The following is a 56,905-nucleotide window of genomic DNA, read 5'->3' on the forward strand; positions in this document are numbered from 1 at the left end:
TTTTTTGGGATTGTTCGTTTGTGTTTTTTTTGTTGTTGGTGTTGGAGTTTGATTTGGTGTGGGCGTCGGGGTTGGAGTTGGCGTTGGGGTTGATGCTGGAGTAACTTTGACGGTAATGGTGGCTTCGTTGGAAATTAGGCCCTGTATATCTTTTACGGTGTACTTAATTGGGGTAGTGGTACCTGTGAAGCTAAAATCCGGAGTAAAAGTGACTTCCCCAGTAACTGGGTTAACAGTGTATGTGCCTTCTCCGGGGACCGTCAGAGTAGTTTGCTGTCCAGGAGAGCTTGGATCTAGGTCAATGGTACTGGGATCCAAATTAAAGACATACCCTACATCATTAGACAGAATCGTGATGGTGACTGGTGTATTTTGGGGAGTTGTAGCAGCGTCATTGTTGGCAAGAGGGTTGTAAGCCACAATTCCCCCCCCTGCCGTCATATCCCAGCCACCATTGTTAGGGCTAGTATCAGTTGTATTGGTTGGAAACGTTGGGAAATTTGCAATTGAGCCGGTCACATCATTGCCAACCACTGAGTAGCCGTAGAATGTCTGACTGGGAGATATACCCAGAACCTGGTAGCTGACAAAAACACCCGCCAGCTTTTGATTTGTTACAGTAGCTGTAATATTTGTATTTAGGTTTTTGCTTCCACATTGATCATTGTGAACATTTGTGGTGTTAATGATTGTGCCTGGCGACCAAATACCGGCTCCAACCGAAATAACTGATCCGTAAACGTAATTTATGGGGTTGGGATCAAGCTTGGTGATAGCAGCAATCTTGAATAGATCGTTTCCACCTCTATCTAAGAGAAGGAAGCCAATTTTATCTAGGCCAGCAGAAGGGGCAGTTATGCCGCCTGGGGTAATGAAATCTACCCTCTCTATATTATTGAGGTTAACACTACCTTTATTCGTAAAGATATTATCTGTGCCCGCTTTGATAACTGGATTTAGGGGATCAATTAGTAGGGCATCTTCCATAGTTGTGATCCCTAGACTGCTAGGCGTGTCGGGAGGGACGACCCAGACAACGTTGCAAGATCCTGTTGCGTTTGCGTTATCAACTCTTCTTAAAATAACTTGGTTAGTTGCGCCGATGAGAGAAAGCTTGTTAGTGCCTACTTGGATGTTTGTTAAAAGAAAGTTGGCATCCAGAGTGGGCGTGGCACCAACCTGTAAGGTATGGTGGTAACGATGCTCCACTGAGCCTTCCACAAAAATTGTGGGGGTAGTAATGGAGCTGGTCGCAGCCTCTAGAACCCAATCTGCATCGTATCCAGCATAACCTGTAAGGTTGGTAGAAGCGGCAATATCAGCTCCTGTTAGATGAGCTAGCTGCTTGATGAGAAGCTCTCCCTCTAAGCCAGATGCCACTTCGCAGCCATAGATCAAGATCTCTGCATCATCAGCCAGGCTAGATTTCCACTGCGAGAGCAAGCTTGCATATTCGGATAGGTTTTCTAGGCTGAGAAGGCTTTTGCCCAACTGTATTGAGCCCGCCTGCCCGTGAGATAGAATGTGCAAAGCTCTAACACCTTTTCGACCTCGCAGCGCCTCGGCGATCTGCTGGATCCCGTCTTTGTTAGGATCCAAAAGAATAATCTCTGTTCCAGGTCGGATCCCTGCTAGCAAGATCGACAGATCGGGCAAAGCTTGGTCGATAAAGACCAGCTCATCTTGAGCAGAGTGTTGCAGAAGTATATTCCCTGATGTAGCGGAGTCGGCATTCTCCACTCTCAAAAGCAAAATGAGCAAAGCTGTGGAAACGGATCCCAAAGTACGGCTGAGAATCTGCAGTAGCCCGGCGGGTTGCTTAGAGTTGGGCAGAGACGGTCTTGAGGTCAACATCTAACACTCCTCGCTTTTTCAGGGAATGTCTTCAAAAAAGAAAGAAACAGGACTCAATTCCAAGCGAAGCAGCTACAAATTGTCCACTCTCACTGTAACTGGGTTACTGAATACTAAAGTTCCAGATGATAGACGGACTGAAGCTCTATTGGTGATGACGATGGGTAGGGTAGGAGCCTCAGGAGAAGGTGTTGCTGCCGGCAAAGGAGTTCCGGGAGCAAGAGGAGAAGCTGGTGGCCGAGTTGCCGGCGGTTCAATGGGCACTGGAGGCGGAGTAGGCACCGGGATCCGCAGCCGACAGGGTTGATCGGATTGATTGCCTTCCGGGGCATAGCAAACTCGAATCAGATCCTCTACAAAACGCAGTCCATTAAAACTCAGCCGATCCGCTTGCTGAATGATATCGGCAATAACTTCCTCTAGGTTACGGGCAGTTCTGGAAAGAGGAATGCTAACAAACAAAATGTTCTCCAAATCCCTAACCTCAGGGGGGGCCAAGTTCGAGAAGGGCACTCGCTCCCGTTCCCGCAGCAAGATGCGATAGAGAGCCTCGCTCCAAGGAGAGACATCGACGGCTGCACTGAAAACAAATCCCCGCAGCGGTGTAGGCTGGCTGGCCTGCCGTCCCTGCCCAACGAGGTTCGATTGCACCGAAACCAATTTCCCCGGCGGCTGCGTGATCGAGCCAGAAAAGGGAATCGTAAAGCGCAAGTTGCTATCCAGGGTGGCAGTGGCCAAGGGGGGAAACAAAATCTCTCCCCGTGAGCTCAAGCCGACTAGCTGAACTGAGTTGCCTGCCGAAAAGACTGGCCCGCCTGCACAAAGAGTAGCCGTGGATCCCGGGCCACAAAGCTGACCAAAGGGATCAACGACTAGCCCCAGGATGGCAGCCGCGGAGCCGGCAGCGGGATCCCTTGTCGGCAACCCCGCCCCAGCAGGATTGCCAGAGCCGCCACTACCGCAACTTTTCAGCAAAACAGTGAGGGAACCTGTAACCACAGCAGCCAGGACAAGCGCAGCCGGTCGCCAAAATCTGCTGGATGTGCCCAGTCGTCGAAACATATGCCTATGCCTCGCTCTCAATTGCGGATGTTGTTGGTTTGCAGAAGGGCTCTAGCGGGATCCCACCGTGAGAACGGCGTCGCTAAAGGATGTCACAAAACGGCTTCCCTCTCTTTCGACCCGCAGTTCGCCGCTGAGAAGATAAGAGCCAGCAGGTAGGGGAACATTACTTTGTACCCGCACCTGCAGGCGGTGCTCTCCAATAGCAGCAGGGAATAGATTGGCAAAGGGAGCTTCCAGAGCCTCGGCAAACCGCGCCAGCACAAACGTGCCTTCTGTGGCCGCCGCCAGTCGCTGGAGCTCCAGCAGGTTTAAGTCAACGCCCAGCCCAACTACATACACGGTCAGCTTCTGCCCCCGCTCTTGGGCCAGAGTTGTGAGCTCCCGAATGGTCTGGTCAATGGAGCGGGTGCTCTCGTTGTCGATGCCGTCGGTAAACACCACCAGGCGGCGGTTGAAGGTCTCATTGGGGCGAAAGTCACTTAAGAAACGCCCGGCTTCCACCGTGGCGTCATACAAGGCGGTGTTCCCACCGGGATTTGCCCGCAATACCCCTCGCCTAAGCAGTTGCTTGTCGCTGGTGAAGTCTTGCAGCAGTTGGGCCGTGCGTAAAGGCTGGCCGAGAGCCGTAGCGCCAAAACCGGCCCCTCGGTTATCAAAACGGAGCACCGCCCCCAGATCCAAGGGTGTGGTGCGAAATTGATCCAAAAGCCCAAAAACAGCTAAGAAGCGACGGGACTGGGGATCCAAAACCAACAGGCTGCCGGAGCCGTCCATGAGGATGGCCATGAGCAAAGGCTGACGGGCCAGCTCAGCTCGAGGGTTCTCGATGCGGGTGGGGCTTAGAGTTACTGTGGCTGACTGCGGGATCCCTTGCAGATCGGTTATGCGGTTAACTTGCAAGCTGACCTGGGCAGGAGAAAGCTGGGTGACCGGCTGAGGCGGATCCCCTGCTTGCAAGAGGGCAATGTTGAACTCCATCTCCCCCTGGGTGGTGCTGAAACTGCGCGTCAGAGCCCCGTTGAAGGTCAAGCGCGTTTGGGATCCCAAAGAAGCAGGGTCGATCCCTGTGCTACTGGAAGAGCCACAGCCGGTTATGGAGATCCCCAGCAGGATCAAGACAATTGCCCAGCCAGTTTCTCGGTTTTGGGGTCTGCTAAGCTGCATTGTTGAAACCTGAAGAATATAGCCGATAACACAGACAAGCTTGAGGACAGCAGCGTAAACCTACCATGAGAAGAACTCAGGAGCATCGCGGAGAAAAGAACCCAAGTGTATAAGAAAGTACACTATAAGCTTGTTTTCGGGTCGATTGCTTCTATCGACGACGTTTCTGCAAGCTAATTGCTCTCCTTTAACCTTGGCTAGGAAACCTTCTCTGTCTCCATTTGGGGCAGGGCAGGGGCGACGGCGATTGTCCCTGCAGAGGTGCCTGTAGCCCGCCTGCGGGTGTAAGCTCTAGAGGGATCCCTCTGGGTGAGGAGGACGGTCGGACATGGCGGCCAAGCAACTGAAGTTCTACTGGAGCCCGCAGTACCAAATCTTTAGCTGTGACGGGGCCAAGCTGGAGGGGCACGGCGCCATTCAAACCAATCCCTCGCATGACTTGGTGCATCTGTTTATCGCCGCCAACGGCAATATGCCCTGGCAGCCGGTAGAAAGCCGCGAGCAAACCTGCTTTGCCGAGTACAACGCCGTGCTGCTGGAGCACCTTTTGGTCAACTGCTTCAACGCGGCGGCGCTGGGATCCATGGCCCCAGAGCAGGTTGTTCCGGAGGCGCGCAAGTTTTTGCAGTGGTTTGTTTCCGAGCACTACGCGCCATTTCCGGTCTCTGAAGAAGAGGCTTTTTGTTGCTTTGCAGCACACCTAGATATCGAGCGCATGGTGCGGCTATTCCCCTACTTCTACAGTTTGCGCGCCTGGGAGTGCTTCAGCCCCGATTACCGCAACGAGGTTTACGACTTGGAATTTACTTCCGAAGACGATCCGGTCAGGGAAGCCCCGGAATGGGCGGCGGATCCCAATATCTTGGAGACCCAAGAGCTGGTGCGGCAGAAGCTCGCTGAAGCTGTGGCGGAGGCGAGATCGATCCGGCCCAAGGCGGAGCCCGTTTTCCCGCAAACCTTGTTGGCTTCACCGCTGTTCAATCCCCCAGCCAAGACCAAGCAGAAAAAAGCCGGGCTCGGTTTCAAGCCCACCCCCACCCGTTAATGGTTGATCCCCCCTTCCCGGTCTCATCAAGGGAGAGGGGTTGGGGGCTGACTACTCTGGGCCCACCACCAAGCGGCGGAAGGCCTTCTTGCCCACCTGGAGAACCCGCCCGACCAGGTCAGAAGCGTTGGCAAACTCCAAGTCGGGATCCTCCACTTTTTGTCCGTCCAGCCGCACGGCGCCTCCTTGGATTTGCCGACGGGCCTCGGCGGCGCTCTTGCACAGGCCGGACTCGCGCAGGATGTAGCTGAGTTTTGCCGGGTAAGACAAGCCCTCGACGGCAAAGGTGGGGATGGATCCCGTCTCGACGAGATTGCCTTGCAACACCAGGGCTTGGGCGGTGCGCTGCGCCTCTTCTGCCGCTTCAGGGGAGTGAAATTGGGCCACCAGAGTTTTGGCTAGGAGAATCTGGCGCTGACGGGGATCTGCCGGCAGCTCTGAGGGGGGCACCGCCGTGAGCAACTCAAAATACCGCTCCACCAGGTGATCCGGCACCTTCTCCAGCTTGGAGTACATGGTGAGGGGATCCTCGGTCAGGCCCACGTAGTTGTTTTTGGACTTGGACATTTTCTGGTAGCCATCCAAGCCCTCCAGAAGCGGCACCGTCAGGCAAAACTGCGGGGTTTGGCCTTTCCAAAGCTGCAGCTCTCGGCCAACCAGGAGGTTAAAGCGCTGGTCGGTTCCCCCCAGCTCCACGTCGGCTGCCAGGGCCACCGAGTCGTAGCCCTGCAGGAGGGGGTAAAGAAATTCGTGCAAGTACACCGGTGTTCCAGCTTGGTAGCGCTGGGCAAAGTCTTCTTTGGCCAACATCTGCCCCACCGTCATCTGGGCCTGCAGCTCGATTAGCTCGCTGAGGGTGAGGCGGGCCAGCCACTCGCTGTTGCGGCGCACCTCCAGCCGGCCAGGGGTCGCAAAGTCCAAAATCTTGCCAGCCTGCTCCAGATAGGTGCGGGCGTTTTCTTCCACTTCTGCCGGCGTCAGGCGGGGACGCGCCTCCGACTGGCCAGTGGGATCCCCCACCAGCGCCGTAAAATCCCCAATGAGCAAAATGGCCACGTGGCCGGCATCCTGAAACTGCCGCAACTTGCGCAAGACCACCGCGTGGCCCAGGTGCAGATCTGGCCGCGTCGGATCGATGCCCAGCTTGACCCGCAAAGGGCGATCCGTTGTGGCCAAGCGCTCTTCCAGAGCTGCCGCCCCCCCCGGGAAGATCTCGGCCACCCCCCGCTGGGCGATCTCGGCGATGCAGGGATCCCTTGGGGCCGACGAGAGGGCAGTTGGCGATGTCCCTAGAGTTGATTCCATCCCTTGGATCGAGGTGCACCATGAGCCATTTTAAGCCTATCCACCCACCCGGCTTCGCCCCACCCAGAAAGGATCCCCTGCCGGCCCAAGAAGCACCGCCCTATAATGGGTCAGACTTGCGGTCGCTCCGCAACGCTGAAGTGACGGAGTTTTTGACGTGACCTACGGTCGCAGACGCTCGGGGGCTCGCGGCCATCTCTCCCCCCGCTTGGGGTATGGTGAGTACGCCGGCGCGGCCCCACCCACCCGCCCCTCCTGGAGGGCTCAGGTTGCCGCCACGGTGGGCAATCTGTTGCTGGGATCCCTGCTGTTGGGATCTACGGCGACGGCCGCCGGCTTGATGGGGTTGGCCATCAGCTTCCGCAACCTGCCGGATGTGCATCAATTGCGGGACTACGTGCCGGTGGCCACCACCCACATTGTCGATATTCGCGGCGAGCCGATTGCCAGCTTGCATGGGGAAGCCAACCGGGAGGTGATCTCGCTGGACGAGGTCTCGCCGGAGATGAAAAAGGCGCTGCTGGCCATTGAAGATAGCCACTTCTACACCCACCCCGGCATCAACCCGGTCAGCTTGGGCCGGGCCCTTCTGGGCAGCGTTGAGGGGGGCTTGGGCTCAGCGGGAGGCGGCTCCACCCTGACGATGCAACTGGTGAAGAACCTGTTTTTGAGGCCGGAGCGCACCCTCAGCCGCAAAGTAGCCGAGGTCGTGCTGGCGGTGCGGCTGGAGCAGGTCTTTACCAAAGACGAGATCCTGGAGATGTACCTCAACCAGGTGTACTGGGGGCACAACCTCTACGGCATCCAGGCGGCGGCCCGCAGCTACTTCAACAAGGATGCGGCAGAGCTAAACTTGGCGGAAGCGGCGATGTTGGCCGGGATCCTGCCGGCTCCAGAAACCCTCAGCCCCTTCCGTAACCTGGAGGGAGCCAAACGCCGGCAGCGGCTGGTGCTGGATCGCCTGGTGGAGCTGAAGTGGATTACCCCGGAAGAAGCCCAGGCAGCCCGCGAGCAAGAATTGACCTTGGGCCGCATCACCTCCTTCCAGAGCAACGCCCCGGCGGTCACCGACGTCATCGAAGCCGAGCTGCGGCGTCGCTATGGCGAGCAGGCAATTCTCCAGGGGGGGCTGCGGGTGCAGGCCACCATCGACCTGCGGCTGCAACGCTTGGCAGAGCGCATTGTCAACGAAGATGGGCCCCGCATTGGAGCTGCTCGCCGGGCCGACCAGATGGCCCTGGCGGCAGTGGATCCCCGCACCGGCTATGTCAAGGCCCTTGTGGGCGGCATCAACGCCCAACGGGGCCAATTTAACCGCGCCACCCAGGCTTTTCGCCAAACGGGATCCACCTTCAAGCCCTACGTGTACTACGCGGCCCTGGCCAGCGGGCGGTATTCTCCTGGCAGTATCCTGGAAGACACCCCTGTCACCTATCCCGGCTCGCCCCCCTACAGCCCGAAAAACTACGACAACACCTTTTACGGCCCCCTCACTTTTGCCCGCGCCTTGGAGCTCTCCCGCAACGTGCCCACCGTCAAGCTGGCAGATGAGGTTGGGATCCGCAACGTCATCGCGGCAGCCCAGGCCACGGGCATCAGCGCCGAGATGTTCCCCAACCTGGCCACGGCCCTGGGCTCGGCCAGCATCAGCCCCCTGGAGATGGCGGCCAGCTATGCGGTGTTTGCCAATGGCGGCTACCGGGTGGAGCCAACCTTCTTGGCCCAGGTGGTGGATCGCAACGGTCAGATTCTCTTCGAGGCCAAGCCCCAGCCGCAGCAGGTTTTGGATCCCTGGGCGGTGGCTACCCTCAACCAGATCCTCAAGGGGGTGGTGACCCAGGGCACCGGGACCGCGGCCCGTCTGGACGATGGGCGACCGGTAGCAGGCAAAACCGGCACCACCTCCGACTTTCGCGACGCCTGGTTTATCGGCTATGTGCCGCAACTGTCCACCGCCATTTGGATCGGCAACGACAACAACTCCCCCATGCTGCCCGGCACGGCAGGGGGCGCCTTTGTCGCCCCCACCTGGAAGCGCTTCATGGCCGAGGCCCTGCAAGGGATCCCACCCCAAGACTTCCCTAGCCCTCAGCAATTTTCCCCTCCCCGGCCATGAGCAATAGCGAGGAGCGGCTGGCGCGCATTGAGCGCACCATCGAGGCCAATGCCCAGGCCATCGCCCAACTGGCCCGGCAAAACCAAGAGCTGCTGCAGACCATTGCCGGCACCGAAGAGCGCATCGCCAGAGCTGAGGAACGCATCGCCAACGCCGAGGAGCGCGTCGCTAAGGCAGAAGAACGTCTGGAAGCCGAGGTCAAACGCTGGGACGAGCGGTTTTTCCAGCTCAGCCGCGACACCCTCAACTTCACCCGCAATGTGGTTACCATCGCCGCCATCACAGCGGTTTTGATCCCGCTGCTGCGGGATGTCGCCCCCCTGCTGATCGAGCTGCTGCGGCAGGGATCCCGTTAGCCCCCGGTCATCGAAGGGCCCAGGGGATCCCAAAGCGTAATCGTTCTGAGTTACACTAAGACTGCAAAGAAAGGTAACGCCTTTGTCTGGTTTACCCTTAGCCTTGGCCGCGTTCTTTCTTGCATTCCTTGCACAAGACACAGAGGACAGACGATTATGGCTTTTGAACTCCCAGCTCTGCCCTACCCTGCCGACGCCCTCAAGCCCTATATGTCGGCGGAAACCTTCTCCTACCACCACGGCAAGCACCACGCCGCCTACGTGGCCAACCTGAACAAGCTGATCGAGGGCACCGATCTGGCCAATAAGTCCCTGGAAGAAATTATCAAGACCACGTTTGGGGATCCCGACAAAGTGGGCATCTTCAACAATGCCGCCCAGGTCTGGAACCACACCTTCTTCTGGGAATCCATGAAGCCGGGTGGGGGCGGCGCGCCGACGGGGCCCATCGCCGACAAGATCAACGCCGACCTGGGCGGCTACGACAAGTTTGTGGAAGCCTTCAAAACGGCGGCGGCCACCCAGTTTGGCAGCGGCTGGGCTTGGCTAGTGCTGGACAACGGCACCCTCAAGGTCACCAAAACCCCCAACGCCGAAAACCCGCTGGTGCACGGCCAAGTGCCCTTGCTCACCCTGGATGTGTGGGAGCACGCCTACTACCTGGACTACCAAAACCGGCGTCCCGACTTCATCAGCGCCTACCTGGAACACCTGGTGAACTGGGATGCCGCCAATGCCCGGCTGGCAGCCGCCTGACTGCCCCTCTTCTGGGATCCTCTGACGGGGGATCCCATCGAGGACTAGCCTTGCCCAGCTCTTTGCCAGGGGATCCTCAGGGATCCCTTTTTTTCGGCTTAGTCCTTCCCCAAGCGTTCCCGCTCTTCGCGCAGGCGTTGTAGGAAGCTGGGCGTAGGGTTTTGGGCAGGGGTGGGAAAGGCAGCAGCAGGAGGAGCGGCCCGGTTGATGGGGGGAAAGAGGGGGCGATTGACCGGCTGGGGCGGCAGGGGGGTGCTGGGAATGGGAGTGGGCGGGGGGGCCGGCGCTGCAACGGGCGGAGGCGCAGGGGTGGGTGGCGGTGAAGTGGGCTGGGGTGCTGGGGTGGGTGGCGATGTGGGCGTGGGTTCGGGTTGAGGATGGTCTTGAGGGTTCTCCCGAACCGGATCAGGATCATCTTCAAACACTGGCTCACCATCCCGCAGCAGCCAGTCCAGCAGTGGATCTGGGCCGGCCTCCCGCTCATCGGTGTCAGAGGGCAAAGGAACAGCAGGCGGTCTCTCAATGTCTGTACCCGGATTCAAAAGCAGACGCAGGCCCCAAAAAGTGCTCCCGGCAATGGCGGCAAAAAGAGCTATCCCTCCCCAGAGGGGGATCTGCCTGTCCCTGGAGTCCGGCTGGGCGCCTTCCCAATCATCGATGGCTGCCAGGGTGCGCTCGGAAAACGGCGAGGTTGTTGGAGGGGGCGTGAGGGAAGATCCGGCGCTGTTGTGGGATTGCAGGGATCTCTCCAATTGGTCGCTGAGGAGCCTCATGGTCTGGGGCCGCTGGCCGGGGTCTTTGGCCAGACAAGCAAGCACCACTTCCTCCAGCGCCGGCGGGATCTCATGAGGCAACTGGGAGCGGTCGAAGGGCCGAGGCTGTTGGTAATTGTGGGCCTCGTACCAACCGGGAAAAGAATCGGTCTTGGGCTGTAGGGGGTGTTGCCCGGTCAGCATGCGGTAGAGCACCACGCCGAATGAGTAGATGTCGGAGCGGGGATCCAATTCCTCGCCGCGCACCTGCTCGGGAGAGGCGTAGCGCACCGTCCCCAAAAAGCCGGTGGTTTGGGTGCCGAGGGCCAAAGAAACGTCGCTCAGCAACTTGGCGATGCCAAAATCCAGGATCTTGACCGTCTCTCCCAGGGTCTCATCTTTCAAAACAAAGAGATTGCTGGGCTTGATGTCGCGATGGATCACTCCTTTGATGAGGTGGCCATCTTGCTCGGTCTCCAAATTGTGGGCATAGTAGAGACCGGCACACACTTGGCGGGCGATCTTCACCACCTGCTGAGGGGGCAGCAGCGGGTGCTTGAGCATCAGTTCTCCCAAGCTGCGCCCCGTCAGGTATTCCATCACCAAATAAGGTTGGTTGTTCTCCAGACCGTAATCCAGCACCTTGACAATGGCCGGGTGCTCCCCCAGCAGGGTACTGATGCGAATTTCCTGCTGAAAGCGCTTGAGCAAGTGACGGCAGGTGTTTTCATCGCCTGCCAAGTTTTGGTGCAACAGCTTCACCGCCACCGGACGATTGAACAGGCGGGTATCCACAGCCTTGAACACCTGCCCCATGCCCCCTGCCGCAATGTTCTGAACCAGTTGATAGCGCTGACCGATCACTTTTCCAGGAGCAAGCTGGTTCATAAGCGGCCCAAGAGCATGTACCCTCCGATTTTAATGTGTGTTTCTCGAAAGTTTCTCTCGCCTCTTTGCGGGCGCCACCGCCAGGCTGTCTTCATTCCCAGCGTGTTCTTGATATATTTTGAATGCTTGTTAAACGCCCTGGCGGAGATTGAAGACTGGACGAAGGCTGTGGGCCATGGAGAGCTATCTGGATCTGGATGAATCTGATAAACTCAGGCGGGCGCTTTGCCGAGTCTGCGGGTTGCTGTCTGTCGGGTATCTATGCTGGCTAACTGGCTGCCAATTTCAGGGATCCCTCTGGCCATGCTCGGCCCGGTGAAAAACCCGGTTCTGGTGTTCCTGATCATCCTGACGATCATGCTGGTGGCGCCGTTGCTGTTTGAGCGGCTGCGCCTGCCGGGGATCATCGGCCTGATCCTGGCCGGCTTGGTGGTGGGGCCCTACGGCTTGGGCATCTTGCAGCGGGATGAGACCATCGTCCTGCTGGGCACCGTGGGGCTGCTGTTTCTCATGTTCATGGCCGGGCTGGAGACCAGCCTGGAGGATCTGAAGCTGAATGCCTGGAAGGCCAGCGTCTTTGGGGTGCTCACCTTTCTATTGCCAATGGTGATCGGCACGACGGCCATGCTGGCTTTGGGGTATGGCTTTCTGGCGGCGGTGCTGGTGGCTTCGTGTTTTGCCTCCCATACCCTCATTGCCCTGCCGATCGTCTCCAAGTTGGGCCTGATGCGCCTGCAGACGGTGACAGCCACCCTGGGGGCGACGCTAATTACCAATGTCTTGGCGTTGTTGGTGCTGGCGGTGGTGGTGCGCGCCCACCAAGGCGGGCTGACGCTGCAATTTTGGCTGACGCTGATCCCCTCGATTGCCCTCTACACCTTTGCCACCCTCTGGGGGGTGCCCAAGCTGGGCGGTTGGTTTTTCCGGCGCTTCGGCCACGACGAGGGGGCAGAGTTTACTTTTGTGATCGCTACCCTGTTTGTGGTGGCCTACGGAGCGGGGTTGATCGGCATTGAGCCGGTGGTGGGCGCCTTTTTGGCCGGGACGGCCATCACCCCCATCATCCCCCAGCTCAGCCCCCTCATGAACCGGATTCAGTTTATCGGCAACACGTTGTTTGTGCCGTTTTTCTTGATCTCGGTGGGAATGCTGATCAACCCCGGCATTCTCTTGGGCGAGCCGCGCACGCTGCTGGTGGGCGGGGTGATGATCGCAGCGGAGGTGGTGAGCAAGTTTTTGGCGGCTTGGATCCCGGCCCAACTGTTCGGCTGGCGCTTGGCCAGCGCCATGGTCATGTTCGGCCTGTCGGTGGCCCAGGCGGCGGCTACTTTGGCGGCGATCACGGTGGCCTTTAACGTGGAGTTGGTGGATGAGCTGACGGTAAACGGCACCATCGCCATGATCCTGATCACCTGCATTGCCTCGCCTTGGATCGTGGCCCGCTGGGGCGAGCAAATCCAGCCTGCAGAGGTGGCGGCAGAAGCCGGCGACTTGCCCAAACCAGCCTGGGGATCCCGCGTCTTGGTGCCGGTCGCCAACCCCGATACCGAAAGCAACCTGCTGCAGTTGGCTTTGATTTTGGTCAAAAAAGAAGGGGGGACGTTGCTGCCGCTGCACGTTTTGTCTGACCGGGCTGGGATCTCGCCCGCGGCCCTTTCTCGGCAGGAACAGTTGCTGTCCTTTGCCGAAGCTTTGGCCCACAGCGCCGTGGCCCGAGTGGAGCCGATTCGCCGGGTGGATGATTCGGTGGAAAAAGGGATCGTTCGCTCGGCAGCGGAACGGCAGGCTACCTTGGTAATCCTGGGCTGGAAGGGCTACTCCACCTATGCGGAGAATTTCTTCGGCAGTGTCATCGACGCAGTGGTGCGGCAGGTGGGGATCCCGGTGTTGATTACGCGGTTTCCTGTCCCGATTGAGACGACGCGGCGCATCCTTTTGGCAGCCCCAGAGTTGGAAGTGTCTTCTGGATCCCTGCAGCAGACGATTGGGCTGGCGCAGACGCTGGCCGAGGAGTTGAAGGCGGCGCTGCAGATTCTTTTGGTGCAAACCCGACCGCCGCGGGAGCGCTCCCCGGCCCTGGTGGCGGAAAGCTACGCCCATCTGCCGCTCCAACGGGTGCAAGGAGGGCTGGTGGCCGAGGTGCTCAAAGCGCTGCAGCCGGGAGATGTGTTGATGTTGATCCCCAGCGAAGCCCGCAGCCGCTCCCGTCTGAGCCGAGAGCCGGAGACCATTGCCCGCAACCGGCCTAGCCTTTCCATCCTTGTGGTGCATCTGCCTGCTGCCTCCCCGGCACGTCCGCAGGAGGGCGTTCTGGCAGCAGGGGATCCCACTTGGTACTGATGGCGGGTTAGAGCGCTTGTGTGAACGCCGCCCCGGCTCCCCTGATAAACTGGGATCCCCAGGGGGGATGTCGCTAAGAGCATAGGGGTATGGTTGCCTATTTGCTAGAAGTCGGCTGTGAGGAGCTGCCGGCCAGTTTTGTGGATTCAGCCCTAGAGCAATGGAAAACCGGGATCCCGGCCTCTTTGGCAGAAGCCCATCTGCAGGCCGAGGAGATGCAGCTTTTCGGCACGCCACGCCGCCTGGCGGTTCTGTTGCAGGGGTTGCCCACCCAGCAGCCGGATCGCGTCCTAGAGGTGAAGGGGCCGCCGGCTCAGGTGGCCTACCAAGACGGCCGGCTCACCCCGGCAGGGGAAAAGTTTGCCCAAAAACAAGGAGTGGATCCCGGTAGCCTGGAAATCCGGCAGGTGGGCAAGGGATCCTTTGTCTTTGCCGTGCAGCGGGTGCGGGGTCGACCGACAGCAGCGGTGCTCCAGGAATTGGCGCCCACTTGGATCACCAGCTTGAGCGGCGAACGGCTGATGCGCTGGGGCTATGGAGACTTGAAGTTTCCCCGTCCCATCCGCTGGCTGGTTTCCCTCTGGGACGATCAAGTACTGCCTTTGCTCTGGCCTACCCCTGAGGGCAATCCTCTGCCAGGCTTAGTGGCCGGGCGGGTGAGTCGGGGGCACCGCATTTTGGGATCCCAGCGGCTTGTTTTGGAGCGGGCCGAGAGCTATGTCCGGCAAATGCAAGAGGTCGGGGTCAGTCCCGATCCGGCAACACGGGCGGCCCATATCCAGGCGGAGGTGACCAAGCTGGCCAAGCAGGTGAGCGGCCGCGCCCAGATCCCCCCTTCTCTGCTGCAAGAGGTGGTGCAGTTGGTGGAGTGGCCAACAGCAGTTCTGGGGCGCTTTGAGCCGGAGTTTTTGCGATTGCCCCCTGCGGTGATCGAGACGGTGATGATCACCCACCAGCGCTACTTCCCGGTACGGGATGGCCGGGATCCCCAGAAATTGCTGCCCTATTTCATCACCATTTCCAATGGTGATCCTGAGCAGTCGGAGCGGATCGCGGCGGGCAACAGCCGGGTGGTGCGGGCACGCTTGGCCGATGCCCGCTTTTTCTACGAAGAGGATCGGCGGATCCCCTTGGCGGAGCGGGTGGAGCGGCTGCAGGCAGTCGCCTTTGCCGAGGGGCTGGGATCGATGCGGGATAAGGTGGAGCGCATCCGCCACATCAGCCGTCTCATCGCCGCTGCCTTGAATTTGGATCCCCAGGAGCAGGCGCTGGTGGATCGCACGGCCCAACTGTGCAAGGCGGATCTGGTGACCCAGATGGTGTACGAGTTCCCGGAGCTGCAGGGGATCATGGGGGCCGACTACGCCCGGCAGGATGGGGAACCGGAGGCGGTGGCTGAGGGGATCGAGCAACACTACTGGCCTCTGGGGGCGGGGGAGGCTCTGCCCACCTCTTTAACCGGGCGGGTGGTGGGCTGGGCAGATCGCCTGGACACTCTGGTGGGCATGTTTCGCTTGGGGCGGATCCCCAGTGGTTCTTCGGATCGCTTTGCCCTGCGGCGGGCCGCCAACAGCCTGGTGCTGGTTGCCTGGGAGGCCGGCTGGAGCTTTGACTTCAACTCCCTGTTGCAAAGGGTGGTGCAGGACTACGCAGCGGGAGATGAAAAGACCTTAAAAGCGTTGCAGGAGTTTCTCGCCCAGCGGCTGCAAACCCTTTTGCAGGAAGAAAAGCGAATCGACTATGACTTGGTCAGAGCCGTGGTCGGGGATCCTGAATCCGTGCAGACAGAGGATCCGCAGAAATCGGAACTGACCTTGCGGGCCCTGAGCAACCTGCCTTTGACCTTGCTGCGGGCCGAGTATCTGCAACATTTGCGGGCTACCGGGGAATTGGCGGATCTCTATCCCACCCTCAATCGCTGTGCCCGCCTGGCAGCCCAAGGGGACTTAGACTACGCCGTGGTGGATCCGGCAGCCGCTGTGGATCCCGGCCAGTTGCAGGAGGCAGCAGAACGGGAGCTGTACGAAGCCTGCCAGAGGGTTTACCACCTAGGGGTGGAGCCGGCCTTGCGGGGAGACCTCGTCCCCTTGGTGGAAGCTCTGCAAGCGGCTGCTCCGCAGGTAGCGCGGTTTTTTGAGGCGGTCTTGGTGATGGATCCGGATCCCCTGCGGCGGGCCAACCGGCTTAACTTGCTGGGGCTATTGCGCAACCAGTCGCGCCTGCTGGGGGACATGGGAGCGGTGGTCGTGGTAGGGGAATCGGCGCCGGAGAAAACCCATTAGCAACTTCCTTTCTCTCTCCGTTTGGGAGAGGAGCCGGGGGATCGGTGGGATTCTGGTCAACGCTACAAGGGATCCCAAGTATCCTGCCGCCGCAGGGTCGCTTGCCGCAGCCGGGCCAAGTTGGCGGATCCGGTGCAGAAGGCTGCGATCCTCAGCTCCTCGATCACGGCGCGAAAGGTATCCACCACTGCCTGCGCTTGTCCTTGGGAGACGGCGTGTAAAGCGGGGGCGGCCATGCCCACCACATCGGCCCCCAGGCGGATGGCTTTGGCCACGTCGATGCCGTTGCGGATGCCGCCGCTGGCCACCAGGGGTAAATCCGGCAGCAAGCGACGAATTTCCAGCAGGGCCAACGCAGTTGGGATCCCCCAATCCCTGAAGCTGTGGGCAATGCGTTTCTTGAAGGCCTCTGTTTGGCGATGGGCCTCCACCTCGCTCCAACTGGTGCCGCCCGCCCCCGCCACATCCAGGGCTGCCACGCCGCAGTCGGCCAGCCGCTGGGCCACCTTGGCACTGAGGCCATTGCCCACTTCCTTGACCAGCACCGGCACCGGCAGTTGGGCCACCAAGCGTTCGATGCGGCCGTACAACCCGCGCCAGTCGGGATCCCCCTGGGGCTGAACCGCCTCTTGGAGAGGATTGAGGTGCAAAATCAGCGCATCCGCCTCGATCATCTCCACCGCCCGTCGCGCCTGCTCCAGCCCATAGCCATAGTTGAGCTGAACAGCACCCAGGTTGGCCAGCAGCAGAATATCCGGGGCCACTTGGCGCACCTGGTAAGTCCGGGCCAGCTCCGGGTGTTCCAAAGCGGCCCGCTGGGATCCCACCCCCATGGCAATGCCCAATTCTTGAGCGGCACTGGCCAGTTGCAGGTTGAGCTCGCGGGCTGTGTCCGTTCCCCCGGTCATGCTGCTGATGAGCAGGGGAGCCTGCAGGCGTTTTCCCAGAAACCGGCAACTGAGATCGATCTCCGGCAACAGCAGCTCCGGCAAAGCTACATGCTCGAAGAAAAAGCGCTCAAAGCCGGTGCGGATCCCTTTGGCGGCTACGTCCTGCTGCAGAACAATGTCCAGGTGATCCTGCTTACGTTCGGAGATGGGAGGTGGGGAAGCGACCATGGTCTGGGTGGAAGATTGTCCAATCTATATACCCTACATGCCAGAACAGCATTGCCCGAAGACGACCCGCGGTTGTCTATGATGTGGGCGGGATCCCAACCGGACAGCCATGCAACCCTTGCACATCTTGCTGGCAGAAGGCAACCCCCATCTGCGCAGCTTGCTGGGTTGGCACTTGCAACAGGCGGGGCACCCAGTTTGGCAAGCAGAGACCATCCGCCAGGCTAAAACCCTGCTGCAGCAGCAGCCCATCCACCTGCTGATTTTGGATGCAGAGCTGTCCAACCGCGGCGGCCTGCAATTGTGCCGCTGGGCCCATCGCCAGTGCGATCTGCTGATTTTGCTGCTCTCCCAGCGGGGATCCGAAGCCGACATCATCACCGGGCTGGAAGCCGGGGCCGACGCTTACCTCACCAAGCCCCTCAGCCTGCCCCTGTTAGACGCCCATATTCAGGCCCTGACCCGCCGGCTGCGTCGCCGTATCCCTCCCACTTTTCTGCAGTATGGGGATCTCAAAATCGACCTGGTGCAACGGCGCGTCACCTTGGCCGGGGAAGGGATCGACCTCACGCCTCAGGAGTTCAGCCTGCTGATGGTGCTGGTGCAGGCAGACGGGGATCCCGTCTCTCGGCTGGAACTGCTGGAGCGAGCGTGGCCGGATTCCACCGATAACCCCCGCACCGTTGATACCCACATCCTCTCGTTGCGCAAAAAGCTGGAACGGGATCCGCGCCAGCCCAGCTTGATCCAGACAGTGCGCAATGTCGGCTACTGCTTTGGCCTCAATCCCCCCCTGCTACAGGAGCAGAAAACCCGGCCAGCCGCTGTCGGGGGTTCCGGAGCTGGCCCCTACGTCCGAGGAGAGCCAGGATCCCCGTCTGGATCGCTCAGTCGCGGCAAAGACCGGCGCACCCGCTGCTCCAAAGCCAGATTGCGACGTTGACGGCTGAGCTGCAGGGCCGCCTGCAAATCAAAGAGAGCTGTCTCTCTATCCCCCATGTTCCAGTAGGCCAGCCCCCGTTCGTACAGGCCGTACTCGTCGGAGCGGTCGATGCAGTTTATGTCCGCTTCCCGGCGAAAAGCCCGCTCGTAGTCGTCCAAAGCCGCTTTGATCTCCCCCAGCGCATAGAGAAGGTTGCCCCTGCTGTAAAGGGCGTTGGGCTGCTGCGGTTCTATTTCTAGGCTGCGGCTGAGGTCGGCAACGGCCTCGCCATAGCGATCGGCCCAAGCATAGGCAACGCCCCGCCGATAGTAATGGGCCGGAGAGGGATCCCAGCGGATGGCCTGCGACCAATCGGACAAAGCCGCCTCCCATTCGCCCAGGTAGCCGTACACCGTAGCGCGGCAGGCATAGGCGGGCGCCGAGGTGGGATCCCGACGAATGGCCTCGTCCAGGTGAGTTAGAGCTGAAGACAGGGATCCCTGTTGCATAAGCAGGTTGGCCAAGCGGAGGTGGTGGGGGGCGTTGGGGTGTAGGCGCACCAGCTCGGTCAACTCCGCCGTTGCCCCCTGCAGATCCCCTTGCGACTGGCGAATCAGGCCGCGGTAAAGGTAAGGTTCTGGCCGGCGCGGGGCCAACCGGGTGGCCTGGTCGAAGTCCGCCAGCGCCTGGGGAAGCTGGCCGAGTTCGAGGTAAGCTTGGCCCCGCAGGAGGTGGGCGTTGGTCAAATGGGGATCCTGTTGCAGCGCCAGGTTGAGCTGCTCGACGGCCCCTATCAGATCCCGGTTCAGCCACCGCTCGCGACCGCGGTTGTAGGCCAAGATGGCGGGGCGGGTAAAGGCAGAAATGGCTGCCGCACTGGCCAGACCCATCACCGCCAAGAGGCGATCCTGCCGCCAACTGGCCAGGCCCCCCAACAGCAGGGCAGCCGCGACCAACAGGCGCAAACCGGCAGAGTCGTGGGCTTTGAGCATGGCATCAACCCGGAGCCGTTTGAATCTGTTTTTCTGATTCTGACTGATTGGGCAGCGACAAACACCAATCCTCACGAATCTGGAGCATCTCTCTTCGTTCAAGCTGGATCGGGATAGGAAGGGGCTGTTCCCCTCCCGTCTCCCTTGTGGGTGGAATGGGAATTCTAGGCCCAGAGCATCAGCCGCAGCTCATAGGGATCGTGCATATCGGGGTGAAAGGGCAACAAGCGGATGGCCAGCCCCTGTAGGCCGCTGGCCTCGTAGCGAATCTGGCCGGAGAAGATGGCGCGATCCTCCATCGTCTCCACATGGGGCAAAGAGGTCGCCTGGCCGTTCTGGATCTGGCCGTTGTCGTCCACCGGCCCCTGGTAGGCCTGGACGATCACGTCCTGCGGCTGCAGGGATCCCAGCCGCACCTCGACAGTCACCGTAAGGGGATCCCGGGCCATCACCACTTGGTCATCTTGCGCCGAGGGGAGGCCGGCGGCGGAAGCTTTCTTCGGGGTTTCAATCTGGACATTGAGGACCCGAATGTTGTACCAGTTCTCCTGCAAATGATTGCGCCAGCGGGTGAACTGGCGAGCCGACTCGAAATTGTCGCGGCGCATGCGGTCAAAGTAGTTGCTGAGGGGGATGTAGGCCCGCTCGGCATACTCCAGCACCATGCGCTGCGTGCTGAAGCGGGGGCAGTTGAGCCGAATCGCCTGCTTCATGCGCTGAATCCAGGCGTGGGGCAGGCCATCGCTGCCGCGCTGGTAAAAGAGAGGGGCAACCTCTTGTTCCAGCAGGTCGTAGAGGGCATTCGACTCCACCTCATCTTGGTAGGCGCGATCCTCGTATTCCTCGCCGCGGCCAATGGGCCAGCCGGTCTGGTAGTAATCGGCCTCATCCCACCAGCCATCCAAAATGCTCAGGTTCTGTCCACCGTTGGCCGCCGCCTTCATGCCGCTGGTGCCGCTGGCCTCGCGAGGGCGCAAGGGGTTGTTCAGCCACACATCCACGCCGGCCACCATCAGGCTGGTGATGTACATGTCGTAGTCCTCGATGAAAACTAAGTGCTGGCGAAACTCCGGCTGGCGCGACACCTGCACGATCTGGCGGATCAACTCTTTGCCGGCTGTATCGCGGGGGTGGGCCTTGCCGGCAAAGATAAACTGCATCGGGTACTGGGGATGGTTGAGCAAGGCCTTGAGCCGTTCCAGGTTGTGGAGCAAGAGGGTGGCCCGCTTGTAGGTGGCAAAGCGGCGGGCAAAGCCAATGGTGAGCACCTCTGGGTTGAGGGCCTCGGAGGCTCGCTGAATCTCCACTGCCGAGGCGGCCCGCTTTTGCAGTTGTTCCACCAGGCGCTCGCGGGTGAAGGTGATCAAGCGGGAGCGGCTGCGCTCGTGGGCCCGCCACAGTTCCCCATCCGGGATCCGATCCACCTTTTGCCAAAGAGGATCGGTGGGGGGAGCCTCCGCCCAATCCGGCCCCAGGTAGCGATCGTAGAGGGCTTGGTTCTCTTCCCCCACCCAGGTGCGGACATGCACCCCGTTGGTGATGGAGGTAATCGGCACCTCCTCCAGCGGGATCCCGGGCCATAGCCGGCTGAACATCTTGCGCGAGACCGCCCCGTGCAGCTTGCTGACGCCGTTGACAAACGAGGCCATGTTGATGGCCAGCACCGCCATGCTGAAGGGGGACTGGAAGTCGCCGGTGTTTTCGCGGCCCAGGGCCAAAAAGCGCTCCCGGCTCAGGCCCATCTGGCTGTAGTAGAAGCCGAGGTAGTAGTCGATTTTGTCCGGCGGGAAGAGGTCGATCCCGGCGGGTACCGGCGTGTGGGTGGTAAACATCTGGCTGGACTTGGCCACCTGCCAAGCCTCTTCAAAGCTCAGCCCCTGCTCCAGCATCAACAGGCGGATGCGCTCCACGGCCAAAAAAGCCGAGTGCCCCTCGTTCATGTGGTAGACGGTGGGATGGATGCCAAGGGCGCGCAAAGCCCGCACGCCGCCGATGCCCAGCATGATCTCCTGGTGGATGCGCACGTCCTGGTCGCCGCCGTAAAGCTCATCGGTGATGTCTTGGTCGTACTGGCTGTTGGGCTCGATGTTGGTGTCCAAAAGATACAGAGGCACCCGCCCCACCATCGCCTTCCAGATGCGGGCAAACACCTTGCGCTTGGGGTAGTCCACCTCAATGCGAATCTCGCGGCCCTCCGCATCCCGCTGCAGCTCCAGGGGCATGTTGAAGAAATCGTTCACAGGGTAGCGCTCCTGCTGCCAGCCGTCGGGGTTGAGGTACTGGCGAAAATATCCCTTTTGGTAGAGCAGGCCCACCCCCACCAGCGGCAGGCCCAGGTCGCTGGCCGCCTTGAGGTGATCCCCGGCCAAAACCCCCAGGCCCCCTGAGTAGATGGGCAGACAATCGGCCAGCCCAAACTCGGCTGAAAAATAGGCGTAGCACTCCCCTTCCACCGCTTGGGCCGAGCGATACTTGCGGTACCAGGTGTCTTCCTGCAGGTAGCTCTGGAGCTGTTGGCTGGCCCGTTCCAACTGGGCCAAAAAGCCGGGATCCTCCGCCAGCTCGTCCAGCCGCTCCTGCCGCATCTGCCCCAGCAAAGCCACCGGGTTGTGGCCACAGGCATCCCAGAGATCCGGATCCATGCGCTGGAACAGGCTGCGGGTTTCCACGTTCCAACTAAAATGCAGGTTATAGGCCAGCAAGCGCAGACTTTCCAGAGCAGCCGGCAGGTAGGGAGTAACCTTAAACGTGCGTAACGGCTTCATAGTTAGGACGCGTGCAGGTCGCCACTGCCAAGCTACCCTGACCTCGGCGGGAGAGCACAGTTTTTTACAGCTTCTTTCGAGTTGAAGGCCGGGATCCTGCCTAGGTACCACCTGCCGCTTCCAGGGAACCAAGGCATAGCGCATTCCTTGTTACATATGGATCTAACTGCACCCCTGGCCGACACCATTGCTGCCATTGCCACCGCTGTGGTGCCCGAGCAGGGCAGCATTGGCATTGTACGCCTTTCCGGCTCGCGGGCTTTGGCCATTGCCCAGGCCATCTTTACCCCCGCCCGCCGCAACGCTACCTGGGAGAGCCATCGCCTCCTCTACGGCTGGATCCACGATGAGAAGGGCCAGCGGTTGGACGAGGCCCTAGCCGTCTGGATGCAGGCCCCCCGCTCCTACACCCATGAGGACGTGGTGGAGCTGCACTGCCACGGCGGCATCATGGTGGTTCAGGCCACGCTGCAGCAGTGCCTGCGCCAGGGGGCACGGCTGGCGCAGCCGGGGGAGTTCAGCCTGCGGGCTTTCTTGAATGGACGCATCGACCTCACCCAGGCCGAAAGTGTGGTCGATCTGGTGGCGGCTCGCTCCCCGCAGGCAGCCCAGATGGCGCTGGCGGGGCTGCAGGGCAAATTGGGACAGTCCATCCGCGCCCTGCGCCAGGAGCTGCTGGGCTTATTGGCCGAGATCGAGGCGCGCATCGACTTTGAAGAGGATCTGCCCCCTCTGGATGTTCCCGCTTGGCAGGCCCGGCTGCAAGCCATCCAGGCCCAGATGCAGGCCCTGCTGGCCACCGCCGAGCGGGGGCAACTGCTGCGCACCGGGGTGAAAGTGGCCATCGTCGGACGGCCCAATGTCGGCAAGTCCAGCCTGCTCAACGCCTGGTCGGGCCAAGACCGCGCCATCGTCACCGACCTGCCCGGCACCACCCGCGACGTGGTGGAATCCCAGTTGGTGGTGAGAGGGATCCCCGTCCAGCTTTTGGATACTGCCGGCATTCGCGCCACCGACGATCCCGTGGAACGTCTGGGGGTGGAGCGCTCCCAACGGCTGGCCCAGGCTGCCGATGTGCTGCTGCTGGTCATCGACGCCCAGGCCGGCTGGACGGATGCCGACGCCGCCATCTACGAGTCCATTCGCCACCGCCCTCTCATCTTGGTCATCAACAAAACCGACCTCGCCCCCCCTGACGGGATCCCCCTCCCCGCCGAGATTACCCACCGCGTCCCCGCCGTCGCCGCCCAAGGCCAAGGGATCCCGGAGCTGGAAGAGGCCCTGGAGCAGCTTGTCACCCAGGGACGGCCCCAGCCCAACCTGGAGGTGAGCCTTAACCAGCGCCAGGCCGCCGCCCTCCGCCAGGCCCAAGCCAGCCTGGAACAGGTAGTTCAGGCTATGCAGGCGCAGCTCCCCCTCGATTTCTGGAGCATCGACCTGCGCGACGCCCTGCACGCCCTTGGCCAGATCACCGGCGAGGAGATCTCCGAAGCGGTGCTGGATCAGATCTTCAGCCGCTTCTGCATCGGCAAGTAAGTGCTCACTAACTCATACTCATTCTGAGTTTGTGTTAGTATGGGCTGAGTTGGGGATCCTCACAGCGGATCCCGGATAATGGAGACACAACTTAGGAGGTTGGCTATGGTTACCGCCGCAAAAACCCGTCTCTACCCCACCCAGATCGACTTGCCGGCCGAGGCCCGCGCGCAACTGGTGGAGTTGCTCAACCAGTCCTTGGCGGACACGCTGGATCTGAAAACCCAGGTGAAGCAGGCCCATTGGAACGTCAAAGGCATGAACTTCATCGCCCTGCACGAGATGTTCGACACCTTTGCCGGCACCCTGGAGAACTACGTAGACATGCTGGCGGAGCGGGTTACGGCTCTGGGGGGCATTGCCCGCGGTACCGCTCGCATCGTCGCCCAAACCTCGAACTTGCCCGAATACGACCTAACGGCTGAGGAGGGGCGGACTCACCTGCAGGCTTTGGCGGCCCGCTACGGCCAGTATGCGGCTGCTGTCCGCCGCAACATCGACCGCACCACCGAACTGGGGGATGCCGACACCGCCGACCTGTTTACCGAGATCTCCCGCCAGATCGACAAAGATCTTTGGTTCATCGAGGCTCACCTGCAGGCGTAACGTCGGCAAGCCAAATCTGGATAGGCAAGTGGAGTAGGCAAAAATGGGCGTCAACGCTCCCCTCCTGTACCTGGTGGCTTTGGCCGGTATCCTCAGCGTGGCAGGCTACTTCGTCCTGCGTGAGGTGCTGCGGGTGCGGGCCCAGGAAAAAGTCATCCGGCAGCTCCAGCCTCGCCTGAGCAAAGGCAAGGGATCCCCACAGGAGCACTACGAGTTGGGCAGCGTCTATCTGCAAAAGCGTCTCTACGACCAGGCCATCGTCCAGCTTAAAAAAGCTCTAGAGGTGGCTGGGGAGAACATTCCCCCCGTCTGCAACGCCCTCGGTTTTGCCTACTTCAGCCAGGGGCAATACGACCTGGCCATCCGCTACTACAAAGATGCAGTGGCAGCGGATCCCGGCTATGTGACCGCTTGGAACAACCTGGCCCATGCCTATGAGAAGAAAAATCTCTATGGCCCAAGCCTGGAAGCTTACGAAACTGCCCTGAAGTTGGATCCCCAGAATGCCATTGCCAAGCGCCGCTCGGATTCTCTGCGCAAACGCTTGTAGCCCAGCTCCTGGGGATTCCCTCTGCAATTCCATGCGCAGAAATACTCTTGACTGAGGCACAGTTGTTCAGATGGGTTGGGCTTAAAAGCTCATCATGCCTCTATAAGCCTTTCCTTATCCTCTCAAAAGAAGATTGAAATATGGAAATCTTGAGCACACATGTAAGATCCGGTATCGTGTTGCCGGGGCTGGTATTATGTCTTAAAAACGAGAGGCCATTTCATGGATTCGCAATCGGTAGCACCTGTGGTTCTGGTAATCCTGGACGGCTGGGGTTATCGGGACGCTCTCGATGGCAACGCGGTGCTGGCTGCCCAAACCCCTGTCCTGGATAGCCTTTGGGCTGCCTATCCCCATGCTCTGCTGCAAGCCTCAGGTCGAGCTGTGGGCCTGCCGGCAGGACAGATGGGCAACTCTGAAGTCGGGCATCTGACGTTGGGGGCAGGGCGGGTGGTACCGCAAGAATTGGTGCGTATCAGCGACGCCATCGAGACGGGATCCCTCTTCCAGGAGCCCCTCTTGCTGGAGGTGTGTTGCCAACTCAAAGAGCGAGGGGGCCGTTTTCATTTCATCGGCCTCTGCTCCGAAGGCGGGGTTCACTCCCACATCGACCATCTCTATGGCTTGCTTAAGTTGGCGGCCCAGGCTGGGATCCCGGCCTATGTCCACGCCATCACCGATGGCCGCGATACCTTGCCTCGCGACGGGGCCAGGGTTCTGGCCGCCCTGGAAAAAGAGCTGCAATGGCTGGGCAATGGCGTCATCGCCACCCTGAGTGGCCGCTACTACGCCATGGATCGGGACCGCCGTTGGGAGCGCACCCAGAAGGCCTACGAGATCCTGACGGAAGACGGCCCTGGCTGTGGCCGCAGCGCTGCTGAGGTCATGGAAGACTTTTACGCCCAGGATGTTACCGACGAGTTCATTCCCCCCACTCGCTTGGCTCCGGGGGCGGTGCAGCCGGGAGATGCAGTCATCTTCTTCAACTTCCGACCGGATCGCGCCCGCCAGCTCACCCAAGCCTTCGTCTGCCCTGACTTTTCCGGTTTCCAGCGCCGTCTGATTCCGGATCTCACCTTTATCACCATGACGCAGTACGATCCAACCTTGCCGGTGCAGGTGCTCTTTAAGCCCCAGAACCTGGATCACCTGCTGGGCCAAGTGGTGAGCGAGGCCGGCCTCAAGCAGTTGCGCATTGCCGAGACGGAAAAGTACGCCCACGTCACCTACTTCTTCAACGGCGGCATCGAGCAGCCCTTTCCCGGCGAAGATCGCATCTTGGTGCCAAGCCCGCTGGTGGCCACCTACGACCAGATGCCGGAGATGTCGGCGGTGGAGGTGACCGACAAGGCTATCGAAGCTATCGCCCGCCGCGAATACAGCCTGGTGGTGCTCAACTATGCCAATCCCGACATGGTGGGCCACACCGGCAACTTCGAGGCCACAGTGCGGGCGCTGGAGACGGTGGATCGCTGCCTGGGCCGTCTGCTGGCGGCGGTGGTGGATGCGGGGGGTACCACCTTAATCTTGGCGGATCACGGCAACGCCGAGCTGATGTGGGACGAGCAGGGCAACCCTTGGACCGCCCACACCACCAACCCCGTCCCCTGCATCCTGGTGGAGGGGGAAAAGCGCAAAATCCCCAGTCGCGGCGGCAACGTCAAGCTGCGCTCCGACGGCACCCTGGCCGACGTGGCCCCCACCCTTCTGGAGATCTTAGGTCTGCCTCAACCTGCCGAGATGACAGGGCGCTCGCTCTTGCAGCCGGCAGAATACACCATCCTGCAGCGGCAACCCAGCCCAGTGGGGCGCTGAGACCGGGAATTGCTCACTCGGCCACTGGGATCCCAGCCTGGGCCAGCCAAGCTCTCAGCTCTTCCCAGTTGCGGTAGAGGGCCAAAACCTGCGAGCGCTCAGGGTGATAGGGGGCGCTCAGGCGCTCCAACTGCAAAAAGCGAGCCTGGGGAGGGATCACCGCCACTTCCGGATCGGGGGGTGTGGGCCGGCGCAGGGAGCTGCTGTAGCCGCGGTAGATCAGCACCAAATCAACTTCCCCCTCGCTTTCTACCTCCACCCGCAGCACCTCCTGGGGGTGAGCCTGGCTGTAGCGCTCCAAGGCCAGCGGCCAGGGCAAAGCACTCATGCCAGCTCCCCCTTGTCTGCACCGGGCCGCAGCCGCCAGACAAAGTAAACGCTATAGAGCAGGTAGGCCACCAAGCCCCACGCCCCCACGCTCCCCAGCAGCTCCGGCGGCACATTGGGATGGAAAATCTCTCGAAACCCCAGCGGCGGCTCAAGCCAAGCTCGACACTCCGCCGATAGAGAAGCCCGGAAGGCGCAGGGCACGAAGGCCCCCGAAAAGAGGATCCCGGCCCCCATGTAACCGGTTACAGCCCACCGCCAGAGCAAAAAAGCTCGTGCCGCCCAGCTTCTCGACTGCCTGAGAGCAGTGCTCCAATCTCGCCAGAACCACAGGCAGACCGGGATCAAGAGCCGCGCCATCGCCCCGCTCAAGAAGCTGATGGGCAGGCCACCAATCATCAAATACACCGTCACCGCCAAGAGGCTGGACACCCGCCAGTAAACGATCAAGAGCTGAATCAGAGGACGTAACCCCACCGCAAAAGCCCAAATTAGGAGAGCCAACGGCAGCACCACCGTCAGCGCCACGGCCAAGCTGTAGTCCACCCAGATCGCCTTGACCAGCCAACTCACGGGGATCATCCTCGCCCTTTCTTCTCACTGCCCCATAGTATATAGAGCGGCAGGGTCGGCGGGATCCACCTCAAAACAACAGGAGGTAACAGAATATTGCAGCTTCTCGGCCACCTTAGGCAAAACTTTACATCCGAGGGCTTTCAGAAAGTTTTCCATTTTTGCCGTTGCCGATCCGCGAAGGTGGTAGATTCTTAGAGGAACATCTCCGTCTGTCGAAGGGCTAGTCGTCTTTCGAGGCGATGATTGTAAGGTTCCATCCCGTCCTGGCCCGGCCCAACTCGTTAAGTATTGTTACTTAGTCGTGTTATTTTGGGTTAAGGCCAGATCCTCAGAGGTGGTGACCTCATTCCCATGGCACGTTCTTCCCGACTTCTCTCCCACAGTCCTGCCCGTTGGAAGGCGACCCCGTGGAAGCCCAAGCCTTTGCCTCCCCTAGAGGAGGCGCCGCCTCCGTCCCAGCAGGAGGAGGATTTAGGCTGCCAGAGTGCGTCGCAGCCGTCGCTTGCTCCGGGCGAAGCGGGTTCGGGGGAGAAGGCGACAATGGCTGGCAGGAGCTATGAAGCGCTGCAGCTATGGCTGGTGGTGGTTACCTTGGGCGTGAGTCTGGCCATCGCTGTGGGAGTGGCCCTGGTCTACTCCCCAGGGGTGGCGGCCAACTACTTGCTCGGAGCAATCGTTGGCGTAGTCTATCTGCGCATGCTGGGCCGTGGTGTTGCGGAGCTGGGCAAAAGTCGCAGCCGGCTGGGAGTGACGCGCTTGGCTCTGTTTGTCGGGCTGATCGTCCTGGCCACTCAGGTGAAGTCTTTACAGATTTTGCCTATTTTTTTGGGGTTCATGACCTACAAGGTCGCCCTGCTCATTCATCTTGTCCAGACGCTGACTCGTTTATCCTCTTCTGCGTGATGCCCATGAACCTGTTCTTCTCCTCTCCTCCTCTTCTAGCAGAACTTGAGGTCGGCCATCACCTCTATTGGCACCTGGGCAAATTCACCGTTCACGGGCAGGTTTTGATTGCCAGTTGGATCGCCATCGCCCTGATCTTGGCCGTGGTGCTGTTGGGGACTCGTCAACTGCAGCGGGAGCCGGCTGGCCTGCAAAACTTCGTTGAGTATGCCCTGGAATTTGTGCAAAGCATTGCCCGCGCCCAGATTGGCGAGCGCAACTTCCGGCCCTGGGTGCCCTATGTTGGCACCTTGTTCTTGTTCATCTTTGTCTCCAACTGGATGGGCAACCTCTTCCCTTGGAAGCTAATTCCCCTGCCGGAAGGAGAGCTGGCCTCTCCCACCAACGACATCAACACCACCGCCGGCTTGGCGCTGCTCACCAGCGTCATGTATTTTGTAGCCGGTATTAGCAAGCGAGGGCTGTCCTACTTTAAAAAGTACATCGAGCCCACGCCGGTTCTGTTGCCCATCAACGTCCTGGAAGATTTCACCAAACCTCTCTCGCTGAGCTTCCGTCTGTTCGGCAACATCTTGGCAGAGGAGCTGGTGATCGCGGTGTTGGTGTTGCTGGTGCCGTTGTTGATCCCGGTGCCGGTGATGATCCTGTTCCTGTTTACAGGGGCCATTCAGGCTTTGATCTTCGCGACGCTCTCGGCAGCTTACATTGGAGAGGCGCTGGAAGGTCATGGGGGTGGGGATCACCACGATTGACCCAGGAGTTGGGCCAACCGCCGAGTTCAGGGCCCAGCTCTCAAAACCTCTCCAATGGGTCGTCGCAAGGGATCCCTTCTCTGGTAAGGTTTGTTGGGGCCGAGAGGCCGCCGACAAAGAGGCGATCGGTTAAATATCAAGCCAGATCACCTCGACGCTCAAAGCGCTGTTGCGTTCGTGTCAACCCTCTGTTTTGTACTGACAAGGAGCATCTCACTATGGATCCGTTAACCTCTGCTGCTTCTGTTTTGTCTGCCGCTCTGGCAATTGGCCTGGGATCCCTGGGCCCGGGGCTGGGCCAGGGGAATGCTGCCGCCGCCGCTATGGAAGGGCTGGCCCGTCAGCCGGAAGCAGAAGATAAAATCCGCGGCAACCTGCTGGTCAGCCTGGCCTTCATGGAAGCGTTGACCATCTACGGCTTGGTGGTGGCACTGGTACTTTTGTTTGCCAACCCCTTCGCCTAATGCCTCTGGGGGCGGCCCAGGCCGAGAGCTGGGGTCTTGCCCCCCTTCCCTGCTCGATCTCAGATCCTGTTTCTGTTGGTGCGGCCTCATGATTTGTTCAACTTTGTTGGCCGTCGAAGCTGCCGAGAAAAATGGCCTCTTCGATCTGGATGCCACCTTGCCCATCATTGCCGTCCAATTTCTGCTGCTGGTGGCCGTGCTCAACTCCCTTTTCTACGAGCCGGTTACTCGGGTCATCGACAGCCGCAACGACTACATCCGCACCACCCAGGCGGAGGCCCAGGAGCGGTTGGACAAGGCGATGGCTCTGACCCGCCAGTACGAGGCTGAGATCGGCAAGGCCCGCCTACAGGCGCAGCAGGTGATCGCCGAGGCGGAAGCGGCTGCAGCCCGCATCCGTGCGGAGAAGCTGGCGGCAGCCCAGACGGAGATCCAAGCCAAGCTGGAGGCGGCGCGGCGGCAAGTTGAGCAGGAAAAGCAGACGGCGCTCGAACAACTGCAGCAGCAAGTGGATGCCATTGCCGCCCAGATCACCGAGAAGCTGTTGGGCAGCGCCCGTTAAGTGGCCGGTTGAACATTCCTTGGGAGTAGCGCGTGATGCTGGTGTGGAGCCTGATGCCCGCTTGGCTTTTGGCCATGGCCGAGCCGGTGGCAGAAGCCGCGGAAGTATCCCCAGAAAAGGGGCTCTTGGATGCGATTCTGGAAAGCAACTTAATCAACATCGCCATCATCCTCACCTTGCTGTACATTTTGGGGCGCCGGGTGGTGGGGGAAGCTCTGGCCAAGCGGCGAGAAGGCATCCTCGAGGAGCTGCGCCAGGCGGAGCAGCGCAAGCAGGAGGCGATCGAGAGGCTGGCGGAAGAACAACAAAAGCTGGCGCAGGCCCAGCAAGAGGCGGAGCGCATTCGCAAACAGGCGGAGGCCAATGCGGAAGCCCGCCGGCAGGAGCTGTTGCAGCAGGCGGAGCGGGAGATCGAGCGGCTGCGCGCCAACGCCGAAAGGGATCTCTCTGCTGAACAAGAGCAAATTGTCCAGGAGCTGCGCCGCCAGATCGTGCGCCAAGCCCTGCGCAAGGTGGAGCAGGAGCTGCCGCAGCACCTCAGCGAGCAGGTTCACCAGCGCCTGATCGAACAAGGGATCCAGATGATTGCCCGCTAAGGAGGAGGAAGGGAAAAGCATGATCAGCCGCACCATGGCCGCCAAGGTGGTCGATCCCTACGCCGAAGCCCTGGTTTCTCTTGCCTCTGCTCAGGGGCTAATGGATACCTTTGAGGCCGACATCCGTTTTATGGCCGCGGTTCTGCAGGCCACGCCGGAGCTGGGCCAATTCCTCGCCAGCCCCCTGATCAAGGCGGAAGCCAAGAAAAACCTGCTGCAGCAGGTGTTTGCCGACCAGATCCACCCCCTGCTGCTGAATGCTCTTAAGCTGTTGTGCGACCGTCGCCGTATCATGTTCCTCGAGGCCGTCTGCCGGCGGTTCTTGGAGCTGCAGCGGAAGCTGCAAGATATCGTCCTGGCCGAGGTGACCACGGCGGTACCTCTGACGGAGGCGCAACAGCAGTCGATCCGCGAGCGGGTAAGAGACTTCACGCAGGCCAGGGGTGTGGAGCTCCAGATTGCCCAAGATCCCACGTTGCTGGGTGGGGTGATCATCAAGATCGGATCCCAGGTGATCGACCTCAGCTTGCGCGGCCAGTTGCGCCGGCTGGCGCTGCAGTTGGCCTAAATTGGCCCAGCGTTTTCCTTAATAATTTTGGATCCCTTCCTATTCCGTTGAGAGGACTGCTATGCCTACGATTCGCCCAGACGAGATCAGTACCATCATCAAGCAGCAGATCGAACAGTATAACCAGGAGATGCAGATCTCCAATGTCGGTACCGTCCTGCAGGTGGGAGACGGCATTGCCCGCATCTACGGCCTGGAGAAGGTGATGGCCAGCGAACTGTTGGAATTTGAGGATGGCACCACCGGTATTGCCCTTAACCTAGAAGAAGACAACGTCGGCGCAGTGTTGATCGGCTCCGGGCGGAACATCCAAGAAGGATCCACCGTCAAAGCCACGGGCAGAATTGCCAGCATCCCTGTAGGGGAAGCCCTGCTGGGCCGCGTAGTGGATCCCCTGTGCAATCCCATCGACGGCAAAGGGCCGATTCACTGCACCGAGACGCGCCTCATTGAGTCCCCGGCCCCCGGCATTATCGATCGCCGCTCCGTGTACGAGCCTCTGCAAACCGGCATCACCGCCATTGACGCTCTAATCCCCATCGGGCGGGGGCAGCGGGAGCTGATCATCGGCGACCGCCAAACCGGCAAGACCACCGTTGCCGTGGACACGATCCTGAACCAGAAAGGGCAGGATGTGATCTGCATCTACGTAGCCATTGGCCAGAAGCAGAGCACCATCGCCCAGGTGGTGGGCGTTCTAACCGAGCGAGGGGCAATGGACTACAGCATTGTGGTGGCTGCCGGCGCTGACAGCCCGGCCCCGCTGCAGTGGTTGGCCCCCTATTGTGGCGCCACCATTGCCGAGTACTTTATGTACCAGGGTAAGCACACTTTGGTGGTCTACGACGACCTCTCCAAGCAGGCGGTGGCCTACCGGCAGATGTCGCTGCTGTTGCGGCGTCCGCCCGGTCGGGAAGCCTACCCAGGGGATGTATTCTATCTGCACTCGCGGCTGCTGGAGCGGGCGGCCAAGCTGAACAGCCGGCTGGGCGAGGGATCCATGACGGCGCTGCCGATTGTGGAAACCCAGGCCAACGACGTGTCGGCCTATATTCCCACCAACGTTATCTCCATCACCGATGGGCAGATCTTCTTGGAGTCGGATCTGTTCAACGCCGGTATTCGCCCCGCCATCAACGTTGGCATCTCTGTCAGCCGCGTCGGCTCGGCGGCCCAGACCAAGGCGATGAAGAAAGTGGCCGGCTCGATCAAGGTGGAACTGGCGCAATTTCGCGATCTAGAAGCCTTTGCCCAATTTGCCTCTGATCTGGACGAGGCCACCCAGAAGCAATTGGCCCGCGGCCAACGGCTGCAGGAGATCCTCAAGCAGCCGCAATATTCGCCCCTGTCTTTGGATCAGCAGGTGGCGATTATCTACGCCGGGACGCGGGGGTATTTGGACGACATTCCGGTGGAGAAAGTCTCCAGCTTCAAGCAGGGCCTGCTGTCCTACTTGGGCACCACCCATCCCAAGTATGGGGAGATCGTCCTCTCCACCAAGCAACTCACTGAAGAGGCGGAAGAGATCTTGAAAACCGCCATCACGGAGTTCAAACAGAGCTTCCTGGCCAAGGCGGCTTAGTTGCCGGGGATCCCTGCTTTGGGGATCCCCATCCAGTAACCACAGCAGAGGGGATCGGTTATGGCAAACCTAAAGCGGATTCGCGATCGCATCAAGGCGGTGAAAAATACCCGCAAGATTACAGAGGCCATGCGCCTGGTGGCGGCAGCGCGGGTGCGACGGGCCCAGGAGCAGGTGATGGCCACCCGTCCCTTTGCCGACCGCCTAGCCCAGGTTTTCTATCGGCTGCAAACGCGGTTGCGGCTGGAAAATGTCGAGTTGCCTCTGCTGAAGCAGCGGCCCATTGAAACGGTGGGCCTGTTGGTGGTGGCTGGGGATCGGGGCCTGTGCGGTGCTTACAATGCCAACGTTATCAAGCGCACCGAGGAGCGGGTGCGCGAGCTGCAGGAGACGGGGCTGCAGGTGCAGCTTTACCTGGTGGGCCGCAAGGTGGTGCAGTATTTTCAGCGCCGCTCCGCTCCCATTGCCAAGACCTACGTGAACTTGTCGCAGATTCCTACGGCGGCGGAAGCTGCGCAAATAGGGGATCAGCTCCTCTCCGCTTTCCTGTCCGAGAAAGTAGACAAGGTGGAGCTGATCTACACCCGCTTTGTCTCGCTGATTAGCTCCCGTCCGGTGGTGCAATCGCTGCTACCTCTGGATCCCACGCGCCTGGCTGCCCGCGACGACGAGATTTTTAACCTGCTGGTGCGGGGGGGAGAGTTCACGGTCGAGCGCAGCAAGATCGTTGCTCCTGTCTCAGCCCCGCCGCCAGACATGATCTTCGAGCAGGATCCGGTGCAGATTTTGGACGCGCTGCTGCCGCTGTACTTGAACAACCAGTTGTTGCGGGCTTTGCAGGAAGCAGCGGCCAGCGAGTTGGCGGCCCGCATGACGGCCATGAACAATGCCAGCGACAACGCCAGCGAACTCATCCGCACACTGGGCCTTGCCTACAACAAAGCTCGGCAGGCGGCTATCACCCAGGAGATCCTGGAGGTAGTTGCCGGAGCTGAGGCCCTATAAACTTCTCTCCCACCCTCACCCCCAACCCCTCTCCCAGAGGGAGAGGGGAGTTAGGGAACGACGTAGGGAGACGTTTTATTTGAGGAGCCTAGATTGCGTCGCTGGGCTATCTGGGCGTTGAGCAGGATCACCGGCAAAATCCCCACCAGGACAATCGCCAAGGCGGGGGCGCCGGCCTCGGCCAGGCGTTCGTCGGCAGCCATGCGGTAGGTGTGGACGGCCAAGGTATCGAAGTTAAAGGGCCGCAACACCATCGTGGCCGGCAGCTCCTTCATCACATCTACAAACACCAGCAGCATCGCTCCCAGGATCCCGCCCCCCATCAGGGGCAGGTGCACCCGCCACAGGGTGCCCAGGGATCCCTGCCCCAAGCTGCGGGCTGCCTCGTCCAGGCTGGGAGGAATGCGCGCTAGCGTCGCCTCGACGGTGGACAGAGCCACCGCCAAAAAGCGCACCAGATAGCCAAACACCAACGCCACAATAGTGCCGCTGATCACCAGACCGGGCGGCTGTTGAAAGAGCGCCTGCCGCAAGTAGCTCAGCAGTTGATCCAGTTGCCCCAGGGGAATCAGAACTCCTACTGCAATCACCACGCCCGGTAGCGCGTAGCCCAGGGAAGATAGCCGCACCGCCAGCCGCAGGCCCCAGGCCCGCTGCAGCCGCAAACCGTACAGCACCACCACCGCCACCAAGACGGCGATCACCGCCGTGATCGTCGAGAGGAGAAAGCTGTTCTGGGCGTAGCTCCAAAAGCGGCGGCCCAACTCCCCCTGGCGCAGGGTCATATGGAGCAGGATCAGGGCAGGGATAACGAAGCCCAGCCCAATCGGGATCCCACAGGCCAGCCACGCCCCCACCCCCCGGATCCCGTGCAAGGGATAACGACTTGGGTTTGGCTTGAATCCTTGGCGATAGTAGCGCGCCCGCCGGCGGGAAAATTGCTCCAGGGCCATCAGTAGCAACACCAACAGCAACAGCAGCGCTGAAAGCTGAGCTGCTGCCACCGGATTGCCCAGAGCTGTCCAGGTGCGGTAGATGCCGGTAGTAAAGGTATCGACCCCAAAATAGCTGACGGTGCCGAAATCGTTCAGGGTCTCCATCAAAGCCAGCAGACAGCCGGCCACGATCCCCGGCCGGGCCAAGGGCAAGGCCACCCGGAAAAAGCTAGCCCACGGCCCGTAGCCCAAGGAGCGGCTCACCTCCAAACAGACCACCGACTGTTCCTGGAAGGCCAGCCGCGCCGAGAGATACACATAGGGGTAGAGGGTGAGGACGAGCAGCAGGATCGCCCCCCACAAGGAGCGAATGTTGGGGAACCAGTAGTCGCCGATCCCCCAGCCGGTAACCCGCCGCAGCCAGGTCTGGAAGCCGCCGGTTACTTGCAAAAAATCGGTGTAAGCGTAGGCCAACACATAAGTGGGAGCCGCCAGGGGCAACACCAGCATCCACTCCAGCCAGGCCCGCCCCCAGAATTCGCACATTGTCACCAGCCAGGCAGTGCCGCTGCCCACCAGGATGACTCCCAGCGCCACCCCCACCATCATCAGCAGGCTGTTGCGCACGTACAGCCCCAAGACCGTGTCGGCCAGGTGCTCCCAAACCTGCCGCTCGTCGGCAAAGAGGCTGAGGAGAACCGTCAGAGTGGGAATCAAAATTAAGCCCGTCAGGGCTAAGGTCAGCAACGTCCAACCGCTGAACCAGCGCGTCCAAGCTCTCTTGAGAGAATGGTCAAAGCGTTTACCCAGATTTAGCCAAGCTAACTTTTCCATCAATTGCAGCTGAAATCCCTGAGAGCTGGCAAAAACTTTTTCTTCACCGTACTGTTTCCCAATTGTCAGGCAAATCTTAGGAAAAAACAAAGAAGCTAAGTCTCAAGACTCAAACTTGGGACTTGATCCTGCTTTGGGGCTGCACTGCGACCCCTACCGGGGAGCCAAGAAGAAAGCTCTTGGCAGCCCCGGCGCTTTTCATCGCCAACCGGCCCGATCCATCACTTTCAGGGCATCGGGGGTAACGCGGCCAATGCTGGCGGCGTTGATCGTGTCTTCCTTGAAGGTGCCAAAGCTGGCCACCACCGAGTCGATCTCCGCCCCCGGCAGCACCGGGTATTCGTTGTTGCTCTGGGCGAAGATGGCCTGCGCCTCCGGGCCGGAGAGGAACTCCAGAAACTGGATGGCGGCCTCTTTGTTGGGAGCTGTTTTCAGAATGCCGGCGCCGCTGATGTTGACGTGGGTGCCGCGATCCTGTTGGTTGGGAAAGAAGACGCCGATCTTTTCGGCTACGGCCCGATCTTCAGGATTGTCGGATTTGATCAAACGCGGCAAATAGTAGGTGTTGGACAGCGCCACATCCCCCACTCCGGCAGCCACGGCTTTGATTTGATCAATGTCTCCCCCTTCCGGCGGGCGGGCAAAGTTGGCCACCAAGCCCCGCGCCCACTGTTCGGTTTCTGGGATCCCGTGCGCCAAGATGATGGAAGCCGTCAGAGATTGGCTGTACACATTGCTGGAGGAGCGGGTGAGCACCTTGCCCCGCCACTTGGGGTTGGCCAGATCTTCGTAGGTGGAGAGCTCCTTGGGATCCACCTTGTCTTTGTTGTACATGATCACCCTGGCCCGCTTGGTTAGGCCAAACCAGTAGCCTTCCGGATCCCGCAGCGATTCCGGGATGTTCTTAGAGAGCGTCTCGGACTGGATGGGCTGAAACAGGCCTTCGTTCTGGGCGCGCCACAGCCGGGCAATATCTACGGTCATAAAGATATCGGCAGGGCTGTTGGATCCCTCGCTGCGGATGCGCTGGGCAATCTCGTCGGCGTTGCCCTGCACCCAGTTCACAGTAATGCCCGTTTTCTCCTTGAAGAGGTCGTACAATTTTTCATCGGTGCCGTAGTGCCGAGAGGTGTAGAGGTTCACCTCCCGGTTGGCGCCGCGGGCCGGACGCCCCAGCAAGCCTGCCGCCAAGGCTACAGAGCCCAGCGCGGCTCCGCTGACCAGTTGCCGTCGCGATAAGCGCATACCCAACTCCTAAACTCAAAAACATTTCAAGAAAGGCTGCTGCATTGACCCAGTCAGCAATGCCTTTACCCGAGAAAGCACTTGAAAACCCCCTCCCTGAATCAGGGCAGTTCCCTCAAATGCCGGCCTTTTGACCCTTCTCTAGGCCAAGCTTATTGAGATTTTTATTCAAGAACTTTGCTCTGGGGCAATGATAGAGGATCCTGAGTACCGAGTCAAGCTGTTGGGAGTCGTTCTCATCTTTGAACCGTTTGGCCCAAGATCCGCCAACTCTCGCTGGAAACAAGAGCCAAGGTCGCTTCTCATCGCGGCTGGCCGGGCAAGGGGATCCCTTACCGGAATATTTTGGGTAGGGCGGGGTTCTAGACCTGCCTTGGGTATAAAGGGAGCAGGGTAGGTGGTGGAGTATGGTGGGATCCCTTTCTCATCAATGGCTGGATGAGCAACTGCAGGACAATGGCCGGGATCCGGGTGTTTTCATCCTGGTCTGTGGCTACAACGACTTGGCAGCGTTGACGCTGCAGATTCTGGAAGACTTTGGACAGCGCGCGGTGGTGGTGGCTCCCGGCCCGCGGCCTTCTTTATTAAAAGAGCAGTGGCAATACCTAGAGGGGGATCCCCATCAGCCGGAGGTGTTGCGCCGGGCTGGGATCGAGCGGATCAAGGTGGCATTGCTTGTGGAGGACAACGACCAAGCCAACTTCGAGCTGGCTCTCTTGATTCGGGATCTCAACCCGCAGGTGCGCATTGTCTCTCGTCTGTTTAACACCGGCCTTGCCCGCTACCTGGACTCGATTTTGCCGCAGCATTTTTCCCTGTCGGTGGCTGCCTTGGCTGCGCCGGCCTTTGCTCTGAAAGCTGTCTCGGACGAATTTGTCGGCTACTTCGAGCTGCCCCAGTTAGAGGCTCAGCCGGCCACGCTGCCGCCGGAGCTGGCGAATCCGCTTTATTTTGGCGCTCCCCAAGAGACCACCCTCTGGAACGTGGTGGAGCTGACCATCGGCTACAACTCCCGTCTGCTGCACATGCCCCTCTCGGAACTGGAGGAAACCTTTCGGGCGCGGGTGCTGTTTCACTACCCGGTGGACGGGCTGTCCGACTTTTCCGAGTCTCGGGTTTTCGACGATTTCGACCACGAGGCAGAGCTGCTGGAGGGGGATCGCATTTTGGTGATCTGCGACCCCAGATCCTATCTGCACCTGTTGGAGCGCAACGGGCGGCGCGGCTCTTCGCGGGCACAACGCTGGGCCAGCGGACAGGTGCAAGACAAACGACAACAACAGCGAGGCAACTCGTTCAGGCAGCTCCTATCTTGGCTGCGCAGAAGCCTGCAGGGACTGCTGCAGGTCAAGCCCATCGTGCGCACCCTCACCTTCACCTTGGGAGCCATGCTGGTGCTGGGGATCCTTAACTTTAGAGCTATCGGCAAATCCGTGGTTGACGGGCTGTTGCTGACCATCGTGGTGTTGACGGGGGGGTATGGGGACATCGAGGCTTTTCAGCAGGCGGAGACCCCTCTAGGGGTGAAGGTGGTGGCGGTGGTCATGACCTTGGTGGGGGCTGCCCTGGTGGGGTTGATCTACGGATTGGTGACCGACAAGTTGGTGAGCAGCCGCTTTGGCTTGGGCCGGGCCGCCCGTATGCCCAAAGCGGATCACGTGGTGATCGCGGGGTTGGGACGGCTGAGCTACTTGGTGCTGCAGTTGTTGCAGCAAATGGGCTATGAGGTGGTGGTTGTGGAGCCCGACAGCGACAATCCCCTGCTGGCGGCGACGGAACGGGAGGGGGCGGTGGTGATCCGGGGCAACTACGCCTTGGCCAGCACGCTGCAACAGGCTCGCATCCAAAGCAGCCGCTCTTTGATCTGCACGACGCCTGACGATCTCACCAACCTCGAGACCGCCCTGACCGCCCACAGCCTGCAACCTGGGATCCGCACCATTTTGCGGGTCACGGATCCTGAGCTGGCGGCGCGGATGCAGCGGCATCTGCAGACGCTGGGAACCAGCTACAGCACCACGGCCCTGGGGGCGCGGGCTTTTGCTACGGCAGCGTTGGTGGGATCCGTTTACGGCACCTTGACTTGGGACGGGGAAACGCTGCTGGTGACGCTGCTGGAGGTCTCGGCCCATGACCCTTACCTGGGGCTATCCCTACGGCAACTGGCCCAGGATTACGACCTGGCGATCTTGCTGCATCACTCCCGACCGGGCCGGCCCTGTGTTTTTCCCAAGATCTGGCAGAAAGAGGGCGAGACCCTGTTGAAGCGGGGGGATCGTCTATACGTGATGGGGACGGTGGGATCCCTGATTCGCCTGGCCCAGGGACGCCCCCTGCCGCCGGAACTCTATCAAGTGCGGCTTTTGGAATACCGCAACCCCTACTTTGAAGACGAGATCCTCTCCACCTTGGCGTTTTATGCGCGGCTGCCCAAGACGGCCCTGAAGCCGCTGTTGCGCTGCCTGCCGGCGGTGGTGAGCCCCCCTCTCCCCCGCGACAAGGCCATTAAGTTGGCCCGCCAACTGCGCAAAATGAGCACCGAGGTGCAGGTGTTTGCCCAGGTGCAGGCCGAGCGGCGGATCCCTGAAGTCCTCTAGGGCTTTTCCGCCACAAGGCGCACAAAGCGATTTTGCCCGTAGAGCTCTTGCGCCACCACTCTCAAGCCAACCTTCTCCAACAGCCAGGCCAAGTCCTCAGCGCTGAAGCGGTTGTGCTCGTAGAAGTGGGTAAACTGATCCACCAAGGTGTCTAGGGATGTTTCCATCTGAAACAGTTGGGCTTCTGTGGCCGCATCGAAGTAGAGGCTAAGTGGGGCGCGCACCCAGTCCACCAGCAAAAACCGCCCCCCTGGCTTGAGCAGACGCCGCACCGCTTGCAACAGGCGCACCGGCTGCACCATCTCGTGGATCACCACCACCGCCTGAGCCGCGTCAACGCTGCAATCTGGCAGGGGCAAATGGGGATCGTGGAGATCGGCCTGCAGCAGTTGAAGGCCAGGGACGCCTTTCAAGTCTGCCGCTGCCCGCTCCAACATGTAGGGCATTAGATCTACGCCAATGAAATGTCCGCCGGGGTAGCGCTGGGCCCACTGCCGGAGGACATACCCCGGCCCCGTTCCCAGATCCAGCAGGCAGGGCGCAGCGGGCAAGCAGGGCTCAACATGCTGCTGCCAAAACTGCCAAAAGGTCTCATTGAAGCGGCCAGGAGCAGTAGCCAGCATGCGCTCGCAAAAGCTGGGGCCACGGTGGTGCTGGTAAAGGAGCTGAAAGGTATCGAGGCCAGCTTGGGTCATGGCTGAGCATCCTCAACAGATCCTGGGAACAAAGTCAGAGGCGTAGGCAGGGCATCGCAGCAACTCAAAATGTCGGCCTAGCGAGCAGAGGAAGCGGTGGAGAAGTTGGCGATGGCCGTCTCCAGGTCGTCAAAACAGGTCAAGACCTTCTCCATCGAGGTGAGGCTGAGGACGAGGGCGACGCTTTCCGGAACGCAACAGAGGCTGAGGTTGCCGCCGGCAGTCCGGCACTTGCGCAAGGCCGAGATCAGCACCCCCAGGCCGGAGCTGTCCATAAAAGTAACCGCCGACATGTCGATCAACAGGTTGTGGTAACCAAAATCCAAAACCTGCTGCAGCAACTGCCGCACTTCGGAAGCGACCTTGGCGTCAAAGCGACCTTCCAACGGCACAATCGCCAGTTGTTGCCCTTGCGGAGTTTCGGCGGTACGGATGCGCAGCTTAAAATCCATTGCTTCCAGTCAAGACCCCATGCCCCACCTTAGCACCATCGGTTGCTGCTATGACCCCCTCGGCAGAAAATCCCTCTTCTGCAGACAGAGAGGGTATCCTTCTTTGCCATGGCAACTTCCCACTGGTTGAGATTGTCTGCCGGATCTAGGCGCGCTGTGCCGTTGAGGCAGCTACCCTCCCTTCCTCTTCAGCCAGGGAGCAGTCCCTCACCCCCGGCCCCTCTCCCAAAAGGAGAGGGGAGCTAACTGCTCCGCCTGCAGACAGAGGGATCCAACCTTTACTTCCCGTCTCAGATCCTGGCGGGATCGAGGGCGTAAGTCGAATCGAGCGCGGCAAGGGACATGTGCAAGCGGGGTCGGTGCATGGCCAGCAACTGGGCCAAGCGCTTGCGCAGCTCGGTTCGCGGCACAATTGCGTCGATAAGCCCCTGGGCCAGCAGGTACTCGGCAGTCTGGAAGCCTTCGGGAAGCTTGCCCTTGCCGATGGTTTGCTCAATAACATTGGGCCCGGCAAACCCCACCTGGGCGCCTGGCTCGGCCAGGATCAAGTCTCCCAGCATGGCAAAGCTGGCGGTCACCCCCCCATAGGTGGGATGGGTAAGCACGGAGATAAACAACTGGCCGGCTTCGCGGTGCCTTTGCAGAGCGGCTGCCGTTTTGGCCATCTGCATCAGGCTGAGGATCCCTTCCTGCATGCGGGCTCCCCCAGAGGCCGAAAAAAGGATCAGGGGTAGGTGATCGCAGGTGGCGCGTTCGGTGAGACGGGTAATCTTCTCGCCTACGACCGAGCCCATGCTGCCGCCCATAAAGCGAAAATCCATCACGCCCATCGCCACCGGGATCCCTTCCAGAGTGCCCAACCCGGTCAGGACGGCATCCTTGAGCTGGGTGCGCTCCTGGTAGGCGGCCAGGCGCTCGGCGTAGGGCTTTTGGTCGAAAAAGTGCAGCGGATCGGTGGGGGCCAGGTGCTCGTCGAGGGGCTGCCAGGAGCCGGGATCCAAAAGCTGCTCCAGCCGCTGCGGGGCTGTGATGCGATGGTGGTAGCCACAGCTTGGACAAACCTGCCAGTTCTGCTGCAGATCTTTGCTGTAGGTGAGAGCGTCGCAAGCTGGACACTTCTGCCAGAGGCCGTCGGCAATCTCTCGCACTTGCCGCTCTTTGTCAAAGGGGCTGCTGCCTGTCAAGTTGAGAGAAGTCTGTTTGCGCCGCTCGGCAAACCAATCCAGTAAAGACATAGCCGCTGAGGTACCCCCCTAGCTAGGGATGGCCAGAGCTGAATCTACAAGCCCTGCCGGTGAGCTGCGAAACTCATCTTAACGTTCTCAAGCTATCAAAGAATCGCCAAGCTGGAAATAGAAACTTGCAGTAGCCATGACCGCAGAAACCCAGTGGCAGGTGTTGACCACAGGGGATGGATCCCTGACCTTTTTCTCCCAGGAGTTTGGGCAGGCTTTTCACAACGTCAGCGGCGCCGCTCAGGAAGCGCTGGAGAAGTTCGTCCGCCCTTGCCGGCTGGATCGGCTGCCGTTGGAGCGGGATCCGGAGGATCCCATTTGTCTTTTGGATATTTGCTTTGGCCTTGGCTACAACTCTGGCCTGGCCTTGGAGACAATCTGGCAGGTGCGGCCCGACTGCCCTGTAGAAGTCATTGGCCTAGAGCGCTCCCCGCAGGTGCCCCGCCAGGCCTGGCAGGTGGGGGTGGGATCCACTTGGAGCTTTAGCCAGGAGTGGCAACACTTTATCAACGAGGGATCCTGGCAATCGCCGCGCTGGCGCGGAACGCTGCTGTGGGGAGATGCCCGCCAAACCCTGCTCCAGGTGCCGCTGGGATGGGCGGATGCGGTGTTTTTGGATCCCTTCTCCCCTTCCGTCTGCCCGGAGCTGTGGACGGTGGACTTTTTGCGGGCAGTGGCGGCGCGAATGCGCCCCGGCGGGATCCTGGCCACCTATTCCTGTGCGGCGGCGGTGCGAGCAGCCTTGCTGGAGGCGGGGCTTTTCATTGGCTCGACGCCGCCGGTGGGTCGCCCTTGGCCGGGCACGGTGGCCTCACCCCAACCGGATCACCTGCCGCCCCTCTCCCCCATGGAGCGGGAGCACCTGAAAACCCGCGCCGCTGTGCCCTACCGGGATCCCACCTTGCAGGGAGACAGAGCCCAGATTCGGCTGCAGCGCCAGCAGGAACAGCAAACTTCACCCCTTGAGCCCACTTCCGCCTGGAAACGCCGCTGGCTTGTGCAAGCCTAGCAACCGGAGGGCAGCTTTTGCCGGGGTTGCTGTCGGGGTGTAGCCAAGACACCTGCACCAGTCCCGTACCCTTACGCACGCTGCTGTCTCTTGACAAAGTTAAGCTAAGATAAAGCTTTTTCTCCAGGGAACTGCTATGTCTACACTGGTTGCCCTTTGTGCCGAACAGCACCGGGTTATCCTGCAGTTCTTGGCTCGTCTCTCTCGGGCCTCGGAGTTGGATCTGGAGCAGCGGCGTCTCTGGGTGCAAAGGTTGCGGCAGCGCCTCTCCCGCCACATTCAATTGGAGCGCCATGTCCTCTACCCGCTGCTCAGGACGGCTCTGGCAGCGGATCCCCAGCTCAGCAGCCAGGTCAATGGGCTGGAGCAACAGTTGCGGGATCAGATCCCGGAGCTGACCCGCTTTTTGCACCAGGCGGAGCGTGAGCCGCAGCAGTTGGATCCCTCTGCTGCCCTTCACTTTTATCGGCAGTTGCGGGCCCAGTTTGCGCAGGAAGAGCAGCTCTTGCCCTCCCTCTTTGCCCAGCGTGTTTCTCCCGCCGCCGAGCAGCAGCAGTTGCGCCTGTTCCGCAAGCGCCTGCAGGCCAGTGCCCCCAGTTCTGCCGGTCGTCGCCTCAATTTAGAGGAATGGGAGCGGCAGGCCGTGACTCGCCCTGTCTTGCCCCGCGAACGCCTTTGGCCCCCGCCAGGTAGCACGGCGTCGATGGCCACCCCTTAACCGAGGACGGTCTTGTCTTTGGATTCTGCCTTGGGTAACTTTCTGCTGGTTTTGGCAAGCTGGCCTGTGGTACTTTTTCCCCAGACGACCCCTCGAACCGATGCAACCCTGGGATCCCGAAACCTACGTCGACTCGATGGCCCAACTGCTGCAACTGCCCCTGCATCCCGACCATCGAGCGGGGGTGATCGCAAACTTCGCCCGCTTTTTGCCCCTTGCTCAACAGGTACTGGAGTTTCCGCTGCCACCGACGGTTGAGCCAGATCCTACCTTCAACCCCCAGCCATGACCCCGGATCCCCCTCTTCTCGGCAGCGCCGACGGGTTCGCGATTGCCAGGGCCGTCCGCCGGGGATCCGTGAGCGCCCAGGCAGTGGTGGCCGCCTGTCTGGAGCGGATTCGCCAGCGGGATCCCCAGCTCAATGCCTTTACAGCCGTGCTGGAAGCATCGGCCCTGCAGGCGGCGGAGCGGCTGGATCGACAGGTGGCCAAAGGGATCCCGGTGGGCCCCCTGGCGGGGGTGCCTTTTGCCGTCAAGAACCTCTTCGACGTGGCTGGCCTCACCACCCTAGCCGGTTCGGCGATCAACCGCGAGAACCCCCCGGCCACCCAAGATGCCACGGTGGTGGCCCGCCTCAAGCAGGCAGGGGCAATCCTGGTGGGCACCCTCAACATGGACGAGTACGCCTACGGCTTTGTAACCGAAAATAGCCACTACGGCCCCACCCGCAACCCCCACGATCTCAGCCGCAGTGCCGGCGGCTCTTCGGGTGGCTCGGCAGCAGCCGTGGCCGGGGGCTTGGTACCCCTCAGCCTGGGCAGCGACACCAACGGCTCGATTCGGGTGCCCGCCGCCTTGTGCGGCATCTACGGCCTCAAGCCCACCTATGGCCGTCTGTCGCGGGCAGGGGTGGCCCTGTTGGCTCCCAGTTTCGACCACGTGGGCCCCTTGGCCCGTTCGGTGGCCGATCTCGCCCTCAGCTTCGATGCCATGCAAGGGCCGGATCCCCAGGATCCCGTCTGCGCCCGCCGCCCTGCGGATCCCACCTTTGGGCAATTGGGGCAAGGGATCCAAGGCTTGCGCATTGCCGTGGCCGACGACTACTTCCTGCGGGGAGCAGAGCCCCACATCCTGGCCGGCGTGGAAAAAGTGGCCCAGGCCCTGGGAGCCCAGCAAACGGTGCGGATCCCGGAGGCCGAGCGCGCCCGCGCCGCTGCCTTCCTGATCACGGCTGCCGAGGGAGCCAACCTGCACCTGCATCACCTGCGAACTCGTCCCCACGACTTCGACCCGGCGACCCGGGATCGCCTTTTGGCTGGCGCTCTGCTGCCCGCCAGTTGGATCGTGCAGGCGCAGCGCTTTCGCCGCTGGTATCGCCAGCAGCTTCAGGCCCTCTTTCAAGAGATCGACCTGTTCATCGCCCCCACCACCCCCTGCTCTGCCCCCTTGCTTGGCCAAGAGAAGATGGTGATCGCTGGGGTGGAAGTCCTCACCCGGCCCAACCTGGGTCTCTACACCCAGCCCCTCTCGTTTGTCGGCCTGCCGGTGCTGTCGGTGCCGCTGCGCGAGAGCGGATCCCTGCCCTTTGGCGTCCAACTGGTGGCTGCCCCCTACCAAGAGGCCAACCTGTTGCGGGCCGCCGCCCATCTGGAAGCGCTGGGGATCCCGGAGGCGCGGCCTGCCTGAGCCAGCAGAGGCCCCCTTTCAGGCGCGTTTGAACCATATCTGGTGTTTTTTAATTTTAAATGCTCCGCTCCAGACGCTAAATGTGTGATCCCCTCAATGGGGGTAAAAATGTGCTACTCTTAAGGGCCGTTTTTGCCAGAGAGTTTGAATCTGGTTGGGGCAGGACGTGAGCTGCTTGCCTAGAGAGAGGAAAATCTTAAAGTAAAATTAATCCCCCAGTTGTTGTAGCGAATAACCTCTTTTCCGGGTTGGGTCGATAGAATGAACGGCATAAAATAGACACGGCACCCCCACCTGGATCTTAGTCGCTATGAAGCACCTTGATTCTGTGGCCCAGCGCTACATGAAACTGTGCGAGGCTTATCTTTCTCTCAACGAAGCCTTCGACAAATTGGATCAATCCCACAGCCGTCTGCAGCGCCACTTCAAACAACTGTTCGGCTATTTCAGCGCCGCTCAGCAGGCTTTGGTTCAACTGCCCCTCTTGCAGCAGCGCATCGAGCAGAGCGACCGCCGGCTTCATTCCCTGCGGGAAGAGCTACAGGCCAAAGAGGCTCGGCTGAGCGAGCTGATCGCCAACTATGACCAAGTTTGTGGTGAGCTGGACTCTACCAAAGCAGAGCTGTTGGGCGCTCAAGCGTTGATCGAAAAACTCGAGGCGGAAAACACTCAGGTTTTGGAACGCTTGAGTCGGCTGACCCGCATGGAAGAGGAAATGGCAAACTTGGCAGAACAGCTAGCCCAAGCGAACGCAGCTCGTCAGCAGATGGAAGTTCAAAACCGCGAGCTGGAACGAGCTTTGGGAGATCGGGATCAGCACATTTACAGCCTGCAAAAGCAACTGGCCCAACTGGAGCAAGAGATGGCCTTGTTGAAAGCTCAACGGGATGAGGCCATCGCTCGCGCTGAGCAGGCGGAAGCCGGGCTGAAAGCGCAAACCGACCAAGTTCAGACTTTACGAAACAAGCTCCATCAAGCCGAACAGCAACTGGCAGTGGTGGCCCTAAACGAGCTAGAGCTCTTGCTCGACCATAATTCGATCAATCTTTTGCAAGAAGCAGAGCAGGCTGCACAAGCGGATGCCCAGGTGCTGGCAACCCTGCCGGAGGCTTTGGCCGAGGCGGAAGGCATTCTGCTGGAGATCGACCAGTTCATTTTGGCTTGTTCAGGGCCCCTGCAGTCGCAGGCTGCCTGAGCGGGCAAGCGGATTAGCTAAAAACCCATCAGACGGGCAACAGCGGCCAGCTCGGGGGCAACCCCCGTGTGGACGGGAGCGGCTCCCTGTTGGGTGGCCGTGTCGGGATCCTTGAGGCCGTTGCCGGTGAGAACGCATACCACCTGGGCGCCGGCGGGCACCTGCTCCCGCCATTTCAGCAACCCGGCCACCGAGGCGGCACTGGCCGGCTCGCAGAAGATCCCTTCCTCTGCCGCCAGCAGACGATAGGCCGCCAAGATCTCTTCGTCGGTCACGCTGTCCACCCGGCCACCGCTGACCTGGACTGCCGCCTTGGCCTTCGCCCAACTGGCAGGGTTGCCGATGCGAATGGCCGTGGCCACCGTTTCCGGATGTTCCACCACGCGATCGAGGACGATGGGGGCGGCGCCGGCCGCCTCAAAGCCGTAGAGGCGCGGGCGGCGGCTGGCCTTGCCCTGTTGGCGGTACTGGCAAAAGCCCATCCAGTAGGCGGTGATGTTGCCGGCATTGCCCACGGGGATGCAGAGCCAGTCGGGGGCATCCCCCAACGCATCCACCACCTCGAAGGCAGCGGTTTTTTGCCCCTCCAGCCGGAAGCGGTTGACAGAATTGACCAGCGCCACCGGGTAGGTTTCCGCCAGTTGCCGCACCATGGCCAGTGCTCGGTCGAAGTTGCCCTGGATGGCGATGATCTCGGCCCCGTACATCAGGGTTTGGGCCAACTTGCCCTTGGCCACATAGCCATCTGGGATCAGCACGTAGGCCCGCAGGCCCCCTTTGGCCGCATAGGCGGCGGCTGCCGCCGAGGTGTTGCCGGTGCTGGCGCAGATGACGGCTTCCGCCCCCGCCTCTTTGGCCTTGGATACAGCCATGGTCATGCCGCGATCCTTGAAGCTGCCGGTGGGGTTGAGGCCCTCCAGCTTCAGGTAAACCTGGCAGCCCCGCCCCAGCCGTCGGCTCAGCGCGGGAGAGGGGACTAGAGGGGTGTTGCCCTCGTGCAGCGTAATTACAGGGGTGCCGGGGCCGACGGGGAGCCACTCCCGGTAGTACTCGATGAGGCCGGGCCAGAGCCCCACTTGGGCGCGGGATCCGGCCATACGGGAGGGATGGGTGGAATTGAGGGTGACCATGCTGCCGAGAAGTCGAGGCCATCGAAGAACTGGCTTTTTAACTGTAACTGTTTGGGGAGCGCTTGTATCGGCTCTGCCCCATGCCGGCAGGGGGGAGCCTATCCGGGCAAGGGCTGCAGGGCCAGGGCTTGGGCCAGGGCGTGCAGCTTGAGGCGGATCTCGGCCAACTCCTGGACGGGGTTGGAATCGGCCACGATGCCGGCACCAGCATACAGGCGGGCCCGCTCCCCCTCGATCAGGGCCGAGCGGATCCCGACCACCAGCTCGCCATTGCCCTGCAAGTCCACCCAGCCTAGCGGGGCGGCATAGCTGGCGCGATCGAAGGGCTCCACCTGCTCCAGCCACTGCAGCGCCGCCTGTTGGGGATAGCCTCCCACGGCTGCCGTCGGGTGCAGTTGGGCCAACAGGTCGAACAGATGCACGTCGGCGGGGAGCTCCACCTCGATGACCGTTTGCAGATGCTGGATGTTGGCCAGGCGGAGCAGCCGCGGTTGCGGGGAGATCTGAGGATCCATCCCCAGCCGGCCCAAAGCCTCTTGAATCGAGCGCACCACCCACTGGTGTTCGCGGCGGTCTTTGGCGCTGCGGAGCAATTGCTCGGCCAACATCCGATCCTGGTGGCCGTTGGCGCCGCGGGCGATGGAGCCGGCCAGCGCATCGATCTGCACCCGGCCTTGCCACACCGAAAGCAGCCGCTCCGGGCTGGCCCCCACGAAAACCTGAGCGGGAAGCGGGGACTCCTCTGGGATCCCTTGGCTCTCTGAGGCAAAGGCGAAGACGCTGCAATCGGGGTGATGGGCCTCCAGATAGGCCAACAGGGAGGGGAGCGGGGGAGGGGAGGGCAACGCCAGATCCACGGCTTCCGCCAGCACCACTTTTTGCAGGGATCCCGCCTCAATGGCCTGCAGGGCTTTTTGAATCCGCGCCAAGAGGGCTGCTTCCGCCACCGCCACCTCCAGAGGGGGCTGCAGCTCCCAGCGGGGCAAGGGCGCTTGGGAAAGGCGCTGCATGTGGGCAAAAAAAGCGGCGATCTGGCCGGCCAAGGCCGCCGGGTCACTGTCGGGACCGATTTCCAGATTGAGCCGCGCCACCGTCAGCTCCCCCCCCACCTGCAACAGTTGCCAGCGGGGCAGAACCAACGCCGCTGCGCCACCGCTCCCGGGGCCGAAGCCAAAGCGGCAGAAGCACAAGGGGCGTTCTTGTCGGCTGCCACCCCTTGGCGGAGACTCGCTGCCGCTGACGGGAGCGACATGGACATGAGGCTGCAACGCTTGTACAAAAGCCCGTGCCGTCTGAAATCGCTCCTCCCCCGAAAGATCCACCTGCCGCAGGGATCCCCACCCCAGCACCCGCACCCTTTCTCCCTGGGTCTGGTGGGAGAGATAGCAATGGTGGGAGAAGCGGTTTGGGGGAAGCCAGCTCAACTGCCGGGCCAGCGCCGCCAGCGGATCTAGCCCTGGGACAGGCCGCGACAGGCTGAGGATTTGAGGGATCCCCTGCGCCCGCGCCCTCTCTTGGCAGGCGGCCAGAAGGGAATGCCAGCAGAGCCGCTCCCCCTCCTGGTCTGTCCCAACAGAGGCGGAAGTGATCGACGGCCAGGCTCTCGGCCGCTCCGCACTGGGGGCATTCCAAGAAAAAAGAGAGGAGGTCATGCAAAAAAGAGTACAGAAGCCGATCCCACCTTGGCCGAAAACAGGACGAGCGTCGACCCGGAGGGGAACCGCCAGCAGGGTACTTCAGGATACAAAATTATACGAGATCAGGAGACAGGCCGGTTGCTTGGGCCTTCAGGGGCAAAACCTGAGGAACTTCTTCACGGATTGCAAAGTTTCTTAGCATCCCTGGGGATGGGAACGGAAGCATCCTAACCTAACAAATACAGAGCATACACAGAACCAGAGAGAGCCAGGGCCAACATGCTCGCACAGCCGGAACCGTCCAAGAGAACGCGCAGGAGTCCAGAGGCCAGCCCAGTACAGCTTGCCGAAAAGAGCACTTGGGATCGTCCCTCGCGGCGGCAATTGTGGATGGCCGCCCTTAAGCCCCCCATGTACAGCGTGGCGATCATGCCCATCTGGGTGGGATCCGCCATCGCCTATGCCCAGGCAGGGGCGATGGATGTAGGAGTTTTGGCCGTATTTCTGGGAGCAGCCATCTGTCTTTTGGCTTGGGTCAACCTCAGCAACGACGTGTTCGATGCCCAGACAGGGGTGGACAAAAACAAGCTCCACTCGCTGGTCAACCTGACGGGCAAGCCGGGGCAGGTATTTTGGGTGGGGAATGCCTTTTTGGCCTTGGGGCTGGCAGGGATCCTGTGGCTGAGCTGGCGGCAATCGGATCCGACGGTGCTGCTATTGGTGCTGCTGGCCTGCGGGCTGGGCTACGCCTACCAGGGGCCGCCCCTGCGCCTGGGCTACCAGGGCCTGGGGGAGCTCCTCTGTTTTTTGAGCTTCGGGCCGCTGGCGGTTTTGGCCGCCCACTACAGCCAAAGCCGAAGCTGGTCGCTGCCGGGGCTGGCGGCCTCACTGGTGGTGGGGATGGTAACCAGTTTGATTTTGTTTTGCTCCCATTTCCATCAGGTGGAGGACGATCTGGCTGCCGGCAAGCGCTCGCCGGTGGCCCGCCTGGGCACCTTGCGCTCCGCCCGCCTCATCCCTTGGATCTGCGGCAGTCTGTTCGGCCTGATGCTGCTGTTTGTGGGGCTGGGGGCTTTTCCGGCCTGGACGCTGCTGAGCTTGGCCGGGATCCCGTTTGCGGTGCAGCTTTCCCGCCTGCTGTGGGCTTACCACGACCAGCCGCAGCGGATCAGCCACTCCAAGTTCATCGCCGTCAACCTCCATTTTTGGCTGGGGCTGTTTCTGGGGTTGGGCTTTATCCTCAGCCGTCTGGGATAAACCAGAACCTTAGAAATGCTCCAGATCCCGCCGCGGCGGCCTGTAAATTGCGGTAAGCTACAGCCTAGGTTGCCGGGCCCCGCTACCGGTCGTGGGCTAAGGATCGACGTGGAGAAGCAGCGAGAACAGGATGCGGCGATTTTTCAATTCCAATCTGGGGGTGGCGCTCTTGGGGAGCAGCCTCTTAGCTGCTTTGGTCGGTTGGGCCTTGTCCATCGATATCGAAGAAGTGAAGGTGGAGTCTCCCCCCCCGGATCAGCCCCTTTCGGTCAGCCGCAGGGTGGATATTGTGGGGCGGCGGGGGGGCTATCGGCGTTGGCGGCTGATCGCCGAGCAGGTGGAGCTGGCCACTGGACAACAGGTGTTTGAGCAGGGGGCGCACGGCTACTTCTACGGAGAAAGTGCCGATCAGCTGGAAGGAGTGCCGGATCCGTTTTTTGCCAGCAGCGAGCAGATGACTTGGCAGGCCAAGCGTGCCCGCTACGATGCCAGCGCCGACGCGCTGTATCTGGATGAGGGGGTGGAGGTGAGGAGCGAGGATGGCAGCCTGCTCCTGACCCGCGCTCTGCGAATCACCCCCGAAGAGCGCATCGAGGTGCCGGAGGCCTTCACCCTCAAAGGGCAAGAAATGATCCTAGAGGGCCGCTCCGGCTCGTTTAACTTCCAATTTGCCCTCCTCAGCGCCCAGCAGGGCAAGCTAACTGTGCTGCCCTTGGATTCGGCGGCGGCGGATCCCGCTTCCACCACCATCACCGCCGACCAGATCACCTACGACCGCACCCAACAGGTGGCCGAAGGGAAAGGGAACCTGCGCATCCGCGAAGGCGGCCTCGAGATCCGCGCCCCTCAGGGCACCTACCTGCGCCGACAGGCCCAGAGCATTCTCTCCGGCGGCGTCGTGTTACAGGAGGTGGCCGACCCTGGCAGCCGGGATCCCCTCTTGGCGGATCTGCGCTTGGCCCAGGCTGGCCCACAGGCTACTTCCAACCAACCGGATCAGGAGGTCACCATCATCGCCGACCGCCTCACCTACGACCGCAACACGCAAGTTGCCCGCGGGGAAGGCAACCTGGAAATCCGCCAGGGGGAAACCGTCATCCAGTCGGCCCAGGGCACCTACCGCCGTCGCGAATCCCAAAGCCTGCTGACGGGGGGAGTTACCCTGCGCGAGCCGGGGCGGGTGCTCACCTCCGCCCGCCTGGAGGGCAACCACCGCGACAAGATCTTCTTCTTCGAAGAAAACGTTCTCTACCGGCAGATGGCCGCCTCTACCCCAGCCGCCGGCGGCGGATCCCTGACGGAGGAGCTGCGCCAAGCCGAAACGGAAGTGCGGGCCGCCCGCCTGGTTTACAACTCCCGCACCGGCACCTCGGAGTTCAGCGAGGCCGTCGAGTTCATCCAGCGGGGGCGCAAGGCCAAGGCCAACCAGGCCACCATCACCCCTGAAAAGGTGGAGCTGCGGGGGGAGGTGGTGATTGAGCAGATCGAGGGGGACTGGCTGGCGCGGCGTCTGCAAAACCCGCAGACCCAGGCCGATGTGGACCAGCCGACCGTGATCTACGCCGACCGGGTGGAGATCGACCAGGCCAGCAGCGATGCCCGCTTCTTCGGCAATGTGGTCATCGTGCAGGCCAACCGCGCCATCGAAGGGGATCGCGCCGACTACTCTGACCAAGGGCAGATTTTCAGGATCACCGCCGACCAGGCTCCCGTCCTCCTCTGCGATCGCGGCGAGATCAATCCGATTCCCCGCGAGAGCGGCGCACCGCTGCCCGGTCGCGATGCTCTGGATCAGATGTGCCGGGGCGCCAACCGCCTCAGCGGCAGGCTGGTCACCCTGAACTTGGAACAGGATGAGTACACCGTCGAGGGGGACGAGCAGCAGCAGGGGATGTTTCAATTTCGCATCACCGATGCTCTCTGACGGGATCCCATCCTGGCTGGGGGTCGTCTAGATCTCGAAAGCTGGCTGAGGTTGTGCACCTGAGGTAACAGAGCCAAATGACCACCCCACTGGCCAAGGGTCAACGGCGCCGAACTTCTGCCCAGACGGGAAGCTTTTGGGGATCCCTGAAGTTGGGGGGCTTTTTTTTGGAGTTTTATCTCTGCAAAGAGATGATCCGCCCCTTCTTTTTGGGCGTGGCGGGGGGCACGGTGATGATGCTGGGCAACCAGCTTTTTATCTACGCCGATTTGCTGGTGAAAAAAGGCGCCCCTCCCCTCACGATTTTGCACATTCTCCTCCTCAACTTGCCCGCCATTTTGGTGGTCACCTTCCCCATCGCCGGCCTCTTTGCCACCCTGCTCACCCTGGGCAGGATGGGGGCCGATAGCGAGATCACGGCTCTGCGGGCCGCCGGGATCCCCTATCGCAAGGTGCTGATTCCGGTGCTCTGCATCGGTCTACTGATCAGCGGCCTGGCGCTGTTGACCAATGAAGTGATCGTGCCCCAAACCAACCAAAAGGTGAAAACCCTGAACACCAACCTCATCCTGGCTCAGGATGCCCTTCCGTTTGACTCCGAAGAAATTGTGCGGGTGGACGACGACCTTTGGTTTCATGTGGGATCCATTGACCCGAAGACCGGCTTGATGCACGATCTGCTGATTTTGGATCGCAAGGCCGAGACCGGCCACCTACGCTACCCGCAGGTGATCTCGGCCCAAACTGCGCAGCAGGTGGGCCAAGCGTGGCACCTGCAAGACGTGGTGATCCGTCGCTACGACGAGCGGGGGCGCACCTACTACGAGGGCCAGGTGGCGGAGATGGAGCTGAACATCGTCAACAAGTTGGTGGGCCTGGTGTACGCCGAAAAGGTGCCCCAGGAGCAACGGGCGGCAGAGCTGTGGGAGCAATGCCAGCGATATCGAGCGGAGCAACGTCCTTCTGCCGATGTGGCCCGCTGCCTGACGGAGTACCACCTCAAGTTCGCCATTCCCTTGGCCAGCTTTTTCGCCATCTTGGTGGCTGCGCCCTTGGGCCTGCAAACGGTGCGGCAGACCGGGCGCTATGGTAGTGTGGCGCTGGCGATTGTCCTGGTGTTTATTTACTATGTACTGATGAGCTTAGGACGCGCGATGGGTCGAGTTGAGCATATCGATCCCTGGCTGGCCGCCTGGTTGCCGAATATGATTTTCGGCGGGGTGGGCTTCTCTCTACTGTGGCGGTTTTTACGGTGAGATTCGGCAACTTCCCACATGGCTTCAGCCCTTGGGCAAGGTGGCTAGCCCTTTGCTGGGGCAGCTCCCTGTGGGTGGGGATGGGGGAGGCGGTCTTTGCCCAGTTGGATCCCCTGCCCACCGATCTGGAGGGCTACCAGCGCTTTTGGGCGGCCCAGCAAAGGCGGGATCCCGGTGCCAGCCGATTGGGGAATCCCATCACCTTGGCCGAGGCCCAATCCTCCCCGCCTGCTGTGCCCTTGACGACGGCAACTGGATCTCCTGCGGCCTCTGGTTCTGATCCTGGAGCTTCTGGATCCCTGCCACCCAGCACCCCTTCTGAAAAGGCCCTCACGCCAGAAGAGTTAAACCGGCAGCGGCTGCAACGGCTTTTGGCCGAGGGGGCGGCGGCCCATGCCCGGCGGCAGGCACAACAGGCCCAGGCAACGCCGTCTTCCCGGCCCGCTTCAGCAGCGACGCCCCCTGCAACCGTTCCGACTCTGGACTCTCTCGGCTCCCCCCGTTCCCAAGCTGCTGCCCTGCGGATGGAAGAAGAACTCCGGCTGCGTCCCACCGAGGCTACGCGCGCCCTAGGATCCACTGTCGAGAGCCCGGCCACTGCTCAAGGGCAAGCGGAGCTGGGTGAGGCCTCCGGCCCGCTGTCGCCAACCAACCGGATCCCGCCTTTCCCCCAGACCGTTCCTTCCTTGATCTCGCAAGCCGGTGGGAGCTTGGCGATCCCTGCGTCGGGAGGGACGGGAACCACTCAAGGGGGAAGCGAAACCGGAACAGAAGCTTTTGTTCCTACTGTCGGTTCCCCCCTGGCCCCTCAACTGCTGGAGCAGTTCCCGCTTCTACGGGATCTGAGCACCGAGACGGCGGGGAACGTTGACCTAGGCCGAGTGGGGGGATCCCAGATTCGCCAGCAGCTGGCGGCCACCGCCACCAGCCAACGGCAGATCCCCCTCGACCCGGATCAGATCAACGTCAGTGGGGATGTGCTCAGCTACATCGCCGAACAAGACCTGGGCATTGCCGAGGGAAACGCCCAGATCCAACTGGCGGACGGCACCCGCATCACTGGCGAGCGGCTGTTGTTTTACCGGCGGGAACGGCGCCTGCGCAGCGAGGGCCCCTTCCGGATGGAACAGCCCCCTGGCCCCCAGGGTCGCGGCATCCGGCAAATCGAGGGGCGCAACTTGGATCTGGACATCCCCAGGCGGTCTGCCCAATTTGAAAACTCGCTGGTGATCCTGCCGGGGGAGGAGCCGGGCACCCAGGTTTTTGTGCGCAGCCAAGAGACCACCGCCCTGTTGGGGGATCAGATTTTTTTTGAGAAGGCCACCGTCACCACCTCGCCGAAGCCGCCCATCACCCACTACGTGCAAGGGGATCGGGTGGAGGTGTTTCCCGATGACCGGGTCATCGTTTACGACGCCCGCGTCTTTGCCGGCGGCGAGCTCAGCGAAGAGGGCGATCTGCGGGCGGGGCTGCAGATTGCCTACTTGCCTCTTTTCATTTACAGCCTGCGGGATCACCAGTGGGTGCTGCCGGGGCGCAGTGAGGCGGAAGGGGTGTTTGTCAAATCCAGTTGGGCCTATCGCTTCGACGAGTACAACTTCGGTGGCCTGCGGCTGGATGTCCTGCAGAAGAAAGGCCTGGGCATCGGCTTTCTACACGACTACATCCTCCCCATCCCCGACAGCGTCAACTACGGGCGGGCCCAGTTTTACCTGGTAACCGAGGCCGACCAGCGGCGCTTCTCCAGCCGCTTCCGCCTCGACCACAACTTCGACTTCTACGCCGCCAACCTCCTCGGCCAAGAGGGCCAACTGCGGGGCCAGCTCAACCTCAACCTGGACAACACCTACCGCCCTGCCGGCGGGCGTAACGACAACGCCGACCTGCGCCTCAACACCACCTTTCAGGGGGATCTCTCCACCACCACCCTCAACATCAGCCGCAGTGGATCCCAGGAAAACGGCACCTATAGCTTTCCCCTCACCCTCAGCCACATCCAGCGCTATGGGGGCGTGCCTTGGCTGCAATCGGATCTGCGCCTGGACTACAACCAGCGGGTGAGCGTCAAAGATGGGCCGGATTTCGCTGATGCGCGGCTGACGCTGGGTGCCCAACTCACCCCACCCGGCTGGGGAGGCACCTACCGCCTCAACTACCGCGCCTACAGCAGCTCCAACGGCGACACCGAGCCGCGCCGCAACTTCGAGCTGGCCTTCAATCCCGATCTCCTCCGCATCACTCCCGATATCTCCCTCAGCAACGCCCTCACCCTGACCCAAGAGCAACAGCCAGATCGAGAAGTGGGATCCGGCCTTAACTTTTTCAATCGCTACGAGCTGCGCTCCAGCCTTCAATTCAACGACATTCAACCGGCTCCCTGGATCACCTTCATGCCCGGCTCGATCGACTACACCCAAGTCCTGTACTCAACCCCCGACCAGGAATCCACCGTCAGCCTCAACCCCCGCCTCAGCCTCAAGCCCGCCGACTGGAACACCATCGACCTGCGCTACAGCCGCACCTTTTACGGCAACAATTCCGCTCCTTTTCAAACCCTTTCCGTCAGCCCCAAGGATGTCGATCGCCTCAACGCTAACATCAGCTTCTTTACGCCGCGCGACTTCCTGCCCAACGTGCCCCCCGGCTACATTGCCTTTGAAGATGACCTGCCCGGCGAGCTGCCCATAGCTCTGACCTTCCCGGACGACACCCCGGAGGACTTGGAAGCGATTGCCTCCCGCAACTTGCAGGAGCTGCAGGCGGAAGTAAAAAACCTGTTGCGCTTCGACACCACCCTTGGCTACGACTTTGTCGCCCAAAGGTGGGACACCCTCAACGCCAACTTTACCTGGAACACCACCCCTGAGCTATTCAACATCCAGGTGCAAACCTCCTACGACCTCAACGAGGGGCAGTTACAACCGATCCGTCTGGAATATCGAGGGCGCAGCAGCACCACCTTCAACCGGGAGCAGCGCTCGGGTCTAGATAGCTATGAGCCGGGGATCAGCTACGCGCTGCAGGCGGTTTACGATCCGCGGCTAGGCCAGATCTCTACCTATGGACTGGAGTTGGATGCCACCCTCGGCACGCAGTGGCAAAACCACTGGCGGCTCCGCCTGGGCCTGACGGAGGCAGGGATCCGCCGCATTGAAGTGCGCCGCGACCTGCGGGATTTCGAGCTGCGCTTGGCCTACGATCCGCTGGCGGAGTCGCTGCGCCTGGAGGGGATCCTGGTGGCTTTCCCCAGCCGTCCGGTGGGCCTGACCCAGGAGCGGGGGGAGTTTCAACTGACCTCTCCGGTGGGTGCATTCAGCCTGGATAGTCTGGCCCGCTGATCCGGAGTTCTCTTAGGTAAGGACTAGGTAACGACGTCTGGCTGCTGCCGACCCGTGCGGGCGCGAATCTGGGCAAGGTGATCGGCCAGTTGAATCTGCTCGGCCAGGGCCACCTGGGGATCCAAGCCATGCCGGGCGGGATCCAGCTCCAGTCGCTCTAGGTATACCCGCAGAGTGGCCCCTTGGGTGCCCGTTCCCGA

The 56,905-nt window shown here is 61.1% G+C and carries 47 protein-coding genes (1 of these 47 cut by a window edge); 29 read left to right on the forward strand and 18 right to left on the reverse strand.

Annotation, left to right across the window (positions count from 1 at the left end; all coding sequences use genetic code 11):
• From NW862_RS04050 to NW862_RS04060, 3 genes are all read right to left on the reverse strand, one after another.
• Positions 1 to 1,761: DUF4347 domain-containing protein (locus NW862_RS04050; RefSeq protein ID WP_414426941.1), on the reverse strand; the 1,761-nt coding region annotated here is incomplete at its 3' end.
• A gap of 165 nt (positions 1,762 to 1,926) precedes the next feature.
• Complete coding sequence (locus NW862_RS04055) at positions 1,927 to 2,604, reverse strand: hypothetical protein (RefSeq protein ID WP_414426942.1); 678 nt, start codon at positions 2,602 to 2,604, stop codon at positions 1,927 to 1,929.
• Between the two features lie 363 nt (positions 2,605 to 2,967).
• Entirely contained in the window at positions 2,968 to 4,083 is a 1,116-nt protein-coding gene (locus NW862_RS04060; protein WP_414370413.1) for a vWA domain-containing protein, read from the reverse strand.
• 328 nt (positions 4,084 to 4,411) lie between these two features.
• On the opposite strand from NW862_RS04060, the gene NW862_RS04065 reads away from it, so the two are divergent.
• The gene (locus tag NW862_RS04065; RefSeq protein ID WP_414335511.1) at positions 4,412 to 5,128 is read left to right on the forward strand and encodes a hypothetical protein; all 717 of its coding nucleotides are present in this window, start codon (positions 4,412 to 4,414) and stop codon (positions 5,126 to 5,128) included.
• Positions 5,129 to 5,179: 51 nt separating this feature from the next.
• On the opposite strand, the gene tyrS is transcribed toward NW862_RS04065, so the two are convergent.
• A complete protein-coding gene (gene tyrS, locus NW862_RS04070) occupies positions 5,180 to 6,433 on the reverse strand; it encodes a tyrosine--tRNA ligase (RefSeq protein ID WP_414335509.1) in 1,254 nt (417 codons plus the stop codon).
• 157 nt (positions 6,434 to 6,590) lie between these two features.
• Here tyrS and NW862_RS04075 point away from each other — a divergent pair, with 157 nt between their 5' ends.
• The 3 genes from NW862_RS04075 (at position 6,591) to NW862_RS04085 (ending at position 9,661) form a co-directional block, all read left to right on the forward strand.
• Positions 6,591 to 8,549, forward strand: a complete 1,959-nt coding sequence (locus NW862_RS04075; RefSeq protein WP_414348162.1) for a transglycosylase domain-containing protein — start codon at positions 6,591 to 6,593, stop codon at positions 8,547 to 8,549.
• Positions 8,546 to 8,905, forward strand: a complete 360-nt coding sequence (locus NW862_RS04080; protein WP_414426943.1) for a hypothetical protein — start codon at positions 8,546 to 8,548, stop codon at positions 8,903 to 8,905. The genes NW862_RS04075 and NW862_RS04080 overlap by 4 nt, the downstream gene beginning before the upstream one ends.
• Positions 8,906 to 9,061: 156 nt before the next feature.
• Positions 9,062 to 9,661: a superoxide dismutase gene (locus NW862_RS04085; RefSeq protein WP_414335503.1), complete on the forward strand. Its 600-nt coding sequence runs from the start codon at positions 9,062 to 9,064 to the stop codon at positions 9,659 to 9,661.
• Positions 9,662 to 9,759: 98 nt separating this feature from the next.
• On the opposite strand, the gene NW862_RS04090 is transcribed toward NW862_RS04085, so the two are convergent.
• On the reverse strand, positions 9,760 to 11,301 hold the full coding sequence (locus tag NW862_RS04090) for a serine/threonine-protein kinase (RefSeq protein ID WP_414426944.1): 1,542 nt from the start codon (positions 11,299 to 11,301) through the stop codon (positions 9,760 to 9,762).
• Positions 11,302 to 11,562: 261 nt separating this feature from the next.
• Between NW862_RS04090 and NW862_RS04095 the strand changes: the two genes are divergently transcribed.
• Positions 11,563 to 13,641 carry a cation:proton antiporter gene (locus NW862_RS04095; protein ID WP_414426945.1) on the forward strand — a complete coding sequence of 693 codons (2,079 nt, stop codon included), beginning with the start codon at positions 11,563 to 11,565 and terminating at the stop codon, positions 13,639 to 13,641.
• 89 nt (positions 13,642 to 13,730) lie between these two features.
• Positions 13,731 to 15,923 carry a glycine--tRNA ligase subunit beta gene (gene glyS / locus NW862_RS04100; protein WP_414337233.1) on the forward strand — a complete coding sequence of 731 codons (2,193 nt, stop codon included), beginning with the start codon at positions 13,731 to 13,733 and terminating at the stop codon, positions 15,921 to 15,923.
• 62 nt (positions 15,924 to 15,985) lie between these two features.
• Here glyS and fni read toward each other — a convergent pair whose 3' ends face one another.
• Positions 15,986 to 17,041: a type 2 isopentenyl-diphosphate Delta-isomerase gene (fni, locus tag NW862_RS04105; RefSeq protein ID WP_414333042.1), complete on the reverse strand. Its 1,056-nt coding sequence runs from the start codon at positions 17,039 to 17,041 to the stop codon at positions 15,986 to 15,988.
• Between the two features lie 109 nt (positions 17,042 to 17,150).
• On the opposite strand from fni, the gene NW862_RS04110 reads away from it, so the two are divergent.
• Complete coding sequence (locus tag NW862_RS04110) at positions 17,151 to 17,984, forward strand: response regulator transcription factor (RefSeq protein WP_414347880.1); 834 nt, start codon at positions 17,151 to 17,153, stop codon at positions 17,982 to 17,984.
• On the opposite strand, the gene NW862_RS04115 is transcribed toward NW862_RS04110, so the two are convergent.
• Complete coding sequence (locus tag NW862_RS04115; RefSeq protein ID WP_414337235.1) at positions 17,891 to 18,955, reverse strand: tetratricopeptide repeat protein; 1,065 nt, start codon at positions 18,953 to 18,955, stop codon at positions 17,891 to 17,893. The genes NW862_RS04110 and NW862_RS04115 overlap by 94 nt on opposite strands.
• Positions 18,956 to 19,119: 164 nt before the next feature.
• Positions 19,120 to 21,720 carry an alpha-glucan family phosphorylase gene (gene glgP / locus NW862_RS04120; protein WP_414333046.1) on the reverse strand — a complete coding sequence of 867 codons (2,601 nt, stop codon included), beginning with the start codon at positions 21,718 to 21,720 and terminating at the stop codon, positions 19,120 to 19,122.
• Between the two features lie 156 nt (positions 21,721 to 21,876).
• On the opposite strand from glgP, the gene mnmE reads away from it, so the two are divergent.
• The 4 genes from mnmE to gpmI all read left to right on the forward strand — a co-directional run bounded on the left by mnmE (position 21,877) and on the right by gpmI (position 26,227).
• On the forward strand, positions 21,877 to 23,256 hold the full coding sequence (gene mnmE / locus NW862_RS04125; protein ID WP_414347872.1) for a tRNA uridine-5-carboxymethylaminomethyl(34) synthesis GTPase MnmE: 1,380 nt from the start codon (positions 21,877 to 21,879) through the stop codon (positions 23,254 to 23,256).
• A 105-nt stretch (positions 23,257 to 23,361) separates the two neighbouring features.
• A complete protein-coding gene (gene dps / locus NW862_RS04130) occupies positions 23,362 to 23,862 on the forward strand; it encodes a DNA starvation/stationary phase protection protein Dps (protein ID WP_414337237.1) in 501 nt (166 codons plus the stop codon).
• Positions 23,863 to 23,905: 43 nt separating this feature from the next.
• The gene (locus tag NW862_RS04135) at positions 23,906 to 24,412 is read left to right on the forward strand and encodes a tetratricopeptide repeat protein (RefSeq protein ID WP_414333052.1); all 507 of its coding nucleotides are present in this window, start codon (positions 23,906 to 23,908) and stop codon (positions 24,410 to 24,412) included.
• 222 nt (positions 24,413 to 24,634) lie between these two features.
• Positions 24,635 to 26,227, forward strand: coding sequence for a 2,3-bisphosphoglycerate-independent phosphoglycerate mutase (gene gpmI, locus NW862_RS04140; RefSeq protein WP_414426946.1), 1,593 nt, complete (start codon positions 24,635 to 24,637; stop codon positions 26,225 to 26,227).
• A gap of 13 nt (positions 26,228 to 26,240) precedes the next feature.
• Here gpmI and NW862_RS04145 read toward each other — a convergent pair whose 3' ends face one another.
• Entirely contained in the window at positions 26,241 to 26,555 is a 315-nt protein-coding gene (locus tag NW862_RS04145) for a hypothetical protein (protein WP_414333055.1), read from the reverse strand.
• Complete coding sequence (locus NW862_RS04150) at positions 26,552 to 27,136, reverse strand: DUF3177 family protein (protein ID WP_414333057.1); 585 nt, start codon at positions 27,134 to 27,136, stop codon at positions 26,552 to 26,554. The genes NW862_RS04145 and NW862_RS04150 overlap by 4 nt, the downstream gene beginning before the upstream one ends.
• A gap of 534 nt (positions 27,137 to 27,670) precedes the next feature.
• Between NW862_RS04150 and NW862_RS04155 the strand changes: the two genes are divergently transcribed.
• From NW862_RS04155 to NW862_RS04190, 8 genes are all read left to right on the forward strand, one after another.
• Positions 27,671 to 28,033, forward strand: coding sequence for a hypothetical protein (locus NW862_RS04155; protein ID WP_414333058.1), 363 nt, complete (start codon positions 27,671 to 27,673; stop codon positions 28,031 to 28,033).
• A 5-nt stretch (positions 28,034 to 28,038) separates the two neighbouring features.
• Positions 28,039 to 28,785, forward strand: a complete 747-nt coding sequence (atpB, locus tag NW862_RS04160) for a F0F1 ATP synthase subunit A (RefSeq protein ID WP_414347865.1) — start codon at positions 28,039 to 28,041, stop codon at positions 28,783 to 28,785.
• Positions 28,786 to 29,003: 218 nt separating this feature from the next.
• Positions 29,004 to 29,249 (forward strand): ATP synthase F0 subunit C, encoded by a 246-nt coding sequence (atpE, locus tag NW862_RS04165; protein ID WP_011430931.1) that lies wholly within the window; start codon positions 29,004 to 29,006, stop codon positions 29,247 to 29,249.
• Positions 29,250 to 29,337: 88 nt separating this feature from the next.
• Positions 29,338 to 29,811 carry a F0F1 ATP synthase subunit B' gene (locus tag NW862_RS04170; protein ID WP_414333062.1) on the forward strand — a complete coding sequence of 158 codons (474 nt, stop codon included), beginning with the start codon at positions 29,338 to 29,340 and terminating at the stop codon, positions 29,809 to 29,811.
• A gap of 35 nt (positions 29,812 to 29,846) precedes the next feature.
• Positions 29,847 to 30,407, forward strand: coding sequence for a F0F1 ATP synthase subunit B (locus NW862_RS04175; RefSeq protein WP_414426947.1), 561 nt, complete (start codon positions 29,847 to 29,849; stop codon positions 30,405 to 30,407).
• Positions 30,408 to 30,426: 19 nt separating this feature from the next.
• A complete protein-coding gene (gene atpH / locus NW862_RS04180) occupies positions 30,427 to 30,975 on the forward strand; it encodes an ATP synthase F1 subunit delta (RefSeq protein WP_414333066.1) in 549 nt (182 codons plus the stop codon).
• 61 nt (positions 30,976 to 31,036) lie between these two features.
• Positions 31,037 to 32,557, forward strand: a complete 1,521-nt coding sequence (atpA, locus tag NW862_RS04185) for a F0F1 ATP synthase subunit alpha (RefSeq protein ID WP_414347859.1) — start codon at positions 31,037 to 31,039, stop codon at positions 32,555 to 32,557.
• Positions 32,558 to 32,617: 60 nt separating this feature from the next.
• A complete protein-coding gene (locus tag NW862_RS04190; RefSeq protein ID WP_414333069.1) occupies positions 32,618 to 33,562 on the forward strand; it encodes a F0F1 ATP synthase subunit gamma in 945 nt (314 codons plus the stop codon).
• A 50-nt stretch (positions 33,563 to 33,612) separates the two neighbouring features.
• On the opposite strand, the gene NW862_RS04195 is transcribed toward NW862_RS04190, so the two are convergent.
• Together NW862_RS04195 and NW862_RS04200 are read right to left on the reverse strand one after the other, a co-directional pair.
• Positions 33,613 to 35,331: an ABC transporter permease gene (locus tag NW862_RS04195; protein ID WP_414333071.1), complete on the reverse strand. Its 1,719-nt coding sequence runs from the start codon at positions 35,329 to 35,331 to the stop codon at positions 33,613 to 33,615.
• 198 nt (positions 35,332 to 35,529) lie between these two features.
• Entirely contained in the window at positions 35,530 to 36,582 is a 1,053-nt protein-coding gene (locus tag NW862_RS04200; protein WP_414426948.1) for a Fe(3+) ABC transporter substrate-binding protein, read from the reverse strand.
• A gap of 401 nt (positions 36,583 to 36,983) precedes the next feature.
• Between NW862_RS04200 and NW862_RS04205 the strand changes: the two genes are divergently transcribed.
• Positions 36,984 to 39,173 carry an NAD-binding protein gene (locus NW862_RS04205; RefSeq protein WP_414347851.1) on the forward strand — a complete coding sequence of 730 codons (2,190 nt, stop codon included), beginning with the start codon at positions 36,984 to 36,986 and terminating at the stop codon, positions 39,171 to 39,173.
• Here the strand turns inward: NW862_RS04205 and NW862_RS04210 are convergent.
• From NW862_RS04210 to accD, 3 genes are all read right to left on the reverse strand, one after another.
• Positions 39,170 to 39,868: a class I SAM-dependent methyltransferase gene (locus NW862_RS04210; RefSeq protein ID WP_414333075.1), complete on the reverse strand. Its 699-nt coding sequence runs from the start codon at positions 39,866 to 39,868 to the stop codon at positions 39,170 to 39,172. The genes NW862_RS04205 and NW862_RS04210 overlap by 4 nt on opposite strands.
• A 77-nt stretch (positions 39,869 to 39,945) precedes the next feature.
• A complete protein-coding gene (locus NW862_RS04215; protein ID WP_414333076.1) occupies positions 39,946 to 40,320 on the reverse strand; it encodes an STAS domain-containing protein in 375 nt (124 codons plus the stop codon).
• Positions 40,321 to 40,610: 290 nt separating this feature from the next.
• On the reverse strand, positions 40,611 to 41,555 hold the full coding sequence (gene accD, locus NW862_RS04220) for an acetyl-CoA carboxylase, carboxyltransferase subunit beta (protein WP_414347845.1): 945 nt from the start codon (positions 41,553 to 41,555) through the stop codon (positions 40,611 to 40,613).
• A gap of 136 nt (positions 41,556 to 41,691) precedes the next feature.
• On the opposite strand from accD, the gene NW862_RS04225 reads away from it, so the two are divergent.
• The 5 genes from NW862_RS04225 (at position 41,692) to NW862_RS04245 (ending at position 46,163) form a co-directional block, all read left to right on the forward strand.
• Positions 41,692 to 42,564 (forward strand): tRNA (5-methylaminomethyl-2-thiouridine)(34)-methyltransferase MnmD, encoded by an 873-nt coding sequence (locus NW862_RS04225; RefSeq protein WP_414333079.1) that lies wholly within the window; start codon positions 41,692 to 41,694, stop codon positions 42,562 to 42,564.
• A 136-nt stretch (positions 42,565 to 42,700) separates the two neighbouring features.
• Positions 42,701 to 43,282, forward strand: a complete 582-nt coding sequence (locus NW862_RS04230; protein WP_414333081.1) for a hemerythrin domain-containing protein — start codon at positions 42,701 to 42,703, stop codon at positions 43,280 to 43,282.
• 100 nt (positions 43,283 to 43,382) lie between these two features.
• Positions 43,383 to 43,571 carry a DUF4089 domain-containing protein gene (locus tag NW862_RS04235; protein WP_414333082.1) on the forward strand — a complete coding sequence of 63 codons (189 nt, stop codon included), beginning with the start codon at positions 43,383 to 43,385 and terminating at the stop codon, positions 43,569 to 43,571.
• The gene (locus NW862_RS04240; protein WP_414426949.1) at positions 43,568 to 44,968 is read left to right on the forward strand and encodes an AtzE family amidohydrolase; all 1,401 of its coding nucleotides are present in this window, start codon (positions 43,568 to 43,570) and stop codon (positions 44,966 to 44,968) included. Before NW862_RS04235 ends, NW862_RS04240 begins: the two co-directional genes overlap by 4 nt.
• Positions 44,969 to 45,278: 310 nt before the next feature.
• On the forward strand, positions 45,279 to 46,163 hold the full coding sequence (locus NW862_RS04245; protein ID WP_414333086.1) for a hypothetical protein: 885 nt from the start codon (positions 45,279 to 45,281) through the stop codon (positions 46,161 to 46,163).
• 17 nt (positions 46,164 to 46,180) lie between these two features.
• Here the strand turns inward: NW862_RS04245 and thrC are convergent, their stop codons facing one another.
• The gene (thrC, locus tag NW862_RS04250; protein ID WP_414333101.1) at positions 46,181 to 47,260 is read right to left on the reverse strand and encodes a threonine synthase; all 1,080 of its coding nucleotides are present in this window, start codon (positions 47,258 to 47,260) and stop codon (positions 46,181 to 46,183) included.
• Between the two features lie 131 nt (positions 47,261 to 47,391).
• The gene (locus NW862_RS04255) at positions 47,392 to 48,945 is read right to left on the reverse strand and encodes an isochorismate synthase (protein WP_414337246.1); all 1,554 of its coding nucleotides are present in this window, start codon (positions 48,943 to 48,945) and stop codon (positions 47,392 to 47,394) included.
• Between the two features lie 375 nt (positions 48,946 to 49,320).
• Between NW862_RS04255 and menA the strand changes: the two genes are divergently transcribed.
• From menA to NW862_RS04275, 4 genes are all read left to right on the forward strand, one after another.
• A complete protein-coding gene (gene menA / locus NW862_RS04260; protein ID WP_414333088.1) occupies positions 49,321 to 50,187 on the forward strand; it encodes a 2-carboxy-1,4-naphthoquinone phytyltransferase in 867 nt (288 codons plus the stop codon).
• 130 nt (positions 50,188 to 50,317) lie between these two features.
• Positions 50,318 to 52,111, forward strand: coding sequence for an LptA/OstA family protein (locus tag NW862_RS04265; protein WP_414426950.1), 1,794 nt, complete (start codon positions 50,318 to 50,320; stop codon positions 52,109 to 52,111).
• A gap of 77 nt (positions 52,112 to 52,188) precedes the next feature.
• Complete coding sequence (locus tag NW862_RS04270) at positions 52,189 to 53,367, forward strand: LptF/LptG family permease (protein ID WP_414347839.1); 1,179 nt, start codon at positions 52,189 to 52,191, stop codon at positions 53,365 to 53,367.
• A gap of 80 nt (positions 53,368 to 53,447) precedes the next feature.
• On the forward strand, positions 53,448 to 56,705 hold the full coding sequence (locus NW862_RS04275) for a hypothetical protein (protein ID WP_414426951.1): 3,258 nt from the start codon (positions 53,448 to 53,450) through the stop codon (positions 56,703 to 56,705).
• Positions 56,706 to 56,728: 23 nt separating this feature from the next.
• On the opposite strand, the gene NW862_RS04280 is transcribed toward NW862_RS04275, so the two are convergent.
• Positions 56,729 to 56,905: the end of an alpha-D-glucose phosphate-specific phosphoglucomutase gene (locus tag NW862_RS04280; RefSeq protein ID WP_414333096.1), read on the reverse strand. The gene runs 1,455 nt beyond the window's last position; only the last 177 of its 1,632 coding nucleotides appear in the window; its start codon lies beyond the right edge, outside the window; it ends in the stop codon at positions 56,729 to 56,731.

The organism is Synechococcus sp. H55.8, from assembly GCF_047462375.1.
Lineage (GTDB): Bacteria > Cyanobacteriota > Cyanobacteriia > Thermostichales > Thermostichaceae > Thermostichus.

What these genes read in the sequence shown, in the direction of transcription:
- NW862_RS04060 (WP_414370413.1), bottom strand. Translation starts at nt 4,083, where the DNA reads ATGCAGCTTAGCAGACCCCAAAACCGAGAAACTGGCTGGGCAATTGTC.
- NW862_RS04065 (WP_414335511.1), top strand. Translation starts at nt 4,412, where the DNA reads ATGGCGGCCAAGCAACTGAAGTTCTACTGGAGCCCGCAGTACCAAATC.
- tyrS (WP_414335509.1), bottom strand. Translation starts at nt 6,433, where the DNA reads ATGGAATCAACTCTAGGGACATCGCCAACTGCCCTCTCGTCGGCCCCA.
- NW862_RS04080 (WP_414426943.1), top strand. Translation starts at nt 8,546, where the DNA reads ATGAGCAATAGCGAGGAGCGGCTGGCGCGCATTGAGCGCACCATCGAG.
- NW862_RS04085 (WP_414335503.1), top strand. Translation starts at nt 9,062, where the DNA reads ATGGCTTTTGAACTCCCAGCTCTGCCCTACCCTGCCGACGCCCTCAAG.
- NW862_RS04090 (WP_414426944.1), bottom strand. Translation starts at nt 11,301, where the DNA reads ATGAACCAGCTTGCTCCTGGAAAAGTGATCGGTCAGCGCTATCAACTG.
- NW862_RS04095 (WP_414426945.1), top strand. Translation starts at nt 11,563, where the DNA reads ATGCTGGCTAACTGGCTGCCAATTTCAGGGATCCCTCTGGCCATGCTC.
- glyS (WP_414337233.1), top strand. Translation starts at nt 13,731, where the DNA reads ATGGTTGCCTATTTGCTAGAAGTCGGCTGTGAGGAGCTGCCGGCCAGT.
- fni (WP_414333042.1), bottom strand. Translation starts at nt 17,041, where the DNA reads ATGGTCGCTTCCCCACCTCCCATCTCCGAACGTAAGCAGGATCACCTG.
- NW862_RS04110 (WP_414347880.1), top strand. Translation starts at nt 17,151, where the DNA reads ATGCAACCCTTGCACATCTTGCTGGCAGAAGGCAACCCCCATCTGCGC.
- NW862_RS04115 (WP_414337235.1), bottom strand. Translation starts at nt 18,955, where the DNA reads ATGCTCAAAGCCCACGACTCTGCCGGTTTGCGCCTGTTGGTCGCGGCT.
- glgP (WP_414333046.1), bottom strand. Translation starts at nt 21,720, where the DNA reads ATGAAGCCGTTACGCACGTTTAAGGTTACTCCCTACCTGCCGGCTGCT.
- mnmE (WP_414347872.1), top strand. Translation starts at nt 21,877, where the DNA reads ATGGATCTAACTGCACCCCTGGCCGACACCATTGCTGCCATTGCCACC.
- dps (WP_414337237.1), top strand. Translation starts at nt 23,362, where the DNA reads ATGGTTACCGCCGCAAAAACCCGTCTCTACCCCACCCAGATCGACTTG.
- NW862_RS04135 (WP_414333052.1), top strand. Translation starts at nt 23,906, where the DNA reads ATGGGCGTCAACGCTCCCCTCCTGTACCTGGTGGCTTTGGCCGGTATC.
- gpmI (WP_414426946.1), top strand. Translation starts at nt 24,635, where the DNA reads ATGGATTCGCAATCGGTAGCACCTGTGGTTCTGGTAATCCTGGACGGC.
- NW862_RS04145 (WP_414333055.1), bottom strand. Translation starts at nt 26,555, where the DNA reads ATGAGTGCTTTGCCCTGGCCGCTGGCCTTGGAGCGCTACAGCCAGGCT.
- NW862_RS04150 (WP_414333057.1), bottom strand. Translation starts at nt 27,136, where the DNA reads ATGATCCCCGTGAGTTGGCTGGTCAAGGCGATCTGGGTGGACTACAGC.
- NW862_RS04155 (WP_414333058.1), top strand. Translation starts at nt 27,671, where the DNA reads ATGGCTGGCAGGAGCTATGAAGCGCTGCAGCTATGGCTGGTGGTGGTT.
- atpB (WP_414347865.1), top strand. Translation starts at nt 28,039, where the DNA reads ATGAACCTGTTCTTCTCCTCTCCTCCTCTTCTAGCAGAACTTGAGGTC.
- atpE (WP_011430931.1), top strand. Translation starts at nt 29,004, where the DNA reads ATGGATCCGTTAACCTCTGCTGCTTCTGTTTTGTCTGCCGCTCTGGCA.
- NW862_RS04170 (WP_414333062.1), top strand. Translation starts at nt 29,338, where the DNA reads ATGATTTGTTCAACTTTGTTGGCCGTCGAAGCTGCCGAGAAAAATGGC.
- NW862_RS04175 (WP_414426947.1), top strand. Translation starts at nt 29,847, where the DNA reads ATGCTGGTGTGGAGCCTGATGCCCGCTTGGCTTTTGGCCATGGCCGAG.
- atpH (WP_414333066.1), top strand. Translation starts at nt 30,427, where the DNA reads ATGATCAGCCGCACCATGGCCGCCAAGGTGGTCGATCCCTACGCCGAA.
- atpA (WP_414347859.1), top strand. Translation starts at nt 31,037, where the DNA reads ATGCCTACGATTCGCCCAGACGAGATCAGTACCATCATCAAGCAGCAG.
- NW862_RS04190 (WP_414333069.1), top strand. Translation starts at nt 32,618, where the DNA reads ATGGCAAACCTAAAGCGGATTCGCGATCGCATCAAGGCGGTGAAAAAT.
- NW862_RS04195 (WP_414333071.1), bottom strand. Translation starts at nt 35,331, where the DNA reads ATGGAAAAGTTAGCTTGGCTAAATCTGGGTAAACGCTTTGACCATTCT.
- NW862_RS04205 (WP_414347851.1), top strand. Translation starts at nt 36,984, where the DNA reads ATGGTGGGATCCCTTTCTCATCAATGGCTGGATGAGCAACTGCAGGAC.
- NW862_RS04210 (WP_414333075.1), bottom strand. Translation starts at nt 39,868, where the DNA reads ATGACCCAAGCTGGCCTCGATACCTTTCAGCTCCTTTACCAGCACCAC.
- NW862_RS04215 (WP_414333076.1), bottom strand. Translation starts at nt 40,320, where the DNA reads ATGGATTTTAAGCTGCGCATCCGTACCGCCGAAACTCCGCAAGGGCAA.
- accD (WP_414347845.1), bottom strand. Translation starts at nt 41,555, where the DNA reads ATGTCTTTACTGGATTGGTTTGCCGAGCGGCGCAAACAGACTTCTCTC.
- NW862_RS04225 (WP_414333079.1), top strand. Translation starts at nt 41,692, where the DNA reads ATGACCGCAGAAACCCAGTGGCAGGTGTTGACCACAGGGGATGGATCC.
- NW862_RS04230 (WP_414333081.1), top strand. Translation starts at nt 42,701, where the DNA reads ATGTCTACACTGGTTGCCCTTTGTGCCGAACAGCACCGGGTTATCCTG.
- NW862_RS04235 (WP_414333082.1), top strand. Translation starts at nt 43,383, where the DNA reads ATGCAACCCTGGGATCCCGAAACCTACGTCGACTCGATGGCCCAACTG.
- NW862_RS04240 (WP_414426949.1), top strand. Translation starts at nt 43,568, where the DNA reads ATGACCCCGGATCCCCCTCTTCTCGGCAGCGCCGACGGGTTCGCGATT.
- NW862_RS04245 (WP_414333086.1), top strand. Translation starts at nt 45,279, where the DNA reads ATGAAGCACCTTGATTCTGTGGCCCAGCGCTACATGAAACTGTGCGAG.
- thrC (WP_414333101.1), bottom strand. Translation starts at nt 47,260, where the DNA reads ATGGCCGGATCCCGCGCCCAAGTGGGGCTCTGGCCCGGCCTCATCGAG.
- NW862_RS04255 (WP_414337246.1), bottom strand. Translation starts at nt 48,945, where the DNA reads ATGACCTCCTCTCTTTTTTCTTGGAATGCCCCCAGTGCGGAGCGGCCG.
- menA (WP_414333088.1), top strand. Translation starts at nt 49,321, where the DNA reads ATGGCCGCCCTTAAGCCCCCCATGTACAGCGTGGCGATCATGCCCATC.
- NW862_RS04265 (WP_414426950.1), top strand. Translation starts at nt 50,318, where the DNA reads ATGCGGCGATTTTTCAATTCCAATCTGGGGGTGGCGCTCTTGGGGAGC.
- NW862_RS04270 (WP_414347839.1), top strand. Translation starts at nt 52,189, where the DNA reads ATGACCACCCCACTGGCCAAGGGTCAACGGCGCCGAACTTCTGCCCAG.
- NW862_RS04275 (WP_414426951.1), top strand. Translation starts at nt 53,448, where the DNA reads ATGGGGGAGGCGGTCTTTGCCCAGTTGGATCCCCTGCCCACCGATCTG.